46 protein-coding genes (2 of these 46 only partly in view) are annotated in these 57,671 nt (G+C 42.6%); 10 read left to right on the forward strand and 36 right to left on the reverse strand.

Going from position 1 to position 57,671, the window contains the following annotated elements; all coding sequences use genetic code 11:
- The 4 genes from ispG to QZT69_RS03830 form a co-directional block, all read right to left on the reverse strand.
- Nucleotides 1-1,196, reverse strand: the 5' portion of a protein-coding gene (gene ispG, locus QZT69_RS03815; protein ID WP_294670666.1) for a (E)-4-hydroxy-3-methylbut-2-enyl-diphosphate synthase. The gene continues 715 nt to the left of window position 1, outside the view; 1,196 of the gene's 1,911 nt are visible here — the first part of the coding sequence; it begins with the start codon at nucleotides 1,194-1,196; its stop codon lies beyond the left edge, outside the window.
- An 81-nt stretch (nucleotides 1,197-1,277) separates the two neighbouring features.
- Nucleotides 1,278-1,748 carry a hypothetical protein gene (locus tag QZT69_RS03820; protein ID WP_294670668.1) on the reverse strand — a complete coding sequence of 157 codons (471 nt, stop codon included), beginning with the start codon at nucleotides 1,746-1,748 and terminating at the stop codon, nucleotides 1,278-1,280.
- A 9-nt stretch (nucleotides 1,749-1,757) separates the two neighbouring features.
- On the reverse strand, nucleotides 1,758-2,594 hold the full coding sequence (locus QZT69_RS03825; protein WP_294670670.1) for a hypothetical protein: 837 nt from the start codon (nucleotides 2,592-2,594) through the stop codon (nucleotides 1,758-1,760).
- A 4-nt stretch (nucleotides 2,595-2,598) separates the two neighbouring features.
- Nucleotides 2,599-3,501, reverse strand: a complete 903-nt coding sequence (locus QZT69_RS03830; RefSeq protein ID WP_294670672.1) for a zinc-dependent peptidase — start codon at nucleotides 3,499-3,501, stop codon at nucleotides 2,599-2,601.
- Between the two features lie 62 nt (nucleotides 3,502-3,563).
- Here QZT69_RS03830 and QZT69_RS03835 point away from each other — a divergent pair, with 62 nt between their 5' ends.
- Nucleotides 3,564-3,917 carry an MmcQ/YjbR family DNA-binding protein gene (locus tag QZT69_RS03835; RefSeq protein WP_294670673.1) on the forward strand — a complete coding sequence of 118 codons (354 nt, stop codon included), beginning with the start codon at nucleotides 3,564-3,566 and terminating at the stop codon, nucleotides 3,915-3,917.
- On the forward strand, nucleotides 3,898-4,293 hold the full coding sequence (locus tag QZT69_RS03840) for an RNA-binding S4 domain-containing protein (RefSeq protein ID WP_294670675.1): 396 nt from the start codon (nucleotides 3,898-3,900) through the stop codon (nucleotides 4,291-4,293). Before QZT69_RS03835 ends, QZT69_RS03840 begins: the two co-directional genes overlap by 20 nt.
- Before the next feature lie 105 nt (nucleotides 4,294-4,398).
- Here the strand turns inward: QZT69_RS03840 and QZT69_RS03845 are convergent, their stop codons facing one another.
- From QZT69_RS03845 to QZT69_RS03905, 13 genes are all read right to left on the reverse strand, one after another.
- Nucleotides 4,399-6,669, reverse strand: coding sequence for a VWA domain-containing protein (locus QZT69_RS03845; protein ID WP_294670677.1), 2,271 nt, complete (start codon nucleotides 6,667-6,669; stop codon nucleotides 4,399-4,401).
- A gap of 243 nt (nucleotides 6,670-6,912) precedes the next feature.
- The gene (feoB, locus tag QZT69_RS03850; protein WP_294670679.1) at nucleotides 6,913-8,856 is read right to left on the reverse strand and encodes a ferrous iron transport protein B; all 1,944 of its coding nucleotides are present in this window, start codon (nucleotides 8,854-8,856) and stop codon (nucleotides 6,913-6,915) included.
- A complete protein-coding gene (locus tag QZT69_RS03855) occupies nucleotides 8,856-9,074 on the reverse strand; it encodes a FeoA family protein (protein ID WP_294670681.1) in 219 nt (72 codons plus the stop codon). The genes feoB and QZT69_RS03855 overlap by 1 nt, the downstream gene beginning before the upstream one ends.
- Nucleotides 9,075-9,156: 82 nt before the next feature.
- Entirely contained in the window at nucleotides 9,157-9,363 is a 207-nt protein-coding gene (xseB, locus tag QZT69_RS03860; protein ID WP_294670683.1) for an exodeoxyribonuclease VII small subunit, read from the reverse strand.
- A 501-nt stretch (nucleotides 9,364-9,864) separates the two neighbouring features.
- Nucleotides 9,865-11,325 (reverse strand): exodeoxyribonuclease VII large subunit, encoded by a 1,461-nt coding sequence (gene xseA, locus QZT69_RS03865; RefSeq protein WP_294670684.1) that lies wholly within the window; start codon nucleotides 11,323-11,325, stop codon nucleotides 9,865-9,867.
- A 131-nt stretch (nucleotides 11,326-11,456) separates the two neighbouring features.
- Nucleotides 11,457-12,092: a hypothetical protein gene (locus QZT69_RS03870; protein WP_294670686.1), complete on the reverse strand. Its 636-nt coding sequence runs from the start codon at nucleotides 12,090-12,092 to the stop codon at nucleotides 11,457-11,459.
- Nucleotides 12,093-12,171: 79 nt separating this feature from the next.
- Nucleotides 12,172-12,753, reverse strand: a complete 582-nt coding sequence (locus QZT69_RS03875; RefSeq protein WP_294670687.1) for a Crp/Fnr family transcriptional regulator — start codon at nucleotides 12,751-12,753, stop codon at nucleotides 12,172-12,174.
- Nucleotides 12,753-13,766: a hypothetical protein gene (locus QZT69_RS03880; protein WP_294670689.1), complete on the reverse strand. Its 1,014-nt coding sequence runs from the start codon at nucleotides 13,764-13,766 to the stop codon at nucleotides 12,753-12,755. Before QZT69_RS03880 ends, QZT69_RS03875 begins: the two co-directional genes overlap by 1 nt.
- Nucleotides 13,767-13,791: 25 nt before the next feature.
- Nucleotides 13,792-14,166, reverse strand: coding sequence for a VOC family protein (locus QZT69_RS03885; RefSeq protein WP_294670690.1), 375 nt, complete (start codon nucleotides 14,164-14,166; stop codon nucleotides 13,792-13,794).
- On the reverse strand, nucleotides 14,166-14,951 hold the full coding sequence (locus QZT69_RS03890) for a hypothetical protein (RefSeq protein ID WP_294670692.1): 786 nt from the start codon (nucleotides 14,949-14,951) through the stop codon (nucleotides 14,166-14,168). Before QZT69_RS03890 ends, QZT69_RS03885 begins: the two co-directional genes overlap by 1 nt.
- A 49-nt stretch (nucleotides 14,952-15,000) precedes the next feature.
- Nucleotides 15,001-15,726: a hypothetical protein gene (locus QZT69_RS03895; RefSeq protein WP_294670693.1), complete on the reverse strand. Its 726-nt coding sequence runs from the start codon at nucleotides 15,724-15,726 to the stop codon at nucleotides 15,001-15,003.
- Nucleotides 15,727-15,838: 112 nt separating this feature from the next.
- Complete coding sequence (locus QZT69_RS03900) at nucleotides 15,839-16,195, reverse strand: VOC family protein (protein WP_294670694.1); 357 nt, start codon at nucleotides 16,193-16,195, stop codon at nucleotides 15,839-15,841.
- Nucleotides 16,196-16,325: 130 nt separating this feature from the next.
- Nucleotides 16,326-16,697 carry a hypothetical protein gene (locus tag QZT69_RS03905; protein ID WP_294670695.1) on the reverse strand — a complete coding sequence of 124 codons (372 nt, stop codon included), beginning with the start codon at nucleotides 16,695-16,697 and terminating at the stop codon, nucleotides 16,326-16,328.
- A 196-nt stretch (nucleotides 16,698-16,893) separates the two neighbouring features.
- Here QZT69_RS03905 and metG point away from each other — a divergent pair, with 196 nt between their 5' ends.
- The 5 genes from metG (at nucleotide 16,894) to QZT69_RS03930 (ending at nucleotide 21,319) form a co-directional block, all read left to right on the forward strand.
- On the forward strand, nucleotides 16,894-18,951 hold the full coding sequence (gene metG, locus QZT69_RS03910; RefSeq protein WP_294670697.1) for a methionine--tRNA ligase: 2,058 nt from the start codon (nucleotides 16,894-16,896) through the stop codon (nucleotides 18,949-18,951).
- 150 nt (nucleotides 18,952-19,101) lie between these two features.
- The gene (locus QZT69_RS03915) at nucleotides 19,102-19,485 is read left to right on the forward strand and encodes a GxxExxY protein (RefSeq protein WP_294670698.1); all 384 of its coding nucleotides are present in this window, start codon (nucleotides 19,102-19,104) and stop codon (nucleotides 19,483-19,485) included.
- Between the two features lie 95 nt (nucleotides 19,486-19,580).
- Entirely contained in the window at nucleotides 19,581-20,864 is a 1,284-nt protein-coding gene (locus QZT69_RS03920) for a chloride channel protein (protein WP_294670700.1), read from the forward strand.
- A gap of 40 nt (nucleotides 20,865-20,904) precedes the next feature.
- Nucleotides 20,905-21,036: a hypothetical protein gene (locus QZT69_RS03925; RefSeq protein ID WP_294670701.1), complete on the forward strand. Its 132-nt coding sequence runs from the start codon at nucleotides 20,905-20,907 to the stop codon at nucleotides 21,034-21,036.
- The gene (locus QZT69_RS03930) at nucleotides 21,026-21,319 is read left to right on the forward strand and encodes a hypothetical protein (RefSeq protein ID WP_294670703.1); all 294 of its coding nucleotides are present in this window, start codon (nucleotides 21,026-21,028) and stop codon (nucleotides 21,317-21,319) included. Before QZT69_RS03925 ends, QZT69_RS03930 begins: the two co-directional genes overlap by 11 nt.
- A gap of 9 nt (nucleotides 21,320-21,328) precedes the next feature.
- On the opposite strand, the gene QZT69_RS03935 is transcribed toward QZT69_RS03930, so the two are convergent.
- The 11 genes from QZT69_RS03935 to QZT69_RS03985 form a co-directional block, all read right to left on the reverse strand.
- Nucleotides 21,329-21,550, reverse strand: coding sequence for a hypothetical protein (locus QZT69_RS03935; RefSeq protein ID WP_294670705.1), 222 nt, complete (start codon nucleotides 21,548-21,550; stop codon nucleotides 21,329-21,331).
- Between the two features lie 127 nt (nucleotides 21,551-21,677).
- The gene (locus QZT69_RS03940) at nucleotides 21,678-22,877 is read right to left on the reverse strand and encodes an oxygenase MpaB family protein (RefSeq protein ID WP_294670707.1); all 1,200 of its coding nucleotides are present in this window, start codon (nucleotides 22,875-22,877) and stop codon (nucleotides 21,678-21,680) included.
- On the reverse strand, nucleotides 22,874-23,575 hold the full coding sequence (locus QZT69_RS03945) for a DUF1003 domain-containing protein (RefSeq protein ID WP_294670708.1): 702 nt from the start codon (nucleotides 23,573-23,575) through the stop codon (nucleotides 22,874-22,876). Before QZT69_RS03945 ends, QZT69_RS03940 begins: the two co-directional genes overlap by 4 nt.
- A 104-nt stretch (nucleotides 23,576-23,679) precedes the next feature.
- Complete coding sequence (locus QZT69_RS03950) at nucleotides 23,680-24,285, reverse strand: hypothetical protein (protein ID WP_294670710.1); 606 nt, start codon at nucleotides 24,283-24,285, stop codon at nucleotides 23,680-23,682.
- Between the two features lie 97 nt (nucleotides 24,286-24,382).
- Complete coding sequence (locus tag QZT69_RS03955) at nucleotides 24,383-25,708, reverse strand: PhoH family protein (RefSeq protein WP_294670712.1); 1,326 nt, start codon at nucleotides 25,706-25,708, stop codon at nucleotides 24,383-24,385.
- 121 nt (nucleotides 25,709-25,829) lie between these two features.
- The gene (locus QZT69_RS03960; protein WP_294670714.1) at nucleotides 25,830-29,207 is read right to left on the reverse strand and encodes a T9SS type A sorting domain-containing protein; all 3,378 of its coding nucleotides are present in this window, start codon (nucleotides 29,205-29,207) and stop codon (nucleotides 25,830-25,832) included.
- A 173-nt stretch (nucleotides 29,208-29,380) separates the two neighbouring features.
- Nucleotides 29,381-32,860 (reverse strand): T9SS type A sorting domain-containing protein, encoded by a 3,480-nt coding sequence (locus tag QZT69_RS03965; RefSeq protein ID WP_294670716.1) that lies wholly within the window; start codon nucleotides 32,858-32,860, stop codon nucleotides 29,381-29,383.
- Between the two features lie 88 nt (nucleotides 32,861-32,948).
- The gene (locus QZT69_RS03970; protein ID WP_294670718.1) at nucleotides 32,949-35,333 is read right to left on the reverse strand and encodes a T9SS type A sorting domain-containing protein; all 2,385 of its coding nucleotides are present in this window, start codon (nucleotides 35,331-35,333) and stop codon (nucleotides 32,949-32,951) included.
- Nucleotides 35,334-35,445: 112 nt separating this feature from the next.
- Nucleotides 35,446-36,807: a DNA repair protein RadA gene (radA, locus tag QZT69_RS03975; protein WP_294670719.1), complete on the reverse strand. Its 1,362-nt coding sequence runs from the start codon at nucleotides 36,805-36,807 to the stop codon at nucleotides 35,446-35,448.
- 131 nt (nucleotides 36,808-36,938) lie between these two features.
- On the reverse strand, nucleotides 36,939-39,215 hold the full coding sequence (locus QZT69_RS03980) for a T9SS type A sorting domain-containing protein (RefSeq protein WP_294670721.1): 2,277 nt from the start codon (nucleotides 39,213-39,215) through the stop codon (nucleotides 36,939-36,941).
- Nucleotides 39,216-39,244: 29 nt separating this feature from the next.
- Entirely contained in the window at nucleotides 39,245-39,808 is a 564-nt protein-coding gene (locus QZT69_RS03985; RefSeq protein ID WP_294670723.1) for a thioredoxin family protein, read from the reverse strand.
- Between the two features lie 136 nt (nucleotides 39,809-39,944).
- On the opposite strand from QZT69_RS03985, the gene QZT69_RS03990 reads away from it, so the two are divergent.
- From QZT69_RS03990 to QZT69_RS04000, 3 genes are read left to right on the forward strand one after another with little or no spacing between them, the layout of a single operon-like run.
- A complete protein-coding gene (locus tag QZT69_RS03990; RefSeq protein WP_294670725.1) occupies nucleotides 39,945-41,159 on the forward strand; it encodes a hypothetical protein in 1,215 nt (404 codons plus the stop codon).
- Entirely contained in the window at nucleotides 41,156-41,773 is a 618-nt protein-coding gene (locus QZT69_RS03995) for a hypothetical protein (RefSeq protein WP_294670727.1), read from the forward strand. Before QZT69_RS03990 ends, QZT69_RS03995 begins: the two co-directional genes overlap by 4 nt.
- On the forward strand, nucleotides 41,758-45,372 hold the full coding sequence (locus tag QZT69_RS04000) for an ATP-binding protein (RefSeq protein WP_294670728.1): 3,615 nt from the start codon (nucleotides 41,758-41,760) through the stop codon (nucleotides 45,370-45,372). The genes QZT69_RS03995 and QZT69_RS04000 overlap by 16 nt, the downstream gene beginning before the upstream one ends.
- A 105-nt stretch (nucleotides 45,373-45,477) precedes the next feature.
- Here QZT69_RS04000 and QZT69_RS04005 read toward each other — a convergent pair whose 3' ends face one another.
- From QZT69_RS04005 to QZT69_RS04040, 8 genes are all read right to left on the reverse strand, one after another.
- On the reverse strand, nucleotides 45,478-47,409 hold the full coding sequence (locus QZT69_RS04005; RefSeq protein WP_294670730.1) for a DUF2341 domain-containing protein: 1,932 nt from the start codon (nucleotides 47,407-47,409) through the stop codon (nucleotides 45,478-45,480).
- 99 nt (nucleotides 47,410-47,508) lie between these two features.
- On the reverse strand, nucleotides 47,509-49,212 hold the full coding sequence (locus QZT69_RS04010) for a PA domain-containing protein (protein WP_294670731.1): 1,704 nt from the start codon (nucleotides 49,210-49,212) through the stop codon (nucleotides 47,509-47,511).
- Nucleotides 49,213-49,533: 321 nt separating this feature from the next.
- Entirely contained in the window at nucleotides 49,534-50,298 is a 765-nt protein-coding gene (locus tag QZT69_RS04015) for a succinate dehydrogenase/fumarate reductase iron-sulfur subunit (protein ID WP_294670732.1), read from the reverse strand.
- A gap of 79 nt (nucleotides 50,299-50,377) precedes the next feature.
- Entirely contained in the window at nucleotides 50,378-52,390 is a 2,013-nt protein-coding gene (locus tag QZT69_RS04020) for a fumarate reductase/succinate dehydrogenase flavoprotein subunit (RefSeq protein ID WP_294670733.1), read from the reverse strand.
- Nucleotides 52,391-52,408: 18 nt separating this feature from the next.
- Nucleotides 52,409-53,329 carry a succinate dehydrogenase cytochrome b subunit gene (locus QZT69_RS04025; protein ID WP_294670734.1) on the reverse strand — a complete coding sequence of 307 codons (921 nt, stop codon included), beginning with the start codon at nucleotides 53,327-53,329 and terminating at the stop codon, nucleotides 52,409-52,411.
- Nucleotides 53,330-53,504: 175 nt separating this feature from the next.
- Complete coding sequence (locus QZT69_RS04030) at nucleotides 53,505-55,271, reverse strand: MFS transporter (protein WP_294670736.1); 1,767 nt, start codon at nucleotides 55,269-55,271, stop codon at nucleotides 53,505-53,507.
- Between the two features lie 91 nt (nucleotides 55,272-55,362).
- Nucleotides 55,363-56,022 carry an SCO family protein gene (locus tag QZT69_RS04035; RefSeq protein ID WP_294670738.1) on the reverse strand — a complete coding sequence of 220 codons (660 nt, stop codon included), beginning with the start codon at nucleotides 56,020-56,022 and terminating at the stop codon, nucleotides 55,363-55,365.
- Between the two features lie 45 nt (nucleotides 56,023-56,067).
- Nucleotides 56,068-57,671, reverse strand: the 3' portion of a protein-coding gene (locus QZT69_RS04040; RefSeq protein ID WP_294670739.1) for a TonB-dependent receptor. 808 nt of this gene lie beyond the right edge of the window; 1,604 of the gene's 2,412 nt are visible here — the last part of the coding sequence; the start codon falls outside the window, past its right edge — the gene reads right to left on this strand; its stop codon occupies nucleotides 56,068-56,070.

The raw sequence follows: 57,671 nt of genomic DNA on the forward strand, positions 1-57,671 counted from the left end.
TCTTTCCACGTGGCGTAGTCCTGGACCAGTCGCAAAGTTCCCGGAATTTCAAAGTCAATACTCTGATTTCCAAGATAAACATAATCTGCAGCCTGGTCAAAAATATTCCATTTGTCTAGCTGCTCGGAATAGCTGTACCCAAAACAAAAGAAATTAGTTGAAACTATGTTTTCTTTTTTTGATAGATCCGAAAAAACAATTGAATGATTACTTCCACCAATGTTTAGTAACTTTTTGGTTGAACGTTTATTATAATGGAAATAGTCTAACTTTATTTTAGACGAAAAGTTTAGTTTGTAGTCCTGTTCTTTTTTAAATTTTTGGAGCAGCTTTTGAGCTACCGGAATCTCAAATTCAGGATCTTCTGTCAGGGATACCCGAATGGTGTCTCCCAAACCGTCTTCCAGCAAGGCTCCAATTCCAACCGCAGATTTAATCCGTCCGTCTTCGCCATCTCCCGCTTCTGTTACTCCCAGATGCAGCGGATAATTCATTCCCTGCTCCTTCATGGTTTTAACCAACAAACGGTAGGCTTGTACCATGACAAGCGTATTGCTTGCTTTCATGGAAATGATCAGGTCGTGGTAATCATTCTTTTTACAGATATGAATAAACTCCATGGCGGATTGTACCATCCCTTCCGGAGTATCTCCGTACCTGCTCAAGATTCTGTCGGAAAGGGACCCGTGATTGGTACCGATCCGCATAGCCGTTCCATGTTCCTTGCAAAGCAAAACGAGGGGGGTAAACTTCTCTTCAATGCGCTCTAGTTCTGCCCGGTAACTTTCTTCGGTGTAGTCGATTTCTTCGAATTTCTTTTTATCGGCATAGTTGCCGGGATTGACGCGCACCTTTTCAATGAGTTTTGCTGCGATTTCAGCTGCGTTTGGTGTAAAATGGATGTCTGCTACCAGCGGAGTGTTATAACCTCGTTTAACAAGCTCTTTTTTGATAATACTTAGATTTACTGCTTCCTTCTTGGATGGTGCTGTCAAACGGACCAATTCACATCCCGCATCAATCATACGGATAGATTGTTCCACGGATCCTTCGGTGTCCATTGTGTCGGTAGTCGTCATGGATTGAATGCGGATGGGGTTTTTACCTCCAATTGCCGTAATCCCGATTTTTACCTCACGTGTCTCGAAGCGTTCGCGATTGAATAAATCATTGCAGAATTCTATTCTATCAGACATTAAAGCGTTTTTACTTAAACAAATGTACGGAATGAATTTTACTGGTTCATCTCTGACAAAAGTATTTCAATGAGGTGACAATTAATTCAACCGCAACTTTCCTCGAACAATCTGGTAGCTGAAACTATAGATCGAATCAATTTTCTCTTCTTTGTATTTTCCGGCTTCCCATTCGAAATCCTGTTTCATGAGATATGCCAGGATTTCATCATTTAATTCCCTGTTTTTTGATTTCACAACTTCGGACCACCCGATAACTTTTCCTTCGCAATTGATAACAATGCTGATCATTCCGCGGCCTTTAAATTCGGGATGATTTTTCAGGAAGGAAAGATCGCTGTTGAGCCTTTCAGTTAGTTCCTCCTTGTCAATCATGCATTTTGGTTCTACTTCATCCGGATTTCCGCCATATAATTCAAGCACTTGTTTGGAAGGAACGCACATTCCGGGGACGACTTTTTTCAAGGTAACTCGTTTCGGATCCTGGTCCATTGTTTGACTTTGTGAGTAAAGAGCAATGAAGGGCAAGAGAAATATCAATAGCTTATTCATCCTGCGAAATTAGTTTTTAAGATCAAGTATTTCCGAATGATGCACTTTCCGTGTGAAGAAAATACAATTGTTGGGGGTGGGTTCGGCACTGTCGTAAAAAATGAAATAGTTCTCATGTTTACCGGAAGAAAAATCGCTTTCCTGGAATTCGATAGTCGTTAATTCCAACCCTTTTCCCGTATTATTTAACATGGTTCCTTCCGCATAGTAATGATAAATAGAGCAAATTTGCTCTTTCGGAAAGATAGATGAATCTGCTGAAAGATAAGACCCCATGGTTTTCGAACCGTTACGGGCAATCAATTGATTGTGAAGGTTTCCGGAGATTGTCAAAATTTTGTTCTTCGGATGAAGTGCCGCCTGTTTTTTGACCTCCAGGTACATGATGGAGTCACGTGGAACATCTGATGAAACATAATTGTCGTAAAAAAACACGCTGACTCTTGGTTCATTCATGCAATACCTCACCAATTCAAACCAGGCACGTCCGTTTCTCCCGTCTTCATTGGGTTTGGAGAAAAACCGACTTTCTCTCAGGTTTTTTTCAGAAGGATTTTGGAGGAAAGCGCTCATTTCCTTCTCAGGGATTTCCAGCCCGATTGAAACACTGTCTTCGTATTGCAATAGTAAGCGCACAAGTTGCTCTGTCATTTTTGCCGGCTCCAGTGTTCCATGCATTTCTCCCACCATAATCAGCCTGTAGTCTTTGAATGAATGATACAGCGACGAATCAAGTTCCAGGTTTTTTCCACACGGAAGTGCATTTTGTGAAATATACTCCTTCCAGCTTTGGGAGAAGAGTTTTGATGAGAGAAGTAAGCAGAAAGTAAGGACGAGTTTTTTCATAAGTTTAGACGGTTTTCTTATAATGCACGCTTCCGCAGCAATGCTTGAATTTTTCACCGCTTTCACAGTAGCATGGATCATTTCTTCCGATCACTTTTGTCTTCTTGGAAAGGTTGCGGTCGGCCATGTTCTGGTTGAAAATCTTCTCCAGTAGAGCATATAGTTCCGGGTGTTTTTCTTCCAGTAGTTTCGGGCGTTCAAAGAAATATTCACTGATTACCGAAAAGAATTCAGCGCGATTTGTACCTCCATAAGGGTTGATGTCGGATTTTCGGGCATAAATCCGGTCTATTTCACGGTTCATGTGGTTGATCCATGGAAGTGCATACTGTTTGTCCATCAGCACTTTCGGAAGGCCATCAATTTCTCCGTCAGTTTTGTCGATTAAATGAACAAATTCATGAATGGCTGTGTTCTGTTTGTCCGACTCATTTTTGAAACCCAATCTCAAGGCTTCCTTTGAAAGGATCATAATTCCTTCCATGCTTTGGTTCCCCACCATCCCAAGAATTCTTTTGTCGGATTCACCTTCAAACTGGTAGTTTTCATCAAACATGTCGGGGTAAAGAAGCACCTCCCGGATATTCGCGTATTTCCAGGAGTCGAAACCAAAGATCGGAATGATAGCGCTGGAAGCAACAAGCAGTTTATCCGTTAAACTCACATCTGTTTTTATCCCGGTGATCCGGCAATTGAGCAAAAATTCCTGCACTTTGGATTCAAAACGTGGCTTTTCTTCATCGTTCAAAGAGTTGTAGAACAAAACTTCCCGGACCAGGATTTCTCTCCAGGTTGCCGGGAAAGGTTCACGTGGAACCTGCCATTTCGGATGGGATGCCTGTTTATAAGATCTCCAGCCCAGGGATAGGAGCAAAGAAACAATTACGAGAATACCAATGGCGACCATGACATTAAATTAAAGTTTTGAATTTAGCATTTTTAATTTTTAATTCTGGTTAACTTTCCACCATGCATTTTGACGAATTGATCCATTTTTGTTTCCAGCTCCCGGGGGCAACCGAGACTTTTCCTTTTGATAAGCGCACCCTGGTTATCAAGGTGCAGAACAAAATGTTCGCATTGGTGGATGTGGAAGATCCCACAGGAATTAACCTGAAATGCGACCCGGAAAAAGCCGTCGAGTTGCGGGAGCGCTACGATGGGATACAGCCGGGTTATCACATGAGTAAGAAACATTGGAACACCGTTTCATTGGAAGGATTGGTAGATGATTCATTGATTAAAGAGTTGATCGTACATTCTTACGATTTAGTGGTTTCTTCCCTTCCGAAAAAATTACAAGATGAGCTTAAGAATAGATAAATACGTTTGGTTTGTACGTCTGGCAAAGACCCGCACGCTGGCAACCGAACTGGTTCAAAGGAATAAAATCAAGTTGAATGACATGCCCGTGAAACCATCGAAGGAAGTAAAAATCGGGGATACGTTATCTATTATCAAGAATAACGCGACGTTTAGCTACAAGATCAAAGATTTGCTGGATCGCAGGGTCGGAGCAAAATTGGTTGCTGATTACCTCATTGACATCACAGATCCCCTGGAACTGGAAAAATTCAAAACGTACCAGGCGGCACAAAGCGTTTACCGGGAATATGGGACCGGCCGCCCATCGCGTAAAGACCGCGACAACCTGGATTCTTTTTTCGAATGGCTGGAGGAAGATGAAGACGAAGATTAGTGGTGAGCAATAAGGTGGTTTGAAACCCGCTTCATCTGTAAATGGATAATGAAAAAACCCCGCAGATAACGCTTATTTTAGCTGATATCTGCGGGAAAATAAAATTTACGGTTCTGCACGCAGCTGCTCGAAAACACTTACATATTCCTGTAATTTCTCAAACAAACCCTTTAGATCTGCCGGAATTGCCTGTGGGAAGAGTTTTTGGATTTGTGTAACCCCGCCGTTTGCGGCTTTTTCGGCTCCTGCCTTATCTCCCGAAGCAAATCGCTCAGCCATCAGTTTCATACTTTGATTTACTATTGCTACTGCCATCATGCGTTTGTGGTTCATATCCAGCGTCATGTCCAGTAATCCTGTTGCCGGACTCCATTCCGGGTTCAGTTCTTTTTCAACTGTTTTTTGTTTTTTGCTTACCGGATCGGTATAGGTCATCCGGGCAACGACTTTTTGCTTTTCAATCGCAGGTGTAGAATTGATAATGTCCATTTTCACCAGGGCCATTTTTTGCAGTCCGGGGAATAAATGATCGATATCAACGGTCACTTTTCCGGTATTTACTTTGGCATTTTCATAACCAAGCAGCTGACGGTAAACAATCTGGTCATTGAAGAGAATTTCCAATTTTACATCCGTTCCGATCGGATCAATAATACCATCAAATGTCTTCAAAAATGCCTGGCTGTAGTGTGAAGGATCTCCGGCCATCTGCATGGTACCACCTCCGATGGTTGCCAATTGCTCCAATAACGCGGTATTGTAATCATAACCAACGCCGATTGCTGAGATTTGCAGTCCTTTGGCAGCATAGGTTTTTGCCAGGTTGATCGAAATCTCTGGCTCATCACCGCCATAACCATCAGACAGCAACACCAGACGGTTGACCATATTGGCTTTTTTATCGGCTGATAATTGCTTAAGCCCCTCTTCGAAACCAATGGAGATATTGGTTCCTCCGTTTGGCTGTAAAGCACGAATGATATCGCAAATAGCCGCTTTATTGGTAATGAATTGAGAAGGCAGTACTTTGTAAACCTGGTCGTCAAAAGCCACAATTCCGATGCGGTCCTGAGGGGTCATACGGTTAACGAACTCAATCAGGGTGTTTTTGAGCAATTCCAGTCTATTCTCATTCGACATGGAGCCGGAAACGTCGATCACAAAAAGCAGGTTTTTCGGGATCGGAACCTTTTTGTTTTTAGCATTTACTTTAAAACCGACTTCCAAAACGGCTTCTTTGGAAGACGCATTGAATTTGTTGCCCCACTTCAGGAAAAGATCTACTTCATTATCGCTTGACGGATATTGAGCCGTCACGAAGTCATTGACATTCAGCGCTACCAGGTCTTTCACGCGTGGAATGAAAGATTCGATGTTTTCCAGGCGGGGATCAGGAATGTAGTTGATAGTCTTTCCCATGGTAGCAAAACCTTTCATTCTGCTTAAATCAAGCACGCTTGCATCGCGCTGAAAAGTGAAATCAACAACATATTTTGTTTTTAACGGAAGCATGAACGACACTTTCCCGGTTGCATCGGTTTTGCCCTTGTATTTGATGGAACCGCCAACAGTTTTTAAATAAACGGGTTCATTGGCGATCGGAGAACCACCCTTCCGGATTGTAAGGTCTACAACGGCATGAGAACTGCTCGGTTTTATTCCGGCAGGAATGGTTTGAACCGTGTATTTTCCTTCCCGTTTTTCGGAGAATGCTTTTTTCTCATAGGTGAGGAAAGCCGTTCTGGCTGTGGACTCATCCTTGAAATCTGCCCATTCCAAAGATGGGATATCCGCCACATCAATTTCATAGTCGTTTTTATTCGGTACCAGGAAAATGCATTCTCCTGAGGCGTTGGTTGTGCCTGTGAACTGTTCTGCCAATGCAAAACAAGTTAGTGTGACAGGAATATTGGCCTGTGCTTTGCCCTCCCGGTTTTTTACGACCACTTTCAATCCGCAGTGATTAGCATCCGGAAGTGGCATGGATGGATATTTCTGCGGAGTTTTCTTAAAAACAATGGTTGAACGGTCCGGTAAAATGCGGTTTTCACGTTCCCAAACTTCCAGATCGTACGTGAGGTGTTTGCTGGCAGTTCCTTTTCCCCAGTTTTCTACCCAAAGACAGTTACTCATTTCCCCAACGGATCCGATCCAAAGTTCACCGTGGTCAAAAACCAGGTCCAGGGCCCCGGAAGCATTGGTCTTTTTTTCAATTCGTTCAAAGGTTTTCGCTTCTACGAAACGCACGGAAAGGTTTCCTGCTGGCTGGTTCTGATTGTTTACGACCTGCAGATGATAATTCGTTTGGGCATGTGCAATCCCTGTAGCTATTGGAATGCAGCAAAGTGCCGACAAAAGGTGTCGAATTGGTTTCATAAGTTTTGGAAAAATGGGTTTGTATTACTCAAACAAGCTGATTTCAATTTGGTTACACTTTCGAAGAAAGAATGATTGGCCTGTGATCTGGTTTTCTTTATAAAACCTGCTTTTTGGTCGCATTTTGATTGAGACCGCATTTCTCACAGCCAGCCTGCTTTTTGCGTTGGGAAGACAAGTAGAATCTACGCACCAAATAGAAGGCTGCCGCTGAAATGGCTATTATGACTAAAACGAGCTGCATCAGCTAAAAAGGATGAATGTTATGTAAGCTCCAAGATACGCCAAAACGCCCATATATCCAACCTGTATGATCGGCCATTTCCAGGATTTTGTTTCACGTTTTACCACCGCAAGTGTTGCCATGCACTGCATCGCAAAGACATAAAAAACCAGAAGAGAAAGACCGCTCGCAAGTGTATAAGTCGGAGTTCCGTCATCGCGTTTTTGTGCTTTCAATTTGTCGATCAGCTGCTTTGGATCATCGTCTACTTCGTGTACGGAATAAATCGTTGCCAGAGAGCCCACAAAAACCTCCCGGGCAGCAAAGGATGTAAGCAGCGAAATACCCATTTTCCAGTCGTAGCCCAAAGGTTTTATCACCGGTTCGATGAATTTTCCCATGTGCCCCATGTAGGAGTGTTCCAGTTTTACCGAAGCCACCTGACTTTCATAATCGGCCATTGCTTCTTCGGTTTGAACTTTTGGAGCCTGGATTTTTCCGGCATAATGTTCCATGTCATTTCCCGGACCGAAACTAGCCAAAGCCCATAAAATGATCGAGATAGCAAGGATGATTTTCCCGGCATCGAAAACAAAGATCTTCACTTTTTCAAAGACTTCAATTCCTACATTTCCCCAGCGCGGAGTTTTATAGGCAGGCATTTCCAGCAGGAAAACACTCAGTTCTTTCTTTTTGAAGAATTGCTTGATGACCCATGCTACCAGTAAGGCGGAGATGATTCCCAACAGGTACAATGCGAAAAGCACCAATCCCTGAAGGTTCAGGAATCCCAATACGATTTTAGATGGAATAACCAGGGCAATGAGCAGTGTATAAACGGGTAATCGTGCCGAACAGCTGATCAGGGGAGCAACAAGGATTGTGGTCAGACGCTCCTGCCACGAACTGATGGTACGTGTAGCCATAATTCCAGGAATAGCACAAGCGGCACTTGATAATAAGGGAACAACACTTTTTCCGTTCAACCCGAAAGGGCGCATCAGTTTGTCGGTAATAAACACCACGCGGGCCATGTAGCCGGTTTCTTCTAAAATGGCAAGCATGAAGAAGAGCAAGGCAATTTGGGGAATAAAGATCAAAACCCCTCCGATTCCGGGAATCACTCCGTCAACGATCAGGGAGGTAAATACACCTTCCGGCATAATTGTTCCCAGCCAGGATGCCAGTGATGAGGTTCCCAAATCAATCCAGTCCATGGGGTAGGATGCCAGGGTGAAGACAGTTTGGAAAATGACCAACAGCAGTACCAGGAAGATCAAATAGCCTAAAACAGGGTGTACCAGCCATTTATCCAGTTTCGAGGAGAAGTTTGCTTCCGTCGGTTTTTTGCTTACAGCCTGGCTCACAATCTTTTTGATATGATCGAAACGGGTGTTGGTGTCTGCAATCTGACCTTCCAGATCATTTTTCGCTTTCAGGGTTTGCTGCCTGGTTTCACGCGGAACACTTTCTTCGGCCATCCATGCTTTCAATTCACTTAGGCCGGTTCCGATCCGCGCATTGGTACGGATAATTTTTGCGTCCGGAAATGCTTCCAGCAGAGCTGAAATGTGAATCTCGAAACCATTCCTGGAAGCCACATCGGTCATGTTTAGAACCAATGCGGTATTGAATCCCATGTCGTAAATCTGAGTAAATAGTAAAAGGTTACGTTCTAGATTTGTGCTGTCTAGTACAACGATTGCTTTTTCAGGAAAATTCGCGTCTTTCGGATTTGAAATAACGTTGTATACAACCTCTTCATCCTTGCTTCGCGGGTAAATACTGTAGGTCCCCGGAAAGTCGATAAGCTCTATTTCCTTGCCCGAGATATTCAAAAATCCGGAATGTTTGTCTACAGTTACTCCCGGAAAATTTCCCACATGCTGACGAAGGCCCGTCAGACGGTTGAATAAGGAACTTTTTCCGGTGTTTGGGTTTCCAAAAAGAGCTATTTTTTTCATTACTCGACTTCGATCAGGTTAGCTTCAGAGAGACGCATGGATAAAGTATACCCGGAAATGTCTACGGCAATCGGGTCCCCGAAAGGTGCTTTGAATAAGACTTCTACTTCCTTTCCCGGGTAAAGGCCCATTTCCAATAGTTTGGGTTTGAGCTCGCTTTCAGAAATACCGAGTACCCTGGCTTTTTGATGCAAAGGAAGCTGCGCAAGTTTTTTCATGGGAACCGATCGTGTTTGAAAATTTTGTGCAACAAAATTAACGGAAGTATGGTAAAGGTTAAATACCCTGTTTGTGGTATATCTACTGATCGGATTTCAGGTCTTTCAGAATTTGCTGAACATCGTTCTCTGTTGAAGTAAGTTTGTCTTTACAAACCTGGATCAAAGCAGCGGCACGTTTCACTTTTTCAGACAGCAGGTCCACAGAAATTTCTCCGGATTCAATGTCCGAAATAATTTGCTGCAATTCTTCGTATGCCTTTTCGTATGTCAATGCTTCTTCTTTCACTAGACGAATTTACGGAAAATTTTTGTTTCCCCTTCCGAAGGGCAATTGACTAGTAAATCTCACATCCATTAATGGATGTAGTTTTCAGCGTGTTTTTCTTTACCACAAATGCGCAAATTTTTAGGTCGCCTACCGATGGGAGTTATGTACTTAAAACAAGTAGAGCAGGCTTGCTTTCTCTTTCTCTATAATAAATAGTTTTAAAGGGAAGGTTAGTGTTTTATAAAGCACGCGGATTTAGTGAATTTGCTCAGATAAACAGGTTACAATCTGCGCTCCGACAAAGTCGGAGACTGCGAAATCTGCGTGCTAAATTGTTCTACGTTCAGTTCTTAAAGACTCTTTGGATAGTTACCCGTGTTAAATACATAATCGCTCTACCGGTCGCCCTTTTGATAATGGAATTTTAAGAAGCGAGTCCGGTAGGTGAGCCCATCCGCTAGCGGATGAAATTTGCGTATTTGTGGTAAAATCATGAATAATATTCAGTTGTGCCTTTATTTAGGAAATCCCCTTCGTATGAGGAGAAGATGATTTCACACTTGCATGCAGCTCCTGTGCTTCGGTAACAATCTTCAATTCGTCGTTTTTCTTAGCTTGGTTTTTTGCTGAAAGCACACCTTTTTCATTCGTCACAATGGCGTAACCACGCTGTAAAACAGTAATTGGGTCCAGTAATCTTAAATGCCGCTCGGCCTGATCCAGCTTTGCTGTTTCCGATTCAAATTTCCGCGGAAGTATTTTGATCAATTGGTTTTCCTGGGTGGAAATGCGTTGAAGGTTCGCGCCTAATAATGACTTACTGTGGATTTGAAGTAGATTTATGCCGTTATCCAGTTTGTTTTCATGGGTTTCAAAAAGGTAAGACGAAGAAGAACGTATTTTATTACGAAGTTCTGATAAATGCTGATTTGAAACAGTCATTTTATGTTTTACCTGGAACTCGAAATCCTTGACGGTATTCAAAAAAGTGTTCTTTTCAAATTGAATAGTCGTTTGAACTTCCTGCTGGAATGATCGCGCCAATTGTGAAAATTGATTAGACGCTTCTCGCATAAAATGCTGGATTTGCTGCGGTAATTTCAGCATTATTTCATCCAATGGCTCATCCAGCTCTTCGAAAATGCGCAGCAGGAAATAGGCCATGTCGGAAGGGGTGATCCCGTTTCGGAAAGCGATCATTTCGCACACGGTGAGGTTTGTGGAGTGCCCGATCCCGGTTAAGACCGGAAGCGGAAAAGTTGCAATGGCCTTTGCCAGTTCGTAATTGTTGTAGCAATGCATCCCAATCTCGCCGCCGCCGCCGCGAATGATGACTACTGCATCAAAATGCTGTTTTACCTTTTCAATGCGCTTCAGTTGACTTTGAATGGAAGTAATGGCTGCATCTCCCTGTAAGGTTGCTTCGAACAGGAAGGTATTGAAGTGGTAACGTTTCGGGTGTCCGTTCAGCAAGGTCACAAAATCGGAGTAGCCCTTGCTGTCGGCCTGCGAGATAATGGCCAATCTCTTCGGGACCAATGCCATTTCCAGGTTTTGGTTTGCGTTGAGAATTCCTTCTTTGTTAAGCCGTTCAAGGGTTTCCTGTCGTTCCCGCTGCAAAGCACCCAATGTGTAATTCGGATCAATGTCGATAATCTCCAACCCGATGTTATAGAGTGGGTGATAGGTGATCTTCACGTGGAACAGTAATTCCATTCCATCATGCAAAGGTTCCTTCACAATCTCAAAGAACTTTTGCTGCATCCGGTCAAAATTTTGTTTCCAGATGGTACCTCGCATTTCAACGATGATCGATTCGTCTTCTTTTTGTACCAGTTCCGGGTAGCAATGCCCTTTCCGGGTTTGGTTCAGTTTATGCATCTCGGCAGTTACCCAGTAAGTGCGTGAATAGCGTTCTGCAATGGTTTTGCGGATCGATTCTGCGACTTGTTTGAGGGTAAAATGCTGTGGACTTTCCATTAGCTAAAGTTACGTAAAAAAGCCAATTGCTTCATTCCAAAAAGACGCATAGACATCCCGTATTGACGGGACAAGTTATGTCTATTTGGGTAGGAAGCACGGTGATTTCGCGTGCTTCCTATATTGGAGAACTACTCTTTAAATTTTGTCGGCGCTTGATCCAGCTTGCTTTGAATGAAGATTAGAGCAGTTTCTTCATTCTTCATAAAAGGGGTTTCTTTCCCGTCTTTTTCCAGAATAAGCTCTACCGTTTCAGTTAGTATTCCCTGCTCGTAATTGTAGTTTTGCGAAATACGGAATTTGTTGTAGGGAAGGAAACGCGGGGGATTTGGAACGTACATGGTTAATTCTGAGAAGCGGAATTCAGTGTCGCTTGTCCCTGTTCCGTTACCGATAGAGGCCAGTATTTCGGATTGGACTTTTTGCTCTTTCAGCGTTTTGTAGAGAACCTCAAAATACATGGTTTGATCACGGTCTCCGGCTTTCCCGTCATAATCCGGATGAATGCGGTGCAGTGTTTTAATGGATTTCCAATGGTTCTCGTATCTTTTCTGAACCACATTGAATTGGTAATCGTAGGATTCATCCCTAGTCCAGCTTCCGTTTTTATAGCGGTAGGCTTTGCTTACCCCATTCCAGATAATAGTGTAAGTATCGTCTGATTCAACCGAAGTGTTGAATGGGATCGTGTTTTTTTGACCGGAGGCAAAGAATGGAAGAGAACCAAATGCCAGGAATAACCAGGTGAAGAAAATGCGTGTTTTCATGCGTGAATTTTTAGTGAAACTTATTTTCAGCAAAAATCCACAAGCAAGACGGGAAAAAAATTGACAAATGTTACAATCGTTATTTACCGGCGATTTTTTTCCGCAATCGGCTAAGGCTTTCGCGTTCCATGCCTAAATAGGAGGCAATGTGATAAAGCGGGATGCGGTCAAAAATCTGCGGTTCGTTTTTCAGCAGATCGAGGTATCGTTGTTCTCCGTCGAGAAACAGGAAGCTTTCTACCCGTTTAGTGGTCAGTTTATAGGATTGTTCGGCCATAAGTCTGCCGAAGCGTTCCCAGTTATGGGATTGGTGATAGGCATTGAGAAGGGCTTGCAGGTTGAAAGTAACGATTTCAGAATCTTCCAGTGCTTCAATGAAGTATTTGGAAGGTTTTGCTTCCAGGAAACTATCATAGTCGACCACAAAGTCATTTTCGAAAACAAAGCGGGTATTGATTTCCTTATCATCGGATAGGTAATAAGTGCGGAAACTGCCATGATTGACAAAGCCTATTTCCTGGCAGGTTTTCCCTTCTGTAAGAAAATGTTCTTTTGCATGCAGCTGTTTGGTTTTCAGATAGGATTCAAACAGGGAACAGTCTTCCTCAGTGAGAAAGGAAACATGCTTCAGCCAGTTTTTGAAGAGTTCGAATTCGCTCATTACTTGTATGCATAGGTATAGGTGATGACTTTGCCGGATTTAAAGCGGGTTTCCACGACCTTTAAAGGTAATCCCCGTGAATCGTAGTGATAGATTTGTTCACTGGTCTTTTCTTCTTTCGGGTTATCGTAGGATTTGTAGAAACTTTCGGTTTTGATAACTTTTCCCTCCTGATTGTAGAAATAATTTGTTTTGGAACTGTAATCTTTGTTGCTGATTAATCGTCCTTTCGGATCGAAAACCATGGTAGAGGTAATCTCTTCCCCAAAAACGTATGGATACTTCCCGTCAAGCTGATATTGAATGTATTTTTCCGGGTAGCTGATCACATCCATGTAAAGTTCCTGGTTGTTTTGAAGTGACTCATCCACAACCACTTCGTATTTTCCGCTGGTCCGAATACTGTTTCCTTTTTTGTCTTTTCGGGTGAGGTGGTAATAGGTGTCGATGTCTTTCATTTTTCCGGAATCGTCAAAACCTACATACTCGACAATGGTCAAGGAATCACTTTTTTGAGTAATGCGCGTGAGGTTTTTGCTGACCCTATTGTGACCAGCCCATGATTCCGTTTCCGTAATCCAAACAGTGTCTTTGTCTTTTTTGTACTGTTCGTATTTGGTGCTTGTCAATTCGGTTCCAAGATTAAATACTTCTTCCTTTAATGTCGAGGAATCCGGATAGGTGTAAACATGTACACTTGTTACCACAGAAGTGTCTTTTTCATCAAAGAAGGTGAACGAAGTTCTTCGTGTCAGGCTATCATAAGTTTCTTTGTGGCGGACCCAGCGGTTGCCGTCGAAGACACGGTTTTCGGTGCGCAATCCCTGGGAGTTGAATGTTTGAATCTTAGTTAAAGGAGATCCTTCGTATTCACTCCAGGTTATAGTCATTTGATGCAAACCATGTTTTTGGAATGCTTTATTCACTACGGAATCCAGCACTCTTTCGGTAAATGGCTGTGCGAACAAGCTGGAGCTGATAAACAATAAAAAGAAACTGGTTAAAATATGCATATCCCTTGATAATTAATTTTTGAACTTATTGGATTCTCCAGGGCGGACAAAGCCGGTTTTTTCCGGCAAAAAACAGAATCAGCTGGTTTCCATCGGGATCTTTCAGATAAGCTTCGCGCCAGAGCCAGGATTTGTCATTCGGAAGTTCATCGAAGTGTACTCCTTTTTGGATGAGGTCTTCGACTTTTTTATCCAGGTCTTCGCATTCGAAGTAAACGGAAATTCCGTGACCGGTTGGCAATTGTTCTGTCAAATGCACCGAAAAAGTAGACGTTCCGTCCGGGCATTCAAATCGTGCATAATGATCGGATTTTACGATCAGTTTCAATCCCAGCGTTTGGTAGAATGCAATTGACCTGGGAATGTCCAGAGCAGGAACTGTTATTTGGTTTAAATTCATTATCTGTGGTTTAAAATAACCGAATCCGGTACGTTCAGTTCTTTGAGCTTCCGAAGGAAATCTTTTTCGGATAAGCCGTTATAGACTTCTTTGTCCCCGAAATTATCGGTGCTGTCTTTTGTTGTGACCAAAATAGCATAAACCGTTTTGGTGGTATCGTTGATCACCGGGTTTATTTTTGCCAGGATAAAATCGTCGTTAAACCCGTAAGCGATAACATCCGGTCCCAGAACAATCCCATAACACGATTTGCAGCTTTTGGATTGATACCCGATTTGCAAAACTCCCTGATCGTATGTGTCATAATCCCAAACACGGTAATAACGGCCTGTTAGCTGGTTGTCGCTGACAGAATCCGGAGCTGAGGTAGCGTAGAATGAAAAAACGGACAAGCAGATAATGACCGGTTTCAGAAATTGGAAGGTGATGGGTTTTGCTTTTTCGGAGTACCAATAGGAAAATGGTAAAACAGACAAGGCTATGAGGTCGCTGTAATCAACCACGCGGGAGAATTCCGTTTGAAGTGTCTGGTTCACGTAGAACAAAAATCCGGTCGACAAATCCGATTTCCAGAACACGAAAAACACAGCCGTAAAAACAAAATTCAGCCAAATCCGTTTGGAGTTGAATAAACTTAGAAACAAAGGAAAAATGAATAAGCCTGCAAAATCACTGAGCTTGCCCGTAACCCAGTTTCCAAACATTTCTTTGAGATAAAAATCGTTTAGAAGCAGGAAGAAAAGACCGAGCAGGAAACCCGCAGAAGTAATTTTTGACTGTTTCATTCCGTATTTTTCAAATGAATTTAGCGATTATCTTATGAGGAGCTTATTTTTATTTTCTTCCTGCATAAATACTTGCGGCCAATTCTTCTGCTTCTTTCACGGTGAAGTTTCCGCTGATCTCCGTTTCTCCTCCGGTTATGGCACCATTAACTACCGGACAGGTAAGAACATGATCGTCTATCACAATAGCAATCGCTTTTCCGACATTGTCTGTCGTCATTGTTTTCCATGCGTGGCTTCCCTGCTGGTTCATCGCAATGCGTATTACAGGCTGGCCGGTATAGGATTTTGCGGCATTGGCACTCATGATATGTCTTCCGTCGATTTTAGCTTCGTTTCCGGATGGCATTTTGATGGCGTATAGCGCATACATCTTGTGTCCGTTCTCTTCTTCTTCTACTCCGTAAGACCAACGAAACTGAAGATTAGCCGGAAAAGCCTTTTTAACTTCCGGATTCGCAAGCATTTCAGCAACCTGATGCATGTTTTCCTCATAAACGTATCCCACCATGAAGTTGCCATTCAGACGCACAAGTGCATTTAAACCTCTTGGGTTTTCGGTCAGACCCAGGTTTTGCTCAGTAGCTAAACTGTCGTGTTCATGAACCCACTTGCAGGCATTTTCCCAGGAAGGAAATATTTCTGAAAAAGAGTAAGTTTCAAAGAATTGCAGGTTTACAGGTTTGACGTTCTTCAGGTAAGGCGGTTTTTGTGGTTCATTTCCGTTTCCACAGGAAAAAAGAGCCAATAACATCAGGATGGGGAAAATTTTCATAACGGTGATTTTTTGCTAAAATACAAAGGATTTGATTTGGATTACCTTTGCTTCATCAATACTTGACTTGAAACAGGAACATATTCGCGCATGCTTCACCGGAATGAGTTGCCTAAAGTGGTTCTCCAAAGGTCAGCAGGTTGTTATCCGGATCGAGAATGGAAAACTCGCGCTGTCTCCAGGGTTTGTCTTCCAAATGCCCATTTGGATGAATAGCCGTACCGCGATCCAGGAAATCCCTGTAAACCGCATCAATGTCGTTCGTACGAATGTAGACCTGGCCGTAATTCTCTTTCGGATCAAGTTCCCTGAATAGGAAAAAATGAATTTGAATGCCTTCTTTTTCAACCATCAGGTAATCCGGAAAATCTGCGCTTCCAAAAACGTGAAAGCCCAAATGATTGACGTAAAAATCTTTCGTTAGCTGTTTGTCCCGCATGGGGAGCTTGGGATGGATGGATGTGAGCATTTTGTTTAATTACGAATTCCTGATTACGAGTTACGAGTTGTTTTTGGAACTCGCTGGAATGATGATTAAAGCTAAGATAAGAAATTGTTGTTCAGTAATCCGTGCAATCTGCGATAGAAAACCTATTTAATCACTTTTTTTCTTTTTCTTTCGACTTGGCTGCCTGGTCTTTAGCTTCATCATCTCCGGAAAAATAATCAATCACGTTATTCGCTTTTTCCTTCGTGTAATCATAACCTTCAGATACTTTTTCCCTGGTGTAATTATAACCGTCAGCAACCTTCTCGGTGGTGTAATCTACTTTTTCTTTGATTACCGGCGCTGCGTTTTTGATCGATTTTATATCTTCTTTGAGTTCGTGGTAACTTGGAATACTGCTTGTTATTGCTGTTATCTGGTAAAATGCGTACACGGAAAATCCGATCGATAAAATAAATGCTATGGTTAAGCCCCTTACGGCATTTTCCAGTCTTTTGATGCGTTTTTCTTGATTTTCAACCATGGTTATTGTTTTTTAGTAAACCCAAAATATCGAAATTATCGACTCACAACGGTTCATTATAATTTCTTCACATTTGATGTGCAGGAATTTCTGCGTAATCCATGCAATCTGAGGGAGAAAAGAAAAATCTTTGTTTTCCTCCCCCTTTATCCCCCTCCAAAGGGGGAGACGGTTATATTTTTCCTAATTTTACACCATGAACAAATCGAAATTTACTGTAACAGCTGCGCTCCCATATGCGAACGGACCCCTTCATTTAGGACACGTTGCCGGTGTTTACCTGCCTGCTGATATTTTTGTGCGTTTTCTGCGCTCCAACGGACATGATGTGGCTTTCATCTGCGGCTCGGATGAGCACGGTGCTGCCATTACTTTGCGGGCCAAAAAGGAGGGAATTACTCCCCGGGAAATCGTGGACAAGTACAATAAAATAATCGGTGATTCATTCAAACAGTTCAACATCTCTTTCGATATTTTCCACCGTACCTCCGAGCAGATCCATATCGAAACGGCTCAGGATTTCTTCAGGGTTTTGGAGAAGAACGGAAAATTCATCGAAGAAACGACCGAACAATATTACGACGAGGAATACCAGCAGTTTTTAGCTGACAGATACATCACGGGTGAGTGCCCGAATTGTGGGAACCCAAATGCGTACGGAGATCAGTGCGAGAAATGCGGCTCGGATCTAAGTCCGACGGATTTGAAAAACCCGATCTCTACGTTGAGTGGGAAATCACCGGTTTTACGTACTACATCACACTGGTTCCTGCCGATGGACAAGCACGAAGAATGGCTGCGTCCATGGATCAAAGAAGGAATGCTGGATGGTAAGAAACAACACGATCCGAAAACGTGGAGAAACCAGGTAATTGGTCAGTGTATGTCATGGATCGACGGTGGTTTGCATCCGCGCGCTATGACCCGCGATTTGGATTGGGGAGTTCCCGTTCCGCTTCCTGGTGCTGATGGGAAAGTGTTGTACGTTTGGCTGGATGCACCGATCGGGTACATTTCGGCTACCAAGCAATGGGCTTTGGACAACGGAAAAGACTGGAAAGACTACTGGTGCAACGAAGACCGCAAACTGGTACATTTCATCGGGAAAGACAACATTGTATTCCACGCAATCATTTTCCCGATTTTGTTGAAGGACCACGGAGGCTTCATTTTACCGGACAACGTACCGGCTTACGAGTTCCTCAACCTGGAAGGAGATAAATTCTCCACTTCCCGCAACTGGGCGGTTTGGCTTCATGAATATTTGGAAAGATATCCGGAGAAAATCGATGAATTGAAATACACCCTTACTTGTATCGCTCCTGAAACAAAAGATGCTGAGTTTACCTGGAAAGAATACCAGGCACGTGTCAATAACGAACTGGCGGATATCCTGGGGAATTTCATCAATCGTGCATTGGTGCTTACTCAAAAATATTACGAAGGAAAAGTTCCCGTTTGTGGTGAATTAACGGCTGAAGACCAACAGGTATTGGCAGAAATGAAGGCAATTCCACAGCGTATTGCAGAACTGGTTTACCAATACAAACTGCGTGATGCGCAAGCGGAAGCAATGATGCTGGCTCGTATCGGGAATAAATACCTGGCGGATAACGAACCGTGGAAATTGGTAAAAACCGATCCGAAGCGCGTGGAAACGATTATGAATATTGCTTTGCAAATCACGGCGAACTTAGGTTTGGTGCTTGATCCGTTCTTGCCGGAGACTGCTGCCAGGATCCGTGGTTTTGTAGGTACGCAACCGCAGGTCTGGGACAAGGCAGGAAGTATTTTGCTGAATGACGGAGATCAAACAAACCCCCCAACAATCCTGTTCCAGAAAATCGATGACGAATTTGTAGCGAAAGAGGTAGAATACCTGCATGCTTCACAACCGGTTGCAGCAACGAATTTCCCTCCTCAAAAAGAAGAAACTTCTTTTGACGATTTCACAAAGATGGATATTCGTTTGGGAACGATCACAGAGGCGATCCGCGTCCCGAAGGCAGATAAATTACTGCAGCTGACTGTGAATACGGGAATTGATACCCGTACGATTGTTTCCGGTATAGCAGAACATTATACACCGGAAGAGGTGGTTGGAAAAACAGTAGCTGTTTTGATGAACCTGGCTCCGAGAAAAATCCGTGGAGTAGAATCCCAGGGAATGATCCTGATGGCAGAGAACGAAGAAGGAAAACTGAGCTTCATGATCCCCGAAAAGGGATTCGATGCGGGCGGAGAAATCCGATAGATACAAATTATTTCCCGCAGAGGGACGGAGAAGAGCGCAGAGTATTTCTGCGCTTTTTGTGTATGTTTATAGTATAAAATAATCATAATTATATTAATAATCAATAGGTTAACAGGTTGTGTTTTTGGAAAATTCATTCTAGTTTCGAGTATGAGTGAAAATGAAATTAGTTTTAAAATCCGCAAAGCGATTTACGAGGTTTATGAAGAATTAGGCCCGGGTTTGTTAGAGTCATCTTATGAATTTGCTTTGAAACATGAACTTGAAAGTGAAGGACTTCAAGTGAAATCACAAATTGCACTTCCTTTGAAGTACAAGGGTTTGACAATTGAAAACGCTTACAAACTTGATCTGTTAGTTGAAGACAAGGTAATAATAGAGCTAAAATCAGTAGAGACTATTAGCAGAGTTCATCACAAACAGTTAATTACTTATCTCAAACTTTCGGACTTAAGATTGGGAATACTTGTAAATTTCAATGCTGATTACCTAAAGGATAACATCTTTCGTAAGGTGAATGGGTTACAAAGTTAATCTGCGAACCTCTGCGCTCCTCAGCGGGAAACTAGCTTCTGAAAATAACAAGTTTTTCACTTATTGCTCGTTAGTATATCCGTATTTTTGCGGACATGACGGGAAGGAATAAAGTAATTCTGTACAATGACCTAAAATTAATGGTTGTCTCCATGTTGACGGCTTTGATCTGCTGCGTATGTGCCTTCGCGTTGAAGTGGATGACCGAGCATTTTCAGCATGAATTATACTCCTTTGCGGTGAAGAATAACGGGATTTGGTTGATCATTTTTCCTACATGCGGAATCACCACCATTTACTTCCTGCGCAAATACCTTTTCCGGAACCGGAAGAACAAGGGAATTACCGAAATCTATAAAACATTGGATCAGCGCAAGGACCATCTGGCTTTGTTTAAACTGCCGTCGCACTTGCTGAACGGATTTTTCACGGTTGTTTTCGGTGGTTCTACGGGGATAGAAGTATCCACGGTGGTTGCAACAGCTACTGTTGGAAATGAGGCTTATAAACGTGATTTTTCGGCGAAGATGTATAAGCGGGAATTGGTAAGCGCCGGAGTTGTAGCAGGAGTGGGGGTTTTATTTGGAAGTCCGTTGGTAGGTTTGTTTTTTGCCCTCGAAGTTATTGCGCGAAAAGTTAACAGATCACTTTTGATTGCCTGTCTTTCAGCTGGATTGGCAGCATGGATCTTTATCCTGGCAGAAGATAGTAAGCCTTTACTACCTTTTGAAGTTCAGGATTGGGCGTGGAAAGCATTGCCGTTTTTTGTGTTATTGAGTTTATTCGGTGCTTTGCTTTCTGTCTACTTCACCATTTTGGTGATTCGTATAAAGGACTTTTTTGGCCGGATTCCCAGTAATTTCCTGAGGGTGAACCTCGGTGCATTATTAGTGGGCCTCGCGATTTTATGCCTGCCTTTTCTTTATGGCGACAGCTATCATGGGCTGATAGAATTGATCAAACAAGTCTTGTCTAAAGAACCGGTCTCTCTGTTGATAATGGCTCTATTAATCTTCATTAAACCATTGGTTGCGGCATTAACCCTGGGTGCCGGCGGGGATGGCGGAGTGTTTGCTCCGAGCATTGTTGTGGGTGCTGTACTGGGTTTGTTCTTTGCCCTGACCTGCAATCGGCTTTTCAATACAGAATTAATCCCGCTTAATTTTGCATTGGCAGGGGTCGCGGCAACATTATCATCTGCTATTTCAGCTCCGTTTACTGCGTTGATCCTGGTTTGTAATTTGGTCCCGAACGGTTATGTGCTGTTCCTTCCTCTTTTGATAAGCAGTTTCCTGGCACAGCGCATTGCGAAATTTATCCTTCCGTATAATGTTTACACGTATGGAGGATTGGAGAATCCTTCGTCGAAAGAAATATAGCGACTAGGAATCGTGTGGTATTTTTTCATAAATTTCCGCTATGAAAAGTCAATCTGCCATCTGCCTAATCTCAGGTCTTGTGACCTTTCTGTTCTTGTCTGCCTGCGATCCGGGAGTTCATCACAAGAAAATTATTGAGAACCATTCTGATTATGATGTGAGTGATTATTGATAAAAATTCTGTTGGCTTCGGCTATGAAACCGATTCTTTCCTGGTTGGCAGACATTCCTATATAGATTTTTTTGAAGTCAGTCATTTGGGAGGAAATAAGAAATACTCCGATTGTTCCACATTTACCGATTCTATCCGCACACACGTTATTGGAAACGACAGCCTGCATGTGACGCTTGATCTGAATAATCGATCAAACTGGACTTTCTATTCTTTGAAGGAAGGCATTAGCGGCAATAGATGCGAATGCCGGATCCGCATCAGGAATGAGGATATTCAATAGTGAGTTTTCCTAGTTGGCAAATACCGGACTGCAGGTGCGTTCTGTGTTAGAGAATATCTCACAGGTTTCTTCTGCTTTTGCTTTGGTGGCTTTCGGGAATGGCTGCCCGATCGGCTCTCCAAATCCGCTGCTTCCCGGAGGTTTGCAGTAGCAAGTGTAGGAACTTCTTTTGCTGCAGGCTGCAGAAATAATGAATACTAATCCTGTCAGGACGAAGAGTACTATTTTCATGGTGTGTTTATAGAGTAAGACAAAAAAAGGAAAATTATTCATTTAACCGGATGAGACATCAGATAATTCTGTTATTCCATATTACGATGAGGCTAATTGTAACCGTTTTAATCGTCCGGTGACCTGATTACTTATCCTCAACTTTTTTCCTTCCATGACTTTCAAGGTAGGCATTGACTACTTTCGTTTGTGCTCTGCGGTTTCGTAGTATCGATCGCTGGTAACTCTTTTCGGAGCTGAAAACGAATGCCTGTCCAAGGTTCACAAAGAAGCTTTGAAAAGGAGGGAAGATACGCCAGGCCGTTTGTGGCAGCTGCATCGTTTCACAGGAACTCTTTCCCAGGAAAAACCAATTGTATCCCAAATGCGTTTTGTAAACAAGGTTCTTTTGCCAATTCTTATCCGGAAAAGGTCCGTCAAGTGGCTCGAGTGTCAATGCTTTGGCAAGTGCTAGTGTGTCTTCGTCTGCCGGGGCCTGCGTGATTGTCCAGGCATAAATAGCACGAATGGCATCCGATTCGGTCTCCGGGAAGTAGGATTCCGGTGTTCCGAGCAGGTACCCGACATATTTCCAAAAATGGAACAAACCCTGAATCTCGGCTTCAGTTGGTTTCATGCCTAACTTCCGGAGGCCGTCCAAAAAAATGATGGAGAATCCCAGGTTTGTTGCAAGCATGTCCCATTGGTTCAACGGTGCTCCCCAATTTTCTTCCTGCCATTTTCCCTCCTCAAGAATACTCACTCGTGCATATGCATGCATCAGACGGATCTTCAAACATTCTTTTAAGCCAATTTGAGGCATTGTAATGGCATTTTCTCCTACGATGCGAACCCAGAACTCGGTTGTTTCTGTTAAACGCTTAGCGGCCCCTTTTTTCAGTGCTCCGGTAAAAACGAGTGGTTTGTTGATGGCTGAGGATTCATATCCCCCCATCAGGCAATAATTGCGAAGTACCATTAGTCCCAGTGAACCGGATCTTCTGCAGAGAGAGGCGCCTTGTTCCAACAGGCTTTCGTTCAACCAATCCGGTCTATATGTAATCTGTTCGATGATTTGCAGCAGTGAATCCGGAACATGCGCTGGTTTTTCACCATCAAGTAATTGATTAATCCACTGATCGGCTTGTTTGAATCCATGTACCTGGTAAACTTCCCGGATAACTCGGTCTGCAAGTTTGTCGGTTTCAAAAAGCCGTGGAACCAATTGTTCGATTTCTTTTTTTTCCGGAAATGTACCGGTCATTTTTTCGGCCAGTTTTTTACCGTTTCCATTTTTCCAGTAAATAGAAAACCCGGGAGAAGGATAATAAAAGCGGGTTGGGATCATTGCTTTCCTTCTTTGTGCTTCAAGAGCAAGTCTTTCATGGTATCGAGCTGGATTTTCTGCATTTCGAGCAGTTCCTGCTGCTGGTGAATAATCAGGTGATCAATTTTATCGTGGAGCAGTCGAATCTCTACTTCCGATTTCAGGTTGATCATGTAATCTTTTTTAGCCCGTTCACGGTCTTTTTCTTCCTGCCTGTTCTGACTCATCATGATAACGGGTGCCTGCATTGCTGCCAGACAAGATAGAATGAGGTTCAAAAGGATGAAAGGGTAAGGGTCAAATCCTTTATTAAGCAGAATAAAAACGTTGAGTGCAATCCAAAGCAGTAAGAAAGTCATAAAGGAAATGATGAACGTCCAGCTTCCGCCGAATGTTGCCACTTTATCTGCTACCCGCTGGCCCAAAGTATCGCGTTCCGCCTGATCTTCCAATTGATCCGAAAGCAGCTTTTTTTCGTTGAGGGAATTCAGTACGGTTTGGTCCAGGTCAGATAATTCACCCAATTGGTCCTGCATCATATCGGAAAGGTACTTTTCCCGGTAATCGTTCAGTTCACCGATGGATAAATGACAATTTTCATTGAAATCGGGGTTTTCTTTTTGAATGAATTCCAGGATCGAACCACGGATGGTTCTGGCAGAAATGCGTTCGGAAAGCGGAAACGCTGTTTTGGATAAATCGCTGCGAAAAGTGCCCATAATTGAATTGCATGAAATTGTCTTGTGAATTTACGCAGAAGAAATGGTATAAACGAAAAATGCCCCGGCTTTTAGAACCGTGGGCATTGAATCGTAATATAAAATTATTTCATGTTTTTGAGCATGTGTGCCGCAAGCATTTTGGCTCCTTTTGCGTAAGATTCGGAAATACGCGTTCCGGTGTCGAAATCATACCCGCCGAATTGAGAACCGGGAACATTCGGCTGCTTTAGTTTTGCCATGACTTTTGAATCATCACCGGATTCTACGAAAATGTACTCGAAAGCAACGGCTGCATTTCTGCGTACCACACCCACATTGAAACCAGGTTCTATAAAAGTTGTTTTAACGATCAATGTGTAGGTTGCCTTCTCATTGTTTTGAGCAGCGTGGATTTTCCCAGCCAATCCCTTGTCGAACAATTCTTCGAATTTATTTGGGAAACGCTCTTTTTTATCTCGTTCCCAGGATTTTTCCCAGGTATCTCCTCTTCCGGCTTCTTTTTCGTTGTATTCTTTGATTTTCTTGTTTTTATAATCCTCTTCGCTTGCAAATCCTCCAACCTGGAAGTCAGAAAAATCATAGCGGATGTTTAACTCTGTTTGTCCTTTCAGGAAGGAAAGATCTCCTGATTCGGTACGGATTTTTTGCGCCATGGAAGTAAGACCTGCCCCGGCGATTAATAGCAGTGATAATGTGAGTTTTTTCATTTTTTTTTGAATTTTCCTAAATATAACTATTTCATTGATATTCAATAATCAAACTTACCAATAGCCTATTCTGAGTTTCTGTTTGACAGATTCCAAATTACAATAAATCATTTGCCAGGTTTGCCAGTTCGGAACGTTCTCCTTTTTCCAAACGAACGTGGGCAAACAGGTTTTGACCCTTCAACCGGTCGATGAGGTAAGCCAATCCGTTACTGTTCTCATCCAGGTAAGGCGTATCGATCTGGTGAACATCTCCGGTAAATACAATTTTGGTCCCTTCACCGGCGCGGGTAATGATCGTTTTTACCTCGTGCGGCGTCAGGTTTTGCGCTTCGTCGACAATGAACAGGATATTGGACAAACTTCTACCGCGGATAAAAGCAAGCGGAGTGATCAGGATTCGCCCGTTTTCTTCCATTTCAACAATGTGTTTGTGGCGTTTCTCATTCTCTCCGAATTGGGATTTGATAAACTTCAGGTTATCCCAAAGTGGTTCCATGTACGGGCCGATCTTGTCTTTGGCATCACCCGGAAGGAAACCGATCTCTTTGTTCGACAGCGGAACAAGCGGGCGGGCAAGAATAATCTGCTGGAATAATTTATGCTGTTCCAATGCCGCGGCCAGTGCAAGCAGGGTTTTTCCTGTTCCCGCAACGCCCTGCAGGGCAACCAGCTTGATATTGTTATTCATCAAAGCATTAATGGCGAAAGCCTGTTCTGCATTTTTGGGTTTGATCCCGGAAGTATATTCTTTCTCTACACGCTGAAGGGTATCTGTGTGCGGATCAAAGTATGCAAGTCCGGAACTTTTCCCGTTTTTCAGAATGTAGTACCCATTCGCCACTTTTTGATTTCCCAGGATACCGTCTTCATCGATTGTTCCTTTAAGAAAAAGCTGCTTGATTGTTTCGGATTCGATGCCTTCAATGGTAGAGCTGGAAGTCTGTTCCAGTTCGTGGGAATGAACCTTTCCGGTCTCATAATCCTCTGCGAGTATTCCAAGCGCTTTTGCTTTGATGCGCAGGTTGATGTCCTTGGTAACCAGGATCACTTCCTTCTTGGGTTCCTGTTCCTTAACGGCAAGTGTTGCATTGATGATCTTGTGATCATTCTTTCCAACGCCGTAAACAGTTTCTGCGTCCACTCCTTTCGGTTGAGAATCCAGCAGCACCTTGAATGAACCCAAGTTCGGTCCCAGGTTGATCCATTGTTGTAAACCTCCGTTTGCAGATATTTTATCTATGAAACGGATTACTTCACGGGCTGAGAAATTTTTAGTGTCATTTCCGATCTTGAATTTGTCCAATTCTTCCAAAACGGTAATTGGAATGGCGACATCATGTCTCTCAAAGTGCATGATCGCATCGTGGTCGTGTAATAGTACAGAAGTATCTAATACGAATAGTTTATTCTTTTTAGCCATGCTGAAGTATTTCTATTAAAGTACTTCTTTCCCAAATCTGTTACACAGTAAAAGAATCAAACTTATTGACAAAGATATGTGATTAAAAAAGGGAGCTTTTAACTCCCTTTTAATCTTCTCTTTATCTTTCTATCACAAAGCGTTTCAGTGTTTTAGCACCCTGTGAATGTAATTCGATGTTGTAAACCCCCATTGCGAGTTTTCCACAGTCAATTTTAGTTTGCCCCGGAACAAGCACTGTTGAAGAAATCATCCTTCCGGTTTGGTCAAGAATGCGTGCTTCGATAACCTGGCTGGAACTGTTATCAATAGTGATGAAGTTATTTGCCGGATTCGGGTAGATATTCACAACCTGGTTCAATAATTCCGAGATCGAAGTTGTTTGGCCTGTTGAAAGACGATTGTCGCGGTTGGAACGTGTTGTATTGAAATCCTGAGCCATTTTGGTACTTGAACAGGTGCTTGGAGCATCAACAGTGACTACATAGTATAAACCGTCTGTTGTTGTGGGTTGATCTGTGTAAGTAAATAAGTTATTGGGCATGGTTTGGATAGTTGTCCATCCCGCAGCATCCGTGTGTCTTTTCAGTACGAAGTTCGAATAGTTGAAACCTTCATAGCTGTCCCAGAAAAGGTTAATGTCACTTCCCAAACCGTGGCTTATTACCAAATGGATTGTTTTGTGGTTCGAACTTAATTCGGATTCGTTCCCGCAATCATCCACGGAGGAAATTTTATATCTCCATGAACGTACATTCGGTGATGCTACCAGGTCATTGTAAATGGATTCGTCCGCATAAGGAACAGAATCTACTAATTGGTATAAGCCAGCCTGTGATGTTTCACGGTAAATATTGAAATGATTAATACCTGTTGTAATCGGTTTTTCCCAAACTACCAGGTTGGTATTTGTTGTAGAGTCAACGGTTACCAAACAGATTTCGATCGGATCAGGTAAAGTAGACTCTACAGTTCCACCCAATACCGTAACACACCCGGAAGCTCCTGTTACTGAAACGGAATAGAATCCCGGGTCAAGGTTTGTAATATTTTGCGTGATTGCACCGTTTGTCCAAAGGTAATCTGTCGGATTCCCTGCAATAACGGTCAATTGGATTTGTCCGTCACCCGAACACGAGGATGGTATAATGGTGTCAATAGCAAGCACTGGTCCGAAATTATTGGAAACCATAGCTTCTGAACTAAATGAACAACCGTTTGCATCCGTTATCGTACAGGTATATGTTCCTGCACCTATGCCCGTAAGTGTTGCACTGTTCGTCCCGATGGTATTTCCCTGTGCATCCATCCAGGTATAGTTGAAAGGAGCTGTTCCGCCATTGAAGGATGCAACAACTTCTCCGTTTGATGAAGAACAAGCCGGTTGTGTAACCGTCATTTGGTTCAACATGATCTGCTGTGGTTCCTGTACCGTATAGGAAGCTGTGGAAATACATCCTAAAGCGTCTGTAATTGTTAATTCGTATGGTCCTCCCACCAATCCGGTAATATCTTCGGTTGCAGCGCCGTTTGACCAGGCATAAGTCAGTGGAGCTGTACCACCAGCAACAGTTACGTTAATCCCACCGTTATTGTTGCCGAAGCACGTTGCTCCTGTTGGAACTCCTGTTTGGGAAAGTCCGTTCGATCCAACCATTGACGTAGAGGTGGAAAGACATCCGTTTGCATCTGTTACAGAGACCAGGTATTGCCCCGGTGCCAAATCGGAAACATTGGAAACCGTGGCACCCGTACTCCAGTAAATTGAATATGGTGACAGGCCGTTTGTAATCGCTACCGAAGCCGTTCCGGTATTTTGGTTACAGTTCGATGTGGTTGTTGTAACATTCAAAGTCGGCGTTTGGTTAATAGTAAATGGCAAAGTAGCCGAGCTCGTACAACCGAATTGGTTTGTTTTGGAGTAACTCATCACAACTGATGAACCCGTAGGATAAGAAGGATAGAAAATGTTGTTTTGAATTCCTGTTCCCGACCAGGTTCCTCCGTTCGGTGTTACCCAGTTATTCAGATTTATCGGATTTGCATTCTGGCAAACCGCATTTACCGGGTTATTGAAGCTAATTACAGGTTTTGGGTTGACCAGCATTTGCAATAATGCTGTCTCTACAATGTTACCGTTTTCAAGAAGCGTAAATTCCAAATCTACAATAGTCGGGCTTGTTACATCGTTTGTGTTTGTTACAAACACAGAGTAAGCTAATCCTGATCCCGAAACGGAAACGGCCGAATTCGGAATAATTGCCACGTTTTGCGAAGTTACAGTCATTGAGATATTAGACTGGCTGAAGTTCGGATCCAATAAATAGATGCTGTTACTGGCACTATTGTTAAAAATTGTTCCCTCACACATTACAAAGTTATCCCAGTCTTCAATGTTGGCCGGCTGGTTGTATTCTTTTACATAACACTTTCCACTACTGATATAAGCAATTACGTGTACTCCGTATAGTGTTTCAGTGGATAAAGATGTGGCATTGCTTGGAGCCAGTGAAGTTCCGGAGGTAATGGTCGTTGGTGCGGAAGGAGACATATCCCCTGTAATTTGTTTGTAGTAACAGGTAGTTCCCTGGCGGTAAAAAACAAACGTGTTTGAATTTTGAGAAGCAAAATCAAAATCAGCAAGTGTCGTGGAGGATGCTACAGTCAATTGATTTCCGAAAGTTGCTCCATTGTATGCTTTGTAATAAAGCGTTCTTGATGAATACGAATCTGTTAAGTGCATCATCGAATAATTGGTGCTGTTTAAACCTTTCTCCAATACGATCTTTAATGCATCTGTTCCGTAATAGTAGTTTGAATTCGAGTAGGTTGCCGCACCAACCTGGCTGAGTGTGATCCCATAATCCATGTCCATATCTTCCTCGAAGGCAGTGATAACATTGTTTCCTGAAGTTGCAACAGCTGATACGGCACTCAAAACACCTTGATTGTCATCTACATTCGATCCGCCCAGCATGGTTGAGGTGCCTAGTTTAACCGTAATTAATCCTTCCGGATAGGTTTGGTATTCTCTGTTGTAGTAGGTTACGAAAAGGTCTTGCTGCAGATTGCAGCTTAAAGCAAAATCTTTTGAATGGTATGTCCAAAAATAGGTTCCTACTCCAAGTGAATTCCAGACAGTTCCGTTGAATGAATAAACCTCTATGAATTCATAGGTTGTAGAGGAAATAGTTGTTAAAACCTTTGCACCTACTACCGGGTTTTCTCCTCTCATGATCAAATCCAGGTCGAAAGCGTTCTGACTGGATATTCCGGCAGTTCCTACCAGGACCCAGGCTGTACCATTCCAGGTTTTTACGGTGATTTTATTAGAATTATCCGAGTCGATATAGGCCATAAACAGGTTTCCTCCTGCAGATATTTCGATGTCTACTTCTGTAGCGTTAGAAATTCCGGTAGAACTTCCTATGTAATTCCAACTCTGGGAGAAGGAGAAAGTTGAAGCGAAAACAACTAATAGGGTTAGCAGTTTTTTCATAAGTCCATTAATGTTAGCATTTCACAATTGGCAAAGGTAACTAAATATAGCCGTAAGACTTAAAGAGACTCGTAGCTTGCAGTTCTCTTTGAGTGTTTTCGGTATTTCTGCAAATGGTTGGTAAAAAAAAGAGTCAGCAACAGCTGACTCTCTGGTTTACTAAATCAATATAGTTACTGTTTTACCAGTCGCTTGGTTATTTTGGAACCTGAAGAACTGATCTCCACCAGGTAGATACCCGCTTGAATATCATTCAATTGGATCAAAACTTTAGCATCCGAACTGGTTTTCTTGCTTATTTCTTTTCCGGAAAGATCCGTTATACGGTAAGTAATTCTTTCATTGGAAGACTGCACAAAAGTTAGCTCTTCATGAGCAGGATTCGGATACATGGCGATCTTATCCAGGTAGTTTTCATCGATCCCGTTGGATGATGCTCCGTCAACTCCTTCTCCGGTTGCAAACTGACCACGCTCGCGATTGGAACGGGTTGTATTAAAATCCTGTGCTTTTTCAGCAGTACAGTCTGAATTCGTTAACATCTCAATGTAATAATCTACACCGGTTGAACCAGCCGGAGGAGTATCATTGTGAAAAGAAGTACCTAATGCAATGGTTGTACTAACCGGAATCCAGTCAACCTGGTCTGTTTTTCTCCAAACAACGTAACCGTTTACGTTCCCCGAACCTTCGTAATCGTCCCAAAGTACATCGAATGATCCGTTCCCTGTATTCAAAATGGTATTCAAATGCAGGGTTTTGTGTTCTGTGGAAATAGGGCTTTCCGCTCCGCAAGCATTCACAGCAGAAATTTTGTATCTCCATGAGCGGTTCATCGGTGACGCAACGACATCATTGAAATAAGACAAACTGGATGCTTTTACGGTATCGATTAACTGGTAATTTCCAGCCAGATCAGATTCCCTGTAAATGTTGTAATGATCAATTCCTGAAGTTTCTGTTCTTTCCCAAACAATGAGATTGGTGGTAGTAGCCGTATCAACGGTTACCAAACAAATCGGCTGAGAAAGGGGAGCTCTTGTTCCTACAAAAACCGTTTTTTCGGAATAACAAGGTTGTGCCGTAGGACCGCTGAGTGCTGTGATGGTGTAGGAGCCTTCCCCCAGGTTGAAATTACTCTGTGTTGTTGTACCGTTTGACCAGGACCATGCATAAGGAAGACCTCCGCCATTCGGGTCAGGGGTGAAGTTTACGGTAATTCCTCCATTGTTTTGGTTACATTGCGTATTCAGTATGGTTGTATGGATATCTGCAGCAAATTCATCATCCAGTTGATGAGTGAACTGCTTGATACATCCTGTTCCATCAGTCACTTTTAGCGTATAAAGACCATGCGCTACTCCCGTTAAGTTCAATCCTGTTTGACCGGTACCGATCCAATCGTATGTCGGAGTTCCTGTTGCATTAACAGTTGCAGTGATACTTCCGTCGGAAGCACCGCAAGTTGGTTCCGTACCAAAAAGATTTGCTGTAATCGGAGCCGGTTCGGTAATGACGTAAGAAGCTGAAATCTGGCAGCCGTCATCGTTCCAAACATGCACGGAATAGGATCCGGGAGCTAAGTTTGAAATGGTTTGAGTACCGTAACCGTTTGACCATAAGAAATGATAGGTGTTAGGATTTACGATATTGATTCCGATAGATCCGTCATTCAAACCGTTACAGCTAACATTCGTAATTGTCGGAGTAATGGAAATGCCGGATGCTTCAACGGATGTAACTCCTGTAATGTGACAATTGTAATCATCCGTAACGTTGTAATAATAGGGTCCGGGAACTAAGTTTGAAATGGTAGTAGTTGTTTCTCCTGTCGACCATTCCAGGGAATAGTTGGCAGATGAGCCGGGAGAGAATGCTACTGTTGCCGTTCCTGTTGTGGAACCGCAGGCGCTGGGTGTGGAGGAAACAGATGCAGAAGCCAAGATTGGAAACGCCAGGGTTGCTGATGTGTTCACAAGGCAACCGTCAATCTCGTCCCGTAAAAGAATGGTTCCTCCTGTGAAGCCCTGAGATAAAACCGTTCCATCAATCACTGTTCCATCGATCACATTACCATTGATCTCAAATGTCCCGTTATCATAGTAATTCACATAATTTGTCAGGTCAATCAGGTTCTCGTTAGAACAAAGGTTTAACGGACTTGAGGTGAAAGCCACATTTGGTGCAACAATGGATCCAACAGGCAGTGAAGGCAAGTTGACCATGTTGTTGCTAAAACCGTCGGAAAAATAAATATAGATATTTGAAGTACCTCCTCCGGCAATTTGACCATAAATTGCATACTTGGTTACGGATGGTGAAGTTGTGTTATCAAAATAAATCAACTGTGCCGACATACTTGTGATAACACCATTATTATCAAATATATTGGTGATTTTTAATGGCCCGTCCTTGTTGTCGTCATAAAACTCGAGGGCGTGGTAAATCAAATTTTGATGATTTTCACAGGTTCCGCCGGTTGCAACAATCGAAGAAGGATTGATTTCCGGTTTGATATTGTATACTTTGTAGTAATAATATCCATCGTTCTGGTAGTTAATGGCTAAATGTTCCGCGTTCGGAGCCAATGAGAGCATAAAGAGGTTATTCAAACCGGCCGTTAAGGGAATTTGAATTCCCAAGGTATCCCAGTTACCTGTTCCCCAGTCTTTTCTGAAAACATAGGAATCTCCCAATGAACCGTTTCCTGCAGCAGTGAAATTTGAAAGAATGAAGGAATATGCGGAGTTTTGAGTAGTTGCAGAACGAATGGTATCGAAATTGAAAAACAGGGAAGGATCAGTTGCAGTATTCAGCTGCACATTGTTCGTGCCCGACAATGATTTTTCGTAAGTTTTCTGATCGGTGTAGTTACGCATCAGGATTTTGGGTTCGTTTTGCCCGTTTCCAACCAGGAAATAACTTCCGCTTAAAAAGTTGTTTCCTAAATCATTCTTTAAGCGGCCATCATTTGAACCCCCGGAATTGTAATAGGTCAATGAATAGGGATTACTGATAGGCGCAACGGCAAGACGGTTGTTTGAAACTCCGGAAATTCCGTAATAGATTGAACTGGAGGAAAAATAGATCAGGAATTTTCCGGACATGCTGAATCCCGGGTCAAGGAGAGTGTTTACTCCGAATTCGGAATTCCAGGCATTAGTAGTGGTGTTAAAGGTACAGATATTGGTATTTGTGTTTTCGGTATACATTACTGCGATCGTTCCCGAAACAGGATCTGCTTTGAATTCCCAGTTTGATCCCGGTCCGATCGTGGCAATCAGTGAGTTGTAGCCGATAATTGTATTCGTTGTAAAATCGAACATGTGGACATACAAACCACCAAAACCACCCGTGACGAAGTAAGCTTTGTTACCGATCACTTCACCTTCTATCCGGGTCATAGCAGAAATGTAAGTATCCTCGGCATCCAGCCAAACCCAGGAACCGACTTCCGGGTTATACATCGTTACCCGCATATAATTCCCTATAGAATCACTGAAGTGATACAATTTGTTCTGGTACATAAGGGATTTTACTTGTCCTCCCGACAAATAAGGATCAACCGGCAAGTCTGAAGACCAGTCGTATGTTTGTGCCTCGGCGTTTACGGAGCTAAAGACGAGAATAACTAAGAATAGGAGCTTTTTCATAAGCATGGAATTAAATAGTGTTGTAAAAAAAATCATTGTTCCATCCCGGAACAATGATTTTTAAGTAGTTTGTTTATTGGGTGGTTGTTTAAAGTTTAACTACCCGTTTGATGATTTTAATATCGTTTATTTTCAACTCAACAAGGTATACCCCTGAATTTAACTGGCTAAGGTCAAGAACCGTGTTTGACTGGCTGCTTTGACTCGTCTGTATTAATTGACCGGATAAGGAAAGAATGCTGTAAGTCACATGTTCGTTTCCGTTTTGTACGAAAGTCAACTTATCCGAAGTCGGGTTCGGGTACATCGCGATGTTGTTCAGGTAATTTTCTTCAACTCCGTTGGAAGAAGCTCCGTCAACACCTTCTCCGGCAGCAAACTGGCCTCTTTCGCGATTAGATCTTACGGTATTGAAGTCCTGTGCTTTTTCAGCAGAACATGGTGCAGTCAGTTCAAATTCTACCATGTAGTCCAATCCGGGGGTAGCATAATCTACTGCGTCAGTAAATGTCAAAATGTTACTTGGAACAGTGTCTGCTGCTTCCCAGCCATTTGCCGTCGTGTGTCTCCAAACAATGTAGTCTGTGAAAGCGGTTGTTCCTTCGTACGCATTCCAGTTTACTTTTACCGTATTGTTTCCTAAATCCAATAAGTCCAGGTGAATAGTGCGGTGAGGAATACTTAACGGACTTTCTGTTCCACACACGTTTACAGCACCGATTTTATAGCTCCATGAACGCTCGGAAGGCGATGCAATCACGTCGTTGAAAAGGGAAATGTTGTCAAATTGTACCGTATCGATCAATACGTATTCCCCCTGTGTGGACGTTTCGCGGTAAATAGTGTAATAATCAATTCCTACTGTCTGTACTTTTTCCCAAACAAGCAGGTTGGTAGTTGTCAAACTGTCAACAGTGATAATACAAAGATCTTGTCTCAATGGTTTTACTACCGGAATATCCCACCCTTTAATCGCTCTGCAGCCTGTGTTGGCTACCGTTAACGTACATACATAATTCGAAGCGGGAACATCTATTAAGTTTGCTGTAGTTGCTCCGTTTGACCAAATAATGGCCTGCACAGGATCTCCGGAAGGAATATAAACACTCGTGAAGATTTTTCCGTCATTTCCTCCACAAGCCGCCGGAATGACGTTTCCGGAAATGTCTGCCGAGTTGTTTTCGCTGAGGTAAACAGGTTTTACTGCCATACAGTTGTTTGCATCTTTCACGGTTGCCGAGTAAATACCCATTGCAAGATTGGAGTTAATGTCACCGATCGTACCGTTTGACCAGGTTGTTGTGTATGGAGGAATTCCTCCATTTATACTGTAAACTTCAATTTCTCCATCTGTACCACCACCACATGTTGGTTGAACATTGTAATCTGCGTTAAAAGTGATTTTTGTGGGTTGTGTAACGGTAATTGCTTTTGAAACCGTGCAGTTATTTGCATCTGTTGCATAAACGGTATAAGTTCCCGCCGTTAAGCCGGTAACGGCTGTTCCTGTGTGTCCGGAAGACCAGATGTAATTGACAGGTGTTGTTAAACCTGTTTGTGAGACCGTGATTGCACCGTTGGCCTGGCTGTAGCAAACCACATTGGTAACGGTTTCATTGATAGAAATTCCTGCCGGATCAATCGAAAATGCGGCTGTTGTTGAACAATGGTTCGTATCTACAAAGTAGTACATGTATTGACCTGCCGCCAAATTAGAAATGCTAGCAGTTCCCGTAACACCGTTCGACCAGCTTTGGCTTAGAACCGGTGCTCCACCGACAGCGGTTGCTATTGCTGTTCCTGTTGAAGCCCCGCAAGAAGTTGGCGTTGTGGCTACAGAAACAGTCGGTGACATGAAAAGATTTATCGATAAAAAATCATATGCGGTACAAACTCCGTTGGACACTGTATAATTAATTCCAATGACGTCATTAGAAGTGTATCCCTGCTCAATCATATTGAATTCCGCATTCGGATAAACCATTCCGTCATAATCAAAAACACCGCCTGCCGGGCTTACGAACTGGTTCATGTCGACCGTTCCTTCACTGGAGCATATTTGTATATAAGGTGCAATGGTAATTGTTGGGCTTTCGGTAACCGTAACTGTCGGAAGCTGAATAAAGACGGTTTGTGTTCCGTCACTAACTTCCAGTGTGATCGTACATGTTCCAGCGCCACTAAAACCCAGACTGGAATAAAGATAAGAGTTTAACGTTCCTGTGGCAGTTGTAGTTCCTGCATACAAGGAAGCATCCTGGATTACAGACTGGTTCGAAGAAGTTATCCCGATAATGGTAATTGGATCACCATCGGCATCCGTGATCTCGAAAGGCTGGAAAACCGGAATGTCACTATCGTCGGAAGAACAAAGGAATGGGTTGATAACTGTTTGAGATAAATTTAGTACCGGAGCGCTTCCGAATGAACTGAAACACAGCAAAATCATGGTAGTGGCAGCTAATACTCTCATTTATGTAGCGTTTTAATTTAGAAAGCCAAATGTAACTAAACTATTACAATAGAGTTCATTGGAATAAATAATTTCCAAGATAGAGTGTGTGGCTTACAAAATGTGGTTTGTTTTATGCGAATAATGCTTTCAGGACTTCATCAATTCTGGAACAAGGGATCAGTTCGATCTTGAAGTTCGCCTGCTCGATCCCCTTATTGTGCTTCGATATAATGATTTTTTCAAATCCTAATTTTTCCGCTTCCCGGATGCGTTGATCGATGCGGTTGACAGGACGGATCTCGCCCGAAAGCCCAACTTCTGCAGAGCAGCAAATCGAACGGTCAATAGCAATATCGGCATTGCTGGATAGTACTGCGGCCACAACTGCAAGATCAATTGCCGGATCGTCAACCCGGATCCCACCGGCAATATTAAGGAAAACATCTTTGGCCCCGAGTTTGAAACCGCAGCGTTTTTCCATCACTGCAAGTAACATGTTCAATCGGCGCAAATCAAAACCGGTAGAGGAACGCTGGGGTGTTCCATATGCAGCAGTGCTTACAAGCGCCTGAACTTCTATCAGTAATGGTCTCAATCCCTCAAGTGTTGCAGCAATAGCAACACCGCTTAACTTGCTGTCTCCGGAAGAAATCAGTATTTCCGATGGGTTCTCAACAGTTCTTAAACCCGAACCGTTCATTTCATAAATCCCCAATTCATTGGTACTTCCAAAACGGTTCTTAATTCCTCGGAGTAAACGGTAAACATGATGCTGGTCACCTTCAAACTGCAATACGGCATCTACCATGTGTTCCAAAACTTTTGGACCTGCCAAAGATCCTTCCTTGGTAATGTGGCCGATTAAAAAGACAGGAACCTCTGTCATTTTTGCATAACGAAGCAGCTGAGCGGTGCATTCACGGATTTGTGAAATGCTTCCCGGGGCACTTTCGATCTGCGAACTGAAAAGCGTTTGGATGGAATCTACGATCAACAACTCCGGATTGATGTCTTCGGCTTGCTTGAAAATGTTTTGAATGTTGGTTTCCGTTAAAATGAAACAGGATTCATTCTTCTGACCGATCCGCTCAGCACGCATTTTTATCTGCTGTTCGCTTTCTTCCCCGGAAACATACAAAACCCGCAAAGAAGTTTGAACGGCCAATTGAAGTAAAAGAGTAGATTTCCCGATTCCCGGTTCTCCTCCGAAAAGGATTAACGATCCGGGTACCAATCCGTCTCCGAGTACGCGGTTGATCTCACTGTCCGGAAGAACAATCCTGCGCTGTCCGTTAGAAACGATCTCCTGCAAAACCTGTGCTTTGGCTGTTCGCCCGGATGAGGTGGAAAAGGCAATAACCTGCGGCAGTTGTTTTTCAACAAGCTCTTCAACAAAGGTGTTCCATTCCCCGCAGGAAGGGCATTTACCCAGCCATTTCGGAGTTTCGTAACCACAATTTTGACAGAAGAAAGCGGATTTTACCTTAGCCATGAAAAATTTTTCTTTCGAAGTTAAAGAAAAATTTCATCTCTCCTTTAGTCCCGCTCCAAAGAGGGAAATTTAGAAAATAAAAAAACCCCGATGATAAATGTCGGGGTTTTCGGATATCTGTTTTATCGCTATTACTTCACGATGAAGCTTTTTTGAGAAGTTCCCTCATTGCTTGATAATCTGATAAAGTACATTCCTTTTGCCAAAGTGCTTGCCGGAATAGTAATCGCATCTTCATCCGATTGGATTGTTTGGATGATCTGACCTGTTGCATTCAGCACATCAATGGTTTTCAATCCACCGGAAGTAACCTCAATGGTTAAATGCTCGCTGGTCGGATTCGGATAAAGTTTCCAGGAAGAAGTGTACTCATTCAGGCTGTTTGTTCCGTTTACACAGAAGCTCTTCGTATTTGTTGTCCCGAAGTTTGCATTTGCAGCGGTTAATTCGGCTAATACATTGTTGTTCTGATCTTCGATTGTGTAAGAACCATTCGGACATCCACTAGATGTCATTCCATCTCCGAAATCATCCATAATGGTGAATTTGTAACACGCATTATCCAGACAGAATTGTGTGGAAACGTTAGATCCGTTGGGTGGTGATGTTTGTGAATATGGACCTCCGGAATAAAGCGTTGTAACTCCGGCGTTGTCTTTTAGCACCCAAGTGATTTCATCCCCGTAACAATCCAGCGATAAGTTGAGAGTAACAATGTTACCACCGCTTATGGTTGTGAAAGAAGCAGTAATGGTATCATTTAGGGCATTTTGATCAGCAGAAGTATTCGGGTTAGAAACTACTGCTTTGAAAGAATGGTTTCCAGTGCCCAAAACAGTGCCTGGAAGGGTAACAACGCTTGATTGGTATTTGTTTAAAGAACCGGTCCAGTTATAAACAAGTGGGGTAGATCCGTCATACCCATAATTGATCGTTGCAGACGTTAATACAGAAGTTCCTAAATTTATCAGAGTTACTTTCGGAGTTATTGTTCCAGAACAAATGGTGCCAGTAACATCCTGTGGATTAGCCATCGCGGCATCCAATGTGCGAGGAGGAACCAAGGGATCATACCCGTCAACAATAGTTGCACCGATGTTTATTGGATCTAACCATGTCATCAGATGATTCGTACTGTTGCTTCCTGCAGGATTCCAGGAATTTGCCAAACGACCGTAGTAGTCTGCGGAATTCAGGTTTGAACAAGATGCTCCACCACCCCAAAGCTGACCGATAATCCGGTGATTTTGGTCGAATAACGGGGATCCGGAAGATCCGCCTTCCGTTGTGGTATTTCTGTCCCAATGCAGGGTCCATGTAGAATTTGCTTCTGAAGAACCCATTCCCTGGGAAATTACCAATGGATCATCATCAAAAGAGATTTTTTTGATATCTCCGTCCGGGTGATGGATACTTACTGCGGATGTTGGGATTGCTCCTGTATTGTCCCATCCGGAAAAATAAGGATTGTAGGAAGTGGGAACGGTATTGTTAACCAATCCACCTGTAATCTCAACCAAACAGAAATCAGAAGGTGTTCTTCTGGCTCTCAGGACTGCTCCGGACAGTGAAGAGAAAGTCGGAGAACTTCCCGGGTTCGAACAACCGGCAGCCTGCCAGTTGAAACGGAAAATCCAGCTTGTAGGCGTACTGTAACAGTGGTTTGCCGTTAGGACATAAGGCTTACCATCTTCCATAGTATTATTGATCAATGATCCGGAACAGAAACCGTTGCTTCCGGATACCAGCATGACTGCTCCGTTGCGCTGGTCAACCCATGGTGCACCATCCGAACAGTTCACATTCATGTTGCAATTCCCGGAAGTTCCGAATGCTTTTGCTTCAAATTCGCCTGCTGTACGGTAGCCGTGAGTAACCGTGTTTATATTCAGCGAAGCTGGTTTCCCTGCATTATTAGCGGGAATATAATATTCTAAAATAGCTGTGCTTCCCGGAACCAATTCTGTTCCCAATGTTCCTTCGTACAAATGATATGCTGTAAATTTTCCAAGAATAAATGATTTATCCGGATTGTATACATACAACTCATTTCCTTCCGGAAGTGTCACATTATCCAAAGTCAGGTTTACAGTTAATGCGTTTTGACAAGTAACTGCAAGCTGCCAGATACGGTCGCCGTTTGGAAGTGTATTCCAGCTTCCCGAATTGTTCATATTCAGGGAAGTGTAATTGTTGAATCCGAATCTCCAGGGAGCATTTCCGGCTTTGTCCGTTACTTCATCTTCTGCTTTTAATGCAGGAACATCCGGCTCGGCAAAGAATTTTTTTGGAATTTGGTTTAAGGTATGGGATACTTTTCCACTTTTTGGAAGACCGCCGTCACCTTGCTGTGCAACTAACGAAAGGGAGAGAGTTAGCAGGGCACAAGTTAGTAGTTTTTTGTTCATACTTGTTTTATTTTGGAGAGTTATAGCTTTTACATTTTAACACGCTTGATGCTGCAACCTCTTGGCGGAGTTGAAGTGAGTTCAACTTCTTTGCCTTTGGAAGCGGCTTCTATCGCATTTTTGAGATAATTTTCATCGGAGCTGCGTTTACCGTCAACTTTATTGTCAATTGCACCCATGTAGATCAATTCCGTTTTGTTATTCAGCAAAAAGACATGAGGCGTTGTTCTTGCACCGAACGCATCAGCCAATTGAGAATTTTTATCAATCACGTATGGCATGCTATATTCTTTCTCACGCGCTCTTTTCTGCATAGCCTGGGGTGAATCATCGTCACCTCTTTTAGCTTCATTGGAATTCACCAGCACCATTTTGTAACCATGCTGTATGGCGAACTTATTTAAGTCATTGTATTGTTTTTCCCAGCCCTCGAAATTTTCGCTCCCAACAACAAACGGACAGGTATTGCATGAAAAAACAACCAGCAATCCCTTTTCGCCGCCAAGCGAAGCCAGGTCTGTTGATTTACCATCCGTCATTTCCAGTTTATGATCCATCATAGGAACCGGCTGACCAATAACAAGTGTTTTCATTTCTTCGTTTTGGGCAAACGAAATAGTTGATACCAAAAGAGAAATTCCTGTTAAGGTATTTTTAATTGCACGGGAGAATAACATATTCTGTTGAAATATTTTACATTTATCTGCCAATTTACGCTTTATTCCGAATATGAAAAAATCTTTAATCATTCTTTTTGCGCTAGTTAGTATTTCTATTCATGCTCAAAATTTCGAAATCCCACCGTTGAAACAACCTTATTATGACATCATTGAGTGGAAAGGAATTGGAGCTTTGGCATTGAGCCGCGATTTAACCTTAACTCAAAAACAGGTAGATTTGACAATGGTTTCGGGAGATGGTAAGAGCGCCTGGCAGCAGGTCTATAACCCGATGGCCAAGGAAACTTATTTTATTTCGGAAGACGGAGGTAAATATGCCTACTTTCTTGAAACCCTGGAGCTGAAAGACAACAAGGTTTTTGTTCATCAATTGAGTGCCGCCGGGAATATCAAAGTGATGAATTTGAATTTTCAGAATCCTATAAAGCAATTGGGAGGTTTCAGTCCTTCCGATTTGTACTTAACGGATATCATCACAACTGAAAAATCACTTCTTTGGATGTTTAAACACCGCGACAAGGAGAAATTGACCACTATCGCAGTTTCCATGACCCATCACAATTTTAACTTGTATGCTTTTATCGTCAGTGAAAATGTGATCAGCTCTTCCAAAATCGAGGATCAGATTTCCTGGTATGTTGCCGGAGAGAAAGGTGAGAATATTTTATTTGCAGCCCGTTTGCATGCCGGTAAAGAGGCGGGTTGGAAAGTAAAGGAATACAGTCCCAAAGGAGTAATGATTTCTGAACAGGTTTTGGAGCAAAGAGGAACGAATTTCATTGCGCATGCACGTGTTGGTTTCGGAAGAAGAGGAAGTGCTTTGTTGAAAAGAAGTGAACCCAATGAAAAAGGAACATTGGTTTATGCAAACGGCGCCTATTATGTAGGTGGGATTGAAATGAGCGGAACAGCAGCAAATTTGACCAGTTATAAAATGAATGGCAAAGAATGGACGAAAACATGTACATCTGTCTGTTCTTCATACAATCCGAAAAAAGACCTGGAAGTGGGCTGTTTCAGAATGGATGAGGGGATAGGCTGGTATGTTAATTCAGGTAAGTCGGAAGGACATTTTCACAACTTTAACTCAGGTACCGGAATCGTGTCCGGGACCATCGATCAGGCAACATCTAATCCAAGTCGCTTGCTTACTGAGGAATTTCCGAGTAAATTTGTAGTTGAATTGAATACAAAGTGGTTGGTTTTTGATACAAAGCAATTTCCAGCAAAAAACAGTTTAACCTTCGAATATAAGCAGAAATGATCATTGGAATTTGTGGCGGGAGCGGATCCGGAAAAACAACTCTTCTAAAGCGCCTGGCGGCATTTTATGGTGAACTTCACCCCACCGTTTTTTCTATGGATAATTATTATCTGCCTATTGATCAGCAGATTTCTGATGAGAACGGACATGTGAATTTCGATTTACCTACAGCATTGGATGAAGAGCAATTGGTAGAGGACCTGAGAAATCTGAAAGAAGGAAAATCGATTGAAGTAAAAGAGTATCACTTCAATGCTCCGCCTAATAAAAGTGTGTTGATTACCCTGGACCCTTCTCCGATTATTATTGTGGAAGGCCTTTTTCTGTTCCAGTATGCCGGTGTCCATGAATTGCTGGATTTTTCTATTTTTATGGATGTTGATCCGGAAGTGCAGCTGGACAGAAGGTTGTATCGTGACCAGGAAACGCGCGGATATTCCAGGGAAGCAATTCTATACCAGTGGAAGAATCACGTAGCACCTTGTTATGAGCAATACCTGGAACCATACATGCACTTGGCGGATTTTGTATTCGAAAATGATCAGCAGGCAGATTTGGAATTTGAAAGACTGATCCAAATGCTGACTCCCAAATTATTATGCTTAAAGGAATAATTCAATTTTTCGCAAAAAGAGGATATGCACTGATATTAAGTGCATGTTTTTTGCTTTTAATTGGATTGTTTTTCCCTTTAAAACAATCGGGTCAGGAAGACCTTAACCAGTTCCAGGAAGTTTTTTTAAGCCAGATTGAGAAGGCCGGAAATGAATTAAACCGCGTTCCGAATGACTGGAAAACTCTCAGCAGAGGTGAATTTTCTAAAAAGTATAATTACCTGGAAAATACCCTTTTCGTCCATGTTTATCATGGAGATTCACTGGTTTTTTGGAATACGAATAAATGTCCTGTAAACCGCTTTACAGATCTGCACTTTCCGGTGAATGGCGCAGTCCAAATGCAGAATGGATGGTATTACACCCAAATGAAAAAGCAGGGATCGGATATTTTCGTCGTTACTTTCGGAATTAAACGGGTCTTTCCGATTACCAATGACCAGCTGAAAGACTACTTTTTTAAGCCTTTTCCGGCTATTCACGGAACAGTTTCATTAGTTACGGAAAAAGATCACACTATTTTTGATCAGAACAATGACCCTGTTTTTGGAATCAATACTTTGAATCAAAACCCGGATAACGAGCATTTGCTGATTACTATTTTTGCAACCATCATTGTTATCGTATTATTACTTTCACTGAAAATCAACAAATACCTGCGGACAACCTTAGCGCGTGTAGTTTTTATAGTAGGAATTCTTACACTGCGTTACCTGGCTTTGCGCTTTGATTGGTTCGATTGGATGGAGGACACAGTGCTGTTTGAACCCGGACTGATGGCTTTGAACAGCTGGATTCCGAATTTCGGGGAAGTACTGGTTTGGTTTGTAGCACTGCTGATGATTGCACCTTCATTGGGAAAAATAATAACCGGGACCGCCAATAAGTTCGTAATTTATTCCGGATTGATTTTAATACCGGTGTTGATGATGGTATATCCGCAGCTCATCAAACTGATCATCGTCAATTCTACTATTCCGATCCATTTGAGTGAATTATTGAAGCTCAATATTTTTTCCATCGTTTTTATTTTCCTTATCGGACTGGGTTCTTTGGGCCTTATTCGTTTTTGCCAGTTAATGATTGACAACTGGAGGAATCTCAAGCCGGGGAAAGCAGAGGTATGGATTGTGCTTTTTATGCTTTTTTTCCCGGTTATTATTGCAAACGAGTGGATTTTCCGCCTTCACGGTTTCTGGATTATCTGGATGTTCTCCCTTTTGATCGTAGCTCTGTTGGTAAGCTTTCGTGGCAGCTGGAATTTCACGTTTTATTTGCTTGCTGCTTTCCTGGTTTCTTTTGGTATCACCATGAATCTTGAAATGGAAGCCAAAAAGAAGGAACGGGAAGAACGTTTGCTTTTTGCCAACCAGCTGGCCGATGACCGGGATATCAATGCTGAAGTTGATTTTACGAACGCAAAAGAAAAACTGATTTCGGAACCTTTCCTGAAACGCTTATTCCGTCACGAGACAAAACCCAGTTTTTCCGAATTGAAGGAAGCCATGGAGTACCAGGTTTTCAAAGGTTACTGGGATCGGTTTGATGTTGATTTTTACTACTATTTGGAAGACAGTCTTGGAATCCGTTTGAATGGAACGTACAAAAAGCAATTGGATGAATTGATTGAGCGGCACGGTATACGTTCAGAGATAGATTCCAGTTTGTACTATGTAAAGGATTATACCAGCCAGTTTAATTATGTGTTTTACCTGCCGCTGGAACGGAATGGTGTAAAGGTCTATTTTTACGGGACCATGAAATCCAAGCGTATTCCGGAGAAAATTGGTTTCCCAAGATTGCTGATCTCCAAGCAGACTGCGGTTTTTGAATCCCTGGAACGTTATTCTATTGCCAAGTATTTTAACAATCACCTGGTGTTGAATTACGGTGCTTACAGTTATCCGACCGGTCTGATGATGTTTGGTGATTATAGTGATGAGGGACATCAGTGGTACGAAAAAGATGGGTTCGAGCATTTGATCTTTAAGAAATCAAAGACGGACGCAATTATCTTAACCAAGATGATTCCTTCCTGGCTATCCTATCTCACGACAACATCTATTTTACTGGTTTGTTTCGGAGCAATGCTGACAATTGTTTTGTTGCTGAAGCAGCTGAACGGGGTAAAGTTCTCGAATGGAATATCGATGATCACGAAAATTCAATTGGTTTTGATCGGGTTGATTGTGATCTCGTTGGGCGGGTTCAGCATTGCAAGTACAACCATGCTGAGTGGTCAGTACCGCAGTTATTCGACAGACCAGATTCGCGAGAAGGTGAAATCAGTGATCAATGAGATTCATTCCAGGCAGCGTTTTATGTCTGAGAAGTTCAGTGACAAGAACCAGGATGAATTGGATTACCACCTTCGCAGATGGTCGAAGGTTTTTCTTGCAGATATCAATTTATACCAATCAGATGGGATTTTGGCCGGAACTTCCAGGACCAAGATCTACAACATGGGTTTGCTGAGCGAGCAAATGAATCCAAAAGCGCTGTATGAGCTGCAGTTTCGTATGCGTTCCGAATTTATTCATGAGGAGAATATCGGGTCTTTGGTCTATTTGTCGGGATACGTCCCCGTTTTTAATCATGAGAACGAGCTGCTGGGTTATCTGAACATTCTTCATTTTGACCAGCGAAACGTATTTGAGGAACAATTAAGGCAATTCTTTGTGGCCATCCTGAATGTTTTTATGCTCTTACTCGTATTGTCGATTTTGGTTGCGCTGTTGGTCTCTTCCTGGTTGACGGGTCCGCTGATGCTGCTGCGAAAAAGTTTCTCACAGTTCGAATTGGGCAAGAACAGTTTGCAGATTAATTACAAAGCGCAGGATGAGATCGGATCATTGGTTGCAGAGTACAATCATAAATTGAACGAACTGGCGGAAGCCGCTGCAAAACTGGCACAGTCGGAGCGTGAAAGTGCGTGGAGAGAAATGGCCAAGCAGGTAGCACACGAGATTAAAAACCCACTCACTCCTATGAAGCTGAGTATTCAGCATCTGCGGCGGGTTTTTGATCCGAACGACCCGAAAGCATCCGAACGGATTGAACGCGTTACAAGTTCTTTAATAGAACAAATAGATGCGCTGACACATATTGCCAATGAATTCTCGAATTTTGCGAAACTGCCCCAGCCGGTGATTACGAAAATTGATCTTATTGCACTAATAAAGGCCGTAGTTGCATTATTTGACAGCGATTCGAATATTCGTATTAATTTGGAATTAAACACATCAGAGGAACGAATTTTAGTGCCGGGAGATAAGGAAATGCTGCTTCGCGTGTTGAATAATGTGGTTTCAAACGGAATTCAGGCTGTTTCACTGAACAACCCTGTTCAAATAGTTGTTGCTGTTGAAACGAATGAACAGCTGGTTTTTATCCGGATAAAGGATAATGGAACCGGCATTCCGGAAGACCAGATCCAAACAATATTCGAACCATATTTTACGACGAAATCAACCGGTACAGGTTTGGGATTGGCAATGGTCAAGCAAATTGTTGAAACTCACCGCGGCTCTATTGAAATAGAACAGACTTCAGCTGAAGGAACCACTGTTCTGATCACTCTTCCAAGATTAAAGAATTAATTGTTCAAAGAGTTCAAAGAGTTCAAAGAGTTCAAAGAGTTCAAAGAGTTCAAAGAGTTCAAATTTTGAACCCTTTAAACCCTCGAATAATTTTGAACTTCCCAATTATTGAATGACGAATCGAATCACTTTTGTCCGTGACTGAAGGTAGTAAGAACCTGTACCTAAAGTACGCACATCAATTAGTTTGCTTACTCCGGCTATAACATCTTCACTTCTTACTACATTTCCAATAACGTCGAGGATCTTCACTTGCTGCGAAACAGAAGACTGAATGGTCAGGTTTCCTGTCGTAGGATTGGGATATACGGAAAGATTGTCTATTTGATCAAATTCTTCCAGGCCAACAGTGCTGATTACGATGCAGGCAGATTGTTCGGAACAAGAACCGATGCTTGAAATAACAGCATAACTCCCGTTCTGAGTTGCTTCATAATACGAATCCGTTGCACCCGGAATCGGCGTATTTCCAGTTGCACAATTCACCCATTGGTATCCGTCAGCACCAAGGTCTGCAACCAGGGTTAATCCAATCTGCTGGATTTGTGAATCAATATCTTCCTGGAAAGTCAGTTCGGTTGTAATAATACTATCACAATTGGAAACTCCGCTGAGCGTATCAACATAGGTGCCGTTTAATGTGTAGGTGTGATTCCCAATCTGGTAGCTTTCCCCGAAACATTTATGAATTACTCTGGTCAAATAAGCTGGTGTGTGGAATACGATTTGAATGGAATCGTAGCTTTGACAGCCGTTGTTGTCGGTTGTTTGAACATGGTAAGTTGTAGTTGCTGTTGGAGCTACCACCAATGAATCGGCAGTGGAATTATCATCCCAAACGGCGCTGTAGGTCGTGTCGATTGTTAATTCGGACCATTCTCCATTGCAGACAATTGTTGCCGTGGCCTGCAGGTTCGCTGCCGGAAGAGCACCCACATTGAAGGTTATGGAATCTGTTGCGCTGAAACCACATGCATCCGTAATACTTACCTGGTATTCCAGGGTGTCAGAAGGAAAGGCAATGGGTTGTGCGATGGTGTCTGCTGAGAGTTCCGTTCCCGTCCATTGAATATCAAAAGGGGATTGTCCGCCTATAATGGTTAGGGGGATGGTTGCGGAATCGGAAGAACAAATAAAATAATCATCAGTCATGTCCGTGAAGAAAGAACCTAACTGATAAGTCGGAGCCGGAATTACATTATTCTTGGAATAGTACCAAAAATCCGGGTATCCGTAATGAATCGAATTGAGGTAATTTCCCGGAAAGGTGTTTTGATCGCATCCGTTGCAGTAACGCATGTCCAGGTAAGTAAGATGCTGTCCGATTTGAGTACTGGACCCGAAATAGTAGCCGTCTGTACTATTTTGATGCATTTCAAGTAAGTATTGGGTTCCCTGGATCAGCCAAATCGGTGCTGCTATGTTCTGATAGGTGTATTGCGCAGCCGGCCCTGAAACTTGTTCCTGGTGAATGATGGCCTGGGTGGCATTGTCAAATAAGGTAATGTAGCGAGTTGTGCCCGTTGGTTCTCTTTTTCCGAATGCCGTTACAAGGATATCTTCATTCGGGTAAAACCGAAATCCGCGCTGGCTGTCTCCAACTCCACCGGTACCACCATTGTCAACACTGTCTGTCGAGGAATGCGGACCGTAAAATGTACCATTGATGGCTGAAACGGAAGCTGCAGAAGCATTTCCGTAGTTTAGGTAAATGGTTTTACCTCCGTTTGCCGGAATGCTGTCGACTTTAACCCAGATTTGAGTGGTTGGGGTATTTATTCCGGACTCGATCCAATAGTTCAAAGTATCTCCGCCGTTGCAGGCTGTGGAGAAACGGATATCATCTCCGGTGATAAGCATTTGCCCGTTTGAAATAGGCGTTTGCGTATCAATGGTGAGTTTTAATTGGTAGTTGGTAACAGGATTTCCCGAGTGTTCAAGGATTGTAATCGGCTGACTATGGTTCCAACCCGGAATTTGTGACATTCCTGAAAAGGTAATGGCAAGCAGTGTGAAAAGGATTAGCGAACGTTTCATAAATAATTTTTTGCGAAGATACGAATCAAATTGCTACTTGAAATTCGGGCATAAAAAAACCGAGGGTTATCCCTCGGTTTTTCAATCAATTTTGATTAATTATTTAGATACAACCACGTTGAAGCGGCTAGTAGTACCATTTGCATAATCTAATGTGAATACATAAGTACCAGCGTTCATTCCTGCAACAGAAGTTTGGAATTGACCATTTTCAATTTTCACTTGTTGTGTAGAAATCTCACGACCAGCCATATCTACAATTTTCAATGAAGCATCACCTGCAGCCTGTACTTTTACAGTAATAGTTTCTTTAGCAGGAACCGGGAATGCAGAAACATTTACCAATTCATTTTCAGAAACATTCAAGCTTGTAGATGTTCTTAAAGCAATTGAAGGAACAGGAAGACCAACGAATCCAGCCGGAGTAAAGTCACCTGCATCAGATCTGTTAGGGAAACGAATCAAATCATCAGTTTCCATTTGAAGATCGTAATGGTCTCTGTCGCTGTATGCCATGAATAACTTCGGTTGGAAGTTTTCAATACACAATAAGTATTGCTGATCGTTCACAAAACGGTAGTGAGATGCTCCCTGATCACCGCCTGTTAAAGGCATAAAGATCGTCTCTCCTGCAAGCGGATCACCGTTTGAAGGGTAAGTAAAGCTTCCGTAAGCTACCTGGCTGATAATGTCAAACGTTCCGTTTGTAATTGTAAAGTCAGGATCATCCCAAGTATACAAAGACCAGAATGCTTCGAAATCATCCAGGTGAACTGTTGCAGTATCAGCAGCAGTAATGGTAAATCCTCCAAAGTAAATACCGTCCATTGCAACTCTTGCTGCATTTGCGTTCTTGAAAGCAATACAAGATTCGAATTGGTTAACCGGTAACTCTGCTGGACGTACGTAAGTTTGCTTGGAAACGATAGTCGTGTCAAGGCTGCATAGTGACCACAAAGAATCACTCAATGTGAAATAGTTTGTATTTGTATTATCATTCGCGTAATCATCTGCCGCACCGAAATCTACGGTATAAACGATTTCATAGTCACCAGCCTGATGTGATGCAGGTGAGTAAGTAGTAAGAGTAACGAATGCTGAATCTCCCGAAAGGATGGAAACCGGAGAAGAGTTTACATTGTGTACACTTGTTCCATTGCGTGTAATAGTACCGTTCAAAACGATGTTAGACAAATCATTTTGTCCCTGGTTAAATACCCACGCTCCAAGAGGAACGGAAAATTCAGTTCCGTTTTGAGCCAATGAAATCGGTAAAGAACCAACGTTTGCTCTCATAGAACCGATATCATTTAACGCTAAATCGTCGTCAAAGAAACCGGATTTGTTACCGATGTAGAACATAACCGGTCCGCCTGCCATAGTAGCACGAACGGATGCACCGTCAGCCTGGGAAATCATCGCGATTGGAACGTTTACCGGTCCTGTTGGAGTTCCCCCCATTGGAATCGGAGCCGCTGCAACGTTGTTTATGATAAGTACACCGACAGCTCCTGCTGCAACGGCGTTTTGCACTTTCACTGTAAAGTTGCAAGTCCCGCGATAGATCACAGCAATTTTTCCTGAAACAGAGGCATTGGTAATTGTTCCACAACCTGTTGTATCGGAAGCAACCGCAAGTGTGTCATGCACAAAGTTCCCGGGAATGGTCAGATCCATACCCCAACCGCTTGCTTGTGTGAAAGAGTAAATTGTTGGATTTGGAGATGTTTGATTACAAATCACCTGACCGAATGAATAGGTGGTCGTTACAAACAATCCAAAACTAAGTAAAAGTTTTTTCATAACATTAGTAAATTAAAGATGCATTAAATGTAAAGAAAAATTAACAAACAAAAAATTTTTGTTTGAATTATAATCTGATAATGAGCAGTTATACGGAATGGGGCATCAGTGAATACAGAAAAGACTGTCGAAAGGGAAAGCCTGTTTTCTGAAAATCAAATAATCGAAAATACTACTTTAAGCAGGAGTGAATAAAGGCTAAGAGTAAAAAACTAAAAGAGGGTGTCTGAAAGACCAGACACCCTCTTTTTACTAATTTTAGTAAATAGCTATTTTAGCGACAAGAAAGGTGAACCGATCTTGTAATTTTCTGTTTTGTATTTACTCCGCAGCAACCATCGCTTTCAGGTACTCGCGGTTCATGCGTGCAATATTTTCCAAAGAAATCTCTTTCGGGCACTCAACGGCACAAGCACCTGTGTTTGTGCAGTTTCCGAATCCTTCTTCGTCCATTTGTTTCACCATGTTCAGAACACGCTGCTGAGCTTCAACCTGTCCTTGTGGCAACAATGCCAGCTGGGATACTTTTGCTGAAACGAACAACATCGCAGAAGCGTTTTTACAGCTTGCAACGCAGGCACCGCAACCGATGCATGTTGCAGCTTCAAATGCCTTATCTGCTTCTGCTTTCCCGATTGGAATGGCGTTTGCGTCCATTGTGCGTCCGGAAGTGTTTACAGAAACGAAACCTCCAGCCTGCTGGATACGGTCAAATGCCGAACGGTCTACCACCAAATCCTTGATCACCGGGAATGCTTTTGCTCTCCAAGGCTCTACGTATATCGTTTCACCGTCCTTAAACTTACGCATGTGCAGCTGACAAGTCGTTACTGCGCGATCCGGTCCGTGAGCTTCTCCGTTGATGTACAAAGAACACATTCCACAGATTCCTTCGCGGCAATCGTGATCAAATGCGATAGGTTCTTTGCGTTCGTTTACTAACTGCTCGTTCAATTGGTCAAGCATTTCCAGGAAAGAACTATCTGTAGAAACGTTGTCCAATTTGTATGTTTCCATACTTCCTTTCGAATTCGCGTTCTTCTGACGCCAAATCTTCAGGTTTATATTGATTGTTTTTGATGCCATAACTCTACTGTTTATGTTCCGATGGGTGTTTGTACGGACGCGATGCTTCGCGTCCCTACCAAATCACCCTTCGTTCAATTTATTTATAATTTCTCGCTGCGATTTTAATGTATTCGTAGTTCAACACTTCTTTGTGCAACTCGGATTGGTTGATGTCCATTCCTTTGTACTCCCAGGCCCCAACAAAGTTGAAGTTTTCGTCGTCACGCAATGTTTCACCTTCTGCATCCTGGTATTCCTCACGGAAGTGCCCTCCACAAGACTCGTTACGCTGCAAAGCATCTCTTGCCATCAATTGGCCCAATTCCATAAAGTCCGCCACACGAAGTGCTTTTTCCAATTCCGGGTTCAATTCGTTTGCATCTCCCGGAACATAAACCTCTTTGTAGAACTCTTCACGCAAAGCAGCAATCTCGGAAATAGCTTCTGTCAATCCTTGTGCGTTACGACCCATTCCAACCTTGTTCCACATAATGTGTCCCAAACGTTTGTGGAAATGATCTACTGATTTTGAACCGTTATTATTCAAAAATTTGGAGATTAGGTCTCGTACATTGTTTTCAGCCTCTTCGAATTCAGGTGAATCGGTAGAGATCTTCCCTGTACGGATATCTCCTGCCAAATAATCGGAAACAGTGTAAGGAAGTACGAAATATCCGTCTGCCAATCCCTGCATCAAAGCGGAAGCTCCCAGGCGGTTTGCACCGTGATCGGAGAAGTTTGCCTCACCCGCCACGAAACATCCCGGAATGGTAGATTGTAAGTTGTAATCAACCCAAACACCACCCATGGTGTAGTGAACCGCAGGATAAATTTTCATCGGTGTTTCATACGGATTCTCATCTGTAATTTTTTCATACATCTGGAACAAGTTTCCGTATTTCTCTTCTACCCACGCTTTACCAAGCGCCATGATTTTTTCCTCTGAAGGATTATGATCTCCGGCTACTAAAGCTGCTTGTTTTCCTTTTGCCCGGATCTCTGAAGAGAAATCCAGGTAAACACCTTCCATCGTGTCATTTGCTTCGATACCGAAACCTGCATCACAACGCTCTTTCGCTGCACGCGACGCTACGTCACGAGGAACCAGGTTACCGAATGCCGGGTAACGGCGCTCCAAATAATAATCTCTGTCTTCTTCCGCGATTTGTGTCGGTTTCAATTTCCCTGCACGAATTGCTTCTGCATCTTCTTTTTTCTTCGGTACCCAAATACGGCCGGAGTTACGCAATGATTCGGACATCAAAGTCAGTTTCGATTGGTTTGTTCCGTGAACCGGGATACAGGTAGGGTGGATTTGCACGTAACATGGGTTTGCGAAGTAAGCACCGCGTTTGTGTGCTTTCCATGCAGCTGTAACGTTAGATCCCATTGCGTTTGTAGAAAGGAAGTAAACGTTTCCGTATCCTCCTGTACACAAGATCACCGCGTGAGCAGAATGACGCTCAATTTCTCCGGTAATTAAGTTACGGGCAATGATTCCGCGTGCCTTTCCGTCCACTTTTACCAGGTCAAGCATTTCATGACGGTTGTACATCTGAACATTTCCCAAACCGATCTGGCGGGAAATTGCCGAATAAGCTCCCAATAATAACTGCTGCCCTGTTTGTCCTGCTGCGTAGAATGTACGCTGTACCTGTGTACCACCGAATGAACGGTTGTCAAGCAAACCTCCGTACTCGCGTGCAAAAGGAACTCCCTGCGCAACACACTGGTCGATGATGTTTCCGGATACTTCCGCTAAACGGTGAACGTTTGCTTCACGTGCACGGTAGTCACCACCTTTAATAGTATCGTAGAACAAACGGTAAACGGAATCACCGTCATTTTGGTAATTTTTTGCTGCGTTGATACCTCCTTGTGCTGCAATAGAGTGCGCACGACGCGGAGAGTCCTGGAAACAGAATGCTTTTACATTGTACCCCATTTCTCCGAGGGATGCTGCTGCTGAAGCTCCGGCCAATCCCGTTCCGACAACGATGATGTCAATTTTCGGACGGTTATTGGGAGCAACTAAACGCAGGTGGTCTTTGTAGTCGGTCCATTTTTTCGAAATGTGACCTTCAGGTATTTTTGAATCTAGAATAGACATAAAGTACTTTTTAGAATGTTATCTATTTAAATAAATCATCACGGGAATAATCGCGAACGCCAATGGAACAACGATTGCAAAAGCCTGACCGACAAATCGGATAAGCCCATTGTATTTGCGGTGGTTTAATCCCAAAGACTGGAATGCAGAACCGAATCCGTGCCACAAGTGGAACATCAATACAAACATGGAAACCACATACAGGATCACTGCAATAAGTGCATATTCGTTTGCTGGCTGTCCCTGCTCAGAATGACCGAAAAAGTTCATAACAACAGTATGTAAATCACGAAGGCCTTCCGCTTTGTGCAGATTGGTATTCATATCAATCAATTCCGTGTCTTTTATTTTTACCAATTCCTGTGATTGACCTGATTCAACGTCCTTTGCAGAAACTTCCAGGTAATTACCATTGGTAGTCAATGCGGATTGAAGGGTGATTTTACGTGTAACCGGAGCACCTGTCATTGGGTCCTGCCCGATTTGCATGTCTGTTGTGTTTTCTACATAATGCAAAGGAACTGTTTCAGCTATTTTTTGCTTCCACCAGAAATTTGCCATGTGCGTAACGATGAATATCAAAATGATTGTACCCAAAATAGCCATGTAACGGGAAGCCGCACTTGAGTTTGTGCCCGGCTTATTGTAAGCATAGTTTTTCGGACGTGCCTTTTTGTTCTGCACAGCCAGGTACAATCCGATGCAAGCGTGAGCCAGAATGGAGAAGTAAGTCAAATAAGCCAAAATCTTGATAAAGATGTTGTGGCCCATGAAGTAAGCATACTCATTGAATGCGCGCCGGCCTTCCTCTCCGGTTTTTGTAATTAGCTGCAAATTCCCCAGCAGGTGTCCGACAAGGAAAGTAATTAGAAAAAGCCCAGTGAGCGCCATCCAATACTTCTTTGCTAATGAGGACGTAAATATTCCAGATTTACTCATAGTATTTTTAAAAAATGTTTCAAACGTTACAAATTTAATAGCTAGAACGACCCGCACGAAGGTTTGCTCTTATTTAGAACCAATATAGATTATTTTAGAAAAGTGAGAATGAATAACGTTTGCAGCCAAAAAAAGCGGCCAATTGACCGCTTTTCAAAAAATATAAATCATCTTTTTAATGACTTGCAGCGTCGCTATCAAGGGAAATACCCTGCTTTTTCAACAACTTGTTTACAAAGATCGCAAAGAAAGTAATGTACGCAAAGCAAATTGCACCCACAATAAATGAAGGTTGGATCTCAATAATGTCTGATAATTTTCCCTGGATCGGTGGGATCAATGCTCCGCCCAAAATCATCATCACCAGGAACCCGGAACCTTGTGCCTGGTATTTTCCCAATCCTGCCAGAGAAAGTGAGAAAATGCAGGACCACATGGTAGAGCAGAAAAGTCCGGCGCTTAGGAATGCATAGATGGCAACCATTCCCGTCGTTGTTAATCCGACAACCACACAAAGTAATCCGAGTGTTCCGAAAAGTGCCAGGGAGAAAGCAGGTTTATCGTTGGTAACATAGAATGCTACGATTTGGAACAGAACACACACAATATACCAGTAGAGCATATCGATACGGTAACCTGAAAGTTTGAAAATCCCTAAAATAATTCCAAAGGCAACCAGCGGAACGATAAATCTCAGGATGATCTTTGTTTGTTTTGAAAGATTGAAAGCATTAATGGAACCGGACCAGCGTCCAATCATCATACTTCCCCAATACATAGCAATGAACGGTGTTGTTTCGGAAGAAGAGAGTTCGCCGAAAGCAGGTTGGTTCAATAATTCGCTCAGGTTGCTGCCTATTGCAACTTCCACACCGACATAAACAAAAATGGCGATCATTCCCAGGCTCAACTGCGGGTATTTCATAGCTCCCCAGCCGTTTTGATTCTTTTTGGCTGAACGGTTGGCGAATAAAATTCCTCCCAAAACTACCAGGATCCCTCCGGAAAGCCAAAGCATACGTTTTTGCTCCAGCGGTGCTTGAATAGCGTGAATCTCTTTTTGGATCCGGACTTTTGTTTCTTCCTGAGCGGGTGTCAGGTTCTCAATAGGTTTGTTGTCTTCTCCGATAATCAATTGCTCCAGGTCGCCTTTTAATTCTGTTAATTGTTTGGCTTCCTCAGAGCGGTAGCTGTTAAAAACAGGAGCAAAGCAGGCAATCAATAAACCCGTTACTACTAACAGAGTAACCATGGTTTTCTTGGCTTTTTCACTTTCGGGTATTACCGAATCCATTTTGCCCGCCGGAACTCTTTTGGAAAAACCGAATAAAGCGGCTACTCCCAGGAACAGGCACCCAACACAAGCGTAAAGTACGATCACTTTACTTAAACTCAATTGGGAGATCATCTCATCACTGACAGCTGCCGAACTTCCGAAAAGTGCCAATGAAACAACCACCGGCCCGATTGTTGTTCCGAAACTATTGATCCCGCCTCCGAGATTGATCCGGTTACTTCCCGTTTTTTCATCTCCCAGTGAAATCATAAAAGGGTTTGCTGCGGTTTGCTGCAGGGAAAAACCCAGTGCCACAATAAATAAACCGAACAGCATGGCTGCGAAAACGTTCAGGTAAACAGAAACAATCATCATGGCTGCACCCAAAGCAGAAAAAAGCAACCCGTTTACAATACTTTTTTTGTATCCCCAGGTTGATACCAAATCCTGTCGGGTCATTGTGCTGAAGACAAATAATCCTAATGCTCCCAGGTAATAAGCTCCGTAAAAAGCAAAATCAATCAGCTGGCTTTGGAATTGGTCCAGGTTAAAATAATGTTTGCAAAATGGTATGAAAATACTGTTTCCTGCAGCGATAAATCCCCAGAAGAAGAAAACAGTAGTTAATGTGGAAAGTGCTCCGTAGTTTGTTTTTGTAGTTTGCATGGATCGCTTTTTCGATATATGTGGTCGAAAATAAGCAGAATTCCTATATGATGCATAAAATTATCAAGTAAGGACAAGTTGCGACTTGTCCTTACTTGTCCTCCTCCAAAAGTTTTTGGATATCTTTTATCAACGTATCCACTTCTTTTGGGTTGGTTCCATCGTAATACCCGCGAATTCGTTTTTGTGTATCTACCAAAACGAAATAATTGGTATGAATGAAATCAGAACCTACATCTCCCTGGTTTTGAGCTTCAGCAGGTTTCAGGACAAAGAAACTTCTTCTGGCAAGTTTATAAAGGTCTTTTTTATCTCCTGTCAAAAAATGCCATTGGGTTGGATCTGCTCCATGGGCGTCTGCGTAGTTCTTCATTTGTGCAACGGAATCCGTTTCGGGGTCAACCGTAAAACTCAGGATCTTAAATTGGTTATTTCCTTTAAACGCGGCTTGTACCCGCTGCATTTCTGCATTCATTACGGGGCAGATCGTTCCACAGGTCGTAAAGAAATATTCAGCAACGTAGATCTTATCCTCCAGGTCTTTGGATCCGTATGATTTACCACTTTGATCCGTGAAAGAAAATTCCTGGATGCGGTGACCGAATCCTTTTCTGACCAAATCTTTATCCACCATCTCCGATTCAACATCCACAGGATTGTAGATTTTCAACGGTTTCTCACCCGGTCTGGTTAAGAAATAAGCTATAATGACTCCGACAACGAAGATAAGGGCAACAATGAGAACGCGCATCTTTGTTTTTTTACAAAAATACACGCTAAATGAATTGGATGAGTATTAATCTCCTCCTAATTTCAAAGTATATTGAAGCATCACTGTTCTCGGAGGTTCAATTTTCAGAGGACGCAAAGAATAGGTTTTATTCAAAATGTTGCTGCCAATAAGTGCAAATCGGTGTTTGTCTTTTAATAAGTAAGAAATGCGCGCATCGAAGATCCAGTTGCCGAAGCGGTGATCGTTGTAATAATCCATATATCGGATATTCGGGATAAGATTGATATTATTGGTCGTTTCCTCGAAATCCTTGATAACAGCATCCATATTTATAATCTTGGAATAGTATTTTGCACTGAATCCAACTGATACTTTTTTAAGTAAAGTGTATTCCATGTCAATTTTCACATTGTGTAAAAACCGGTACTTTAAAATGCGTGAGTTGGAATCCAATGAAGTGGTATTGTAAGTGAATTTACGATTCAATGAATCAGTAGCATAAAGATAATCCGGGTTTAAGGTCTGAGGAACAATATAAGTATATCCGCAAAGGAATGTCAAATCACCTTTTTTACCGACAGCAACACTTCCTGCCAGGGAAGCGTCTATTCCCCGGACTCTTGATTTTCCGGTATTCAGGAATTTAAATCCTGCACCTTTTGACATTTCTTCCAAAGAGGAGAAAGTATGCCATATTCCGAACATGTACTCAATTGTATTTTGATATTCCTGCCAGAATCCTGCAACATCAATAAAGCTCATTACAGGACCGATCTTGAAGCCTTGTTTAATCCCAAACTCTGCATTCCAGCTTGTTTCAGCTTTTAGCTCAGAATTAGGGAACACTCCAAAGCTTCCCACACCTGTTTGAATAAAACGTTCCGTAATGGTTGGAAAACGATACCCCTGACCATAAGATGCTCTAAGAAAGGTTGCTTTGTGGATTTTAAAATTGGAACCCGCCCGAAAAATAGGTTTCAGGGCAGTAATTGAGTCATTCAATTGAAAATATTCCAGGCGTCCCCCAACAGAAAGTGTCAGTCGTTTCCACAATTTTTTTTCTGCCTGGGCGTAGGCTGAAAGATTCAGCATTTGATTTACCGGTGAGCCGGAACCACGGTACATATTGGAATAGGAATGCGTGTTTTGTGCTGTGATTCCCCCAACAAAATCTACAGGAATAATCTGTTTGATAGACGTTCTGTATTGGTAATCACCGTAAAGAACGGTGGATTGATTGTCCAGATTGGCAGTCATCTCGTTAAGTGTTCTCAAAAGACGGGTACGCAAAGAATGTTTAGCTCCTGATTTGGTCGTAAAAATGATATATGGATCCACGTTGAAAATCAACTGTTTTTGTAAAAATACAGCTCCCGGGTAAGCACGATATAATCCACTTGTATCATCCAGCCAGGCAAGTACCATATTACTTTCGGCCATCATAAAATTCCCGTTTATCCCATAAACCAATCCTTTGATGTTTTTGGCTCTTCGGGATAAATTAAAGTTTAAACGGGCACGTTTGCTGACCATTTGCTTATTGTTGAAATTGGTTAGTGTATCTTCCCAGGCAAGTGTGTCTTTATATTCCGGAGGGCCCATGTAACCATGATCGTAATTAAAGTTCCCACCAAATACTATATCCCATTGCTTGTATTTACGGGAGT

The organism is uncultured Fluviicola sp. (genome assembly GCF_902168135.1).
In the GTDB taxonomy this organism is placed as follows: domain Bacteria; phylum Bacteroidota; class Bacteroidia; order Flavobacteriales_D; family Crocinitomicaceae; genus Fluviicola.

Excerpts from the sequence above, each read along its gene's own strand:
- QZT69_RS03925 (WP_294670701.1), top strand. The coding sequence starts at position 20,905 with ATGAAAAGTCAATCTGCCATCTGCCTAATCTCAGGTCTTGTGACCTTT.
- QZT69_RS03870 (WP_294670686.1), bottom strand. The coding sequence starts at position 12,092 with ATGAAAACACGCATTTTCTTCACCTGGTTATTCCTGGCATTTGGTTCT.
- feoB (WP_294670679.1), bottom strand. The coding sequence starts at position 8,856 with ATGAAAAAAATAGCTCTTTTTGGAAACCCAAACACCGGAAAAAGTTCC.
- QZT69_RS03845 (WP_294670677.1), bottom strand. The coding sequence starts at position 6,669 with ATGAAACCAATTCGACACCTTTTGTCGGCACTTTGCTGCATTCCAATA.
- QZT69_RS03970 (WP_294670718.1), bottom strand. The coding sequence starts at position 35,333 with ATGAGAGTATTAGCTGCCACTACCATGATTTTGCTGTGTTTCAGTTCA.
- QZT69_RS03920 (WP_294670700.1), top strand. The coding sequence starts at position 19,581 with ATGACGGGAAGGAATAAAGTAATTCTGTACAATGACCTAAAATTAATG.
- QZT69_RS03940 (WP_294670707.1), bottom strand. The coding sequence starts at position 22,877 with ATGATCCCAACCCGCTTTTATTATCCTTCTCCCGGGTTTTCTATTTAC.
- QZT69_RS04015 (WP_294670732.1), bottom strand. The coding sequence starts at position 50,298 with ATGGCATCAAAAACAATCAATATAAACCTGAAGATTTGGCGTCAGAAG.
- metG (WP_294670697.1), top strand. The coding sequence starts at position 16,894 with ATGAACAAATCGAAATTTACTGTAACAGCTGCGCTCCCATATGCGAAC.
- QZT69_RS03960 (WP_294670714.1), bottom strand. The coding sequence starts at position 29,207 with ATGAAAAAACTGCTAACCCTATTAGTTGTTTTCGCTTCAACTTTCTCC.
- radA (WP_294670719.1), bottom strand. The coding sequence starts at position 36,807 with ATGGCTAAGGTAAAATCCGCTTTCTTCTGTCAAAATTGTGGTTACGAA.
- QZT69_RS03995 (WP_294670727.1), top strand. The coding sequence starts at position 41,156 with ATGATCATTGGAATTTGTGGCGGGAGCGGATCCGGAAAAACAACTCTT.
- QZT69_RS04000 (WP_294670728.1), top strand. The coding sequence starts at position 41,758 with ATGCTTAAAGGAATAATTCAATTTTTCGCAAAAAGAGGATATGCACTG.
- QZT69_RS04035 (WP_294670738.1), bottom strand. The coding sequence starts at position 56,022 with ATGCGCGTTCTCATTGTTGCCCTTATCTTCGTTGTCGGAGTCATTATA.
- QZT69_RS03840 (WP_294670675.1), top strand. The coding sequence starts at position 3,898 with ATGAGCTTAAGAATAGATAAATACGTTTGGTTTGTACGTCTGGCAAAG.
- QZT69_RS03980 (WP_294670721.1), bottom strand. The coding sequence starts at position 39,215 with ATGAACAAAAAACTACTAACTTGTGCCCTGCTAACTCTCTCCCTTTCG.
- QZT69_RS03855 (WP_294670681.1), bottom strand. The coding sequence starts at position 9,074 with ATGAAAAAACTTGCGCAGCTTCCTTTGCATCAAAAAGCCAGGGTACTC.
- QZT69_RS04020 (WP_294670733.1), bottom strand. The coding sequence starts at position 52,390 with ATGTCTATTCTAGATTCAAAAATACCTGAAGGTCACATTTCGAAAAAA.
- xseA (WP_294670684.1), bottom strand. The coding sequence starts at position 11,325 with ATGGAAAGTCCACAGCATTTTACCCTCAAACAAGTCGCAGAATCGATC.
- QZT69_RS04030 (WP_294670736.1), bottom strand. The coding sequence starts at position 55,271 with ATGCAAACTACAAAAACAAACTACGGAGCACTTTCCACATTAACTACT.
- QZT69_RS03885 (WP_294670690.1), bottom strand. The coding sequence starts at position 14,166 with ATGAATTTAAACCAAATAACAGTTCCTGCTCTGGACATTCCCAGGTCA.
- QZT69_RS03945 (WP_294670708.1), bottom strand. The coding sequence starts at position 23,575 with ATGGGCACTTTTCGCAGCGATTTATCCAAAACAGCGTTTCCGCTTTCC.
- QZT69_RS03890 (WP_294670692.1), bottom strand. The coding sequence starts at position 14,951 with ATGAAACAGTCAAAAATTACTTCTGCGGGTTTCCTGCTCGGTCTTTTC.
- QZT69_RS04005 (WP_294670730.1), bottom strand. The coding sequence starts at position 47,409 with ATGAAACGTTCGCTAATCCTTTTCACACTGCTTGCCATTACCTTTTCA.
- QZT69_RS03915 (WP_294670698.1), top strand. The coding sequence starts at position 19,102 with ATGAGTGAAAATGAAATTAGTTTTAAAATCCGCAAAGCGATTTACGAG.
- QZT69_RS04025 (WP_294670734.1), bottom strand. The coding sequence starts at position 53,329 with ATGAGTAAATCTGGAATATTTACGTCCTCATTAGCAAAGAAGTATTGG.
- QZT69_RS03820 (WP_294670668.1), bottom strand. The coding sequence starts at position 1,748 with ATGAATAAGCTATTGATATTTCTCTTGCCCTTCATTGCTCTTTACTCA.
- QZT69_RS03880 (WP_294670689.1), bottom strand. The coding sequence starts at position 13,766 with ATGCATATTTTAACCAGTTTCTTTTTATTGTTTATCAGCTCCAGCTTG.
- QZT69_RS03965 (WP_294670716.1), bottom strand. The coding sequence starts at position 32,860 with ATGAAAAAGCTCCTATTCTTAGTTATTCTCGTCTTTAGCTCCGTAAAC.
- QZT69_RS03935 (WP_294670705.1), bottom strand. The coding sequence starts at position 21,550 with ATGAAAATAGTACTCTTCGTCCTGACAGGATTAGTATTCATTATTTCT.
- QZT69_RS04010 (WP_294670731.1), bottom strand. The coding sequence starts at position 49,212 with ATGAAAAAACTTTTACTTAGTTTTGGATTGTTTGTAACGACCACCTAT.
- QZT69_RS03830 (WP_294670672.1), bottom strand. The coding sequence starts at position 3,501 with ATGGTCGCCATTGGTATTCTCGTAATTGTTTCTTTGCTCCTATCCCTG.
- QZT69_RS03835 (WP_294670673.1), top strand. The coding sequence starts at position 3,564 with ATGCATTTTGACGAATTGATCCATTTTTGTTTCCAGCTCCCGGGGGCA.
- QZT69_RS03985 (WP_294670723.1), bottom strand. The coding sequence starts at position 39,808 with ATGAAAACACTTGTTATTGGTCAGCCGGTTCCTATGATGGATCATAAA.
- QZT69_RS03825 (WP_294670670.1), bottom strand. The coding sequence starts at position 2,594 with ATGAAAAAACTCGTCCTTACTTTCTGCTTACTTCTCTCATCAAAACTC.
- QZT69_RS03990 (WP_294670725.1), top strand. The coding sequence starts at position 39,945 with ATGAAAAAATCTTTAATCATTCTTTTTGCGCTAGTTAGTATTTCTATT.
- QZT69_RS03955 (WP_294670712.1), bottom strand. The coding sequence starts at position 25,708 with ATGGCTAAAAAGAATAAACTATTCGTATTAGATACTTCTGTACTATTA.
- QZT69_RS03905 (WP_294670695.1), bottom strand. The coding sequence starts at position 16,697 with ATGGTTGAAAATCAAGAAAAACGCATCAAAAGACTGGAAAATGCCGTA.
- QZT69_RS03875 (WP_294670687.1), bottom strand. The coding sequence starts at position 12,753 with ATGAGCGAATTCGAACTCTTCAAAAACTGGCTGAAGCATGTTTCCTTT.
- QZT69_RS03900 (WP_294670694.1), bottom strand. The coding sequence starts at position 16,195 with ATGCTCACATCCATCCATCCCAAGCTCCCCATGCGGGACAAACAGCTA.
- QZT69_RS03950 (WP_294670710.1), bottom strand. The coding sequence starts at position 24,285 with ATGAAAAAACTCACATTATCACTGCTATTAATCGCCGGGGCAGGTCTT.
- QZT69_RS03895 (WP_294670693.1), bottom strand. The coding sequence starts at position 15,726 with ATGAAAATTTTCCCCATCCTGATGTTATTGGCTCTTTTTTCCTGTGGA.